The sequence below is a fragment of the Pseudomonas sp. P4_C4 genome (assembly GCF_056402055.1).
This window is the reverse complement of the sequence record NZ_JBFUID010000053.1, coordinates 1-56,673: the sequence shown is the minus strand read 5'-3', so window position 1 is coordinate 56,673 and position 56,673 is coordinate 1. Positions and strand designations below refer to the sequence as shown.

At 60.4% G+C, this 56,673-nt stretch carries 50 protein-coding genes, 2 tRNA genes, 1 rRNA gene and 3 pseudogenes (1 of these 56 only partly in view); 33 read left to right on the top strand and 23 right to left on the bottom strand.

The window, feature by feature from the left end; all coding sequences use genetic code 11:
* Nucleotides 1–874: the 3' portion of a uracil-xanthine permease family protein gene (locus AC1DXW_RS23940; RefSeq protein ID WP_477756262.1), read on the top strand. It extends 401 nt beyond the left edge of the window; 874 of the gene's 1,275 nt are visible here — the last part of the coding sequence; its start codon lies off the left edge, out of view; its stop codon occupies nt 872–874.
* A gap of 123 nt (nt 875–997) precedes the next feature.
* On the opposite strand, the gene hemH is transcribed toward AC1DXW_RS23940, so the two are convergent.
* Both hemH and AC1DXW_RS23930 read right to left on the bottom strand, forming a co-directional pair.
* On the bottom strand, nt 998–2,020 hold the full coding sequence (gene hemH / locus AC1DXW_RS23935) for a ferrochelatase (protein WP_477756261.1): 1,023 nt from the start codon (nt 2,018–2,020) through the stop codon (nt 998–1,000).
* Between the two features lie 13 nt (nt 2,021–2,033).
* Entirely contained in the window at nt 2,034–2,936 is a 903-nt protein-coding gene (locus AC1DXW_RS23930; RefSeq protein ID WP_477760538.1) for a TIGR01777 family oxidoreductase, read from the bottom strand.
* Between the two features lie 196 nt (nt 2,937–3,132).
* On the opposite strand from AC1DXW_RS23930, the gene AC1DXW_RS23925 reads away from it, so the two are divergent.
* The 7 genes and pseudogenes from AC1DXW_RS23925 to AC1DXW_RS23895 all read left to right on the top strand — a co-directional run bounded on the left by AC1DXW_RS23925 (nt 3,133) and on the right by AC1DXW_RS23895 (nt 8,927).
* The gene (locus tag AC1DXW_RS23925; RefSeq protein WP_477756333.1) at nt 3,133–4,119 is read left to right on the top strand and encodes an NAD(P)/FAD-dependent oxidoreductase; all 987 of its coding nucleotides are present in this window, start codon (nt 3,133–3,135) and stop codon (nt 4,117–4,119) included.
* A 158-nt stretch (nt 4,120–4,277) separates the two neighbouring features.
* On the top strand, nt 4,278–5,237 hold the full coding sequence (locus AC1DXW_RS23920; RefSeq protein WP_477756332.1) for a YbgA family protein: 960 nt from the start codon (nt 4,278–4,280) through the stop codon (nt 5,235–5,237).
* Nucleotides 5,237–6,178 (top strand): MerR family transcriptional regulator, encoded by a 942-nt coding sequence (locus AC1DXW_RS23915; RefSeq protein ID WP_477760537.1) that lies wholly within the window; start codon nt 5,237–5,239, stop codon nt 6,176–6,178. Before AC1DXW_RS23920 ends, AC1DXW_RS23915 begins: the two co-directional genes overlap by 1 nt.
* A gap of 21 nt (nt 6,179–6,199) precedes the next feature.
* Complete coding sequence (phrB, locus tag AC1DXW_RS23910; protein ID WP_477760536.1) at nt 6,200–7,642, top strand: deoxyribodipyrimidine photo-lyase; 1,443 nt, start codon at nt 6,200–6,202, stop codon at nt 7,640–7,642.
* Nucleotides 7,643–7,644: 2 nt separating this feature from the next.
* A pseudogene (locus tag AC1DXW_RS23905) lies at nt 7,645–7,743 on the top strand (transcriptional regulator); the annotation flags it as partial.
* Complete coding sequence (locus AC1DXW_RS23900) at nt 7,740–8,522, top strand: SDR family NAD(P)-dependent oxidoreductase (protein ID WP_477760535.1); 783 nt, start codon at nt 7,740–7,742, stop codon at nt 8,520–8,522. The pseudogene AC1DXW_RS23905 and the gene AC1DXW_RS23900, both read left to right, overlap by 4 nt.
* 99 nt (nt 8,523–8,621) lie before the next feature.
* The gene (locus AC1DXW_RS23895; RefSeq protein ID WP_007981864.1) at nt 8,622–8,927 is read left to right on the top strand and encodes a YkgJ family cysteine cluster protein; all 306 of its coding nucleotides are present in this window, start codon (nt 8,622–8,624) and stop codon (nt 8,925–8,927) included.
* 141 nt (nt 8,928–9,068) lie between these two features.
* Here the strand turns inward: AC1DXW_RS23895 and AC1DXW_RS23890 are convergent, their stop codons facing one another.
* The 6 genes from AC1DXW_RS23890 to hemA form a co-directional block, all read right to left on the bottom strand.
* Nucleotides 9,069–9,587 carry an acyloxyacyl hydrolase gene (locus AC1DXW_RS23890; protein WP_223454734.1) on the bottom strand — a complete coding sequence of 173 codons (519 nt, stop codon included), beginning with the start codon at nt 9,585–9,587 and terminating at the stop codon, nt 9,069–9,071.
* Between the two features lie 124 nt (nt 9,588–9,711).
* Nucleotides 9,712–10,503 (bottom strand): glutamate racemase, encoded by a 792-nt coding sequence (murI, locus tag AC1DXW_RS23885; protein WP_477754146.1) that lies wholly within the window; start codon nt 10,501–10,503, stop codon nt 9,712–9,714.
* Entirely contained in the window at nt 10,496–11,251 is a 756-nt protein-coding gene (locus AC1DXW_RS23880; RefSeq protein WP_477754147.1) for a molybdopterin-synthase adenylyltransferase MoeB, read from the bottom strand. The genes murI and AC1DXW_RS23880 overlap by 8 nt, the downstream gene beginning before the upstream one ends.
* Nucleotides 11,245–12,075 (bottom strand): peptide chain release factor N(5)-glutamine methyltransferase, encoded by an 831-nt coding sequence (prmC, locus tag AC1DXW_RS23875; protein ID WP_477754148.1) that lies wholly within the window; start codon nt 12,073–12,075, stop codon nt 11,245–11,247. The genes AC1DXW_RS23880 and prmC overlap by 7 nt, the downstream gene beginning before the upstream one ends.
* Nucleotides 12,076–13,158: a peptide chain release factor 1 gene (gene prfA, locus AC1DXW_RS23870; protein ID WP_223461123.1), complete on the bottom strand. Its 1,083-nt coding sequence runs from the start codon at nt 13,156–13,158 to the stop codon at nt 12,076–12,078.
* Nucleotides 13,155–14,444 carry a glutamyl-tRNA reductase gene (gene hemA, locus AC1DXW_RS23865; protein WP_477754149.1) on the bottom strand — a complete coding sequence of 430 codons (1,290 nt, stop codon included), beginning with the start codon at nt 14,442–14,444 and terminating at the stop codon, nt 13,155–13,157. Before hemA ends, prfA begins: the two co-directional genes overlap by 4 nt.
* A 269-nt stretch (nt 14,445–14,713) precedes the next feature.
* On the opposite strand from hemA, the gene AC1DXW_RS23860 reads away from it, so the two are divergent.
* From AC1DXW_RS23860 to ychF, 8 genes are all read left to right on the top strand, one after another.
* Nucleotides 14,714–16,438, top strand: a complete 1,725-nt coding sequence (locus AC1DXW_RS23860; RefSeq protein ID WP_477754150.1) for a tetratricopeptide repeat protein — start codon at nt 14,714–14,716, stop codon at nt 16,436–16,438.
* A gap of 4 nt (nt 16,439–16,442) precedes the next feature.
* On the top strand, nt 16,443–17,060 hold the full coding sequence (gene lolB, locus AC1DXW_RS23855; protein ID WP_477754151.1) for a lipoprotein insertase outer membrane protein LolB: 618 nt from the start codon (nt 16,443–16,445) through the stop codon (nt 17,058–17,060).
* A gap of 1 nt (nt 17,061) precedes the next feature.
* Nucleotides 17,062–17,913, top strand: a complete 852-nt coding sequence (ispE, locus tag AC1DXW_RS23850; protein ID WP_477754152.1) for a 4-(cytidine 5'-diphospho)-2-C-methyl-D-erythritol kinase — start codon at nt 17,062–17,064, stop codon at nt 17,911–17,913.
* 36 nt (nt 17,914–17,949) lie between these two features.
* A tRNA-Gln gene (locus tag AC1DXW_RS23845) sits at nt 17,950–18,024 on the top strand.
* Between the two features lie 46 nt (nt 18,025–18,070).
* A complete protein-coding gene (locus AC1DXW_RS23840; protein ID WP_003208392.1) occupies nt 18,071–19,012 on the top strand; it encodes a ribose-phosphate pyrophosphokinase in 942 nt (313 codons plus the stop codon).
* A gap of 142 nt (nt 19,013–19,154) precedes the next feature.
* Nucleotides 19,155–19,754 carry a 50S ribosomal protein L25/general stress protein Ctc gene (locus tag AC1DXW_RS23835; protein WP_477754153.1) on the top strand — a complete coding sequence of 200 codons (600 nt, stop codon included), beginning with the start codon at nt 19,155–19,157 and terminating at the stop codon, nt 19,752–19,754.
* A 169-nt stretch (nt 19,755–19,923) separates the two neighbouring features.
* Nucleotides 19,924–20,508, top strand: coding sequence for an aminoacyl-tRNA hydrolase (gene pth / locus AC1DXW_RS23830; RefSeq protein WP_008153430.1), 585 nt, complete (start codon nt 19,924–19,926; stop codon nt 20,506–20,508).
* Nucleotides 20,509–20,530: 22 nt separating this feature from the next.
* Nucleotides 20,531–21,631 carry a redox-regulated ATPase YchF gene (gene ychF / locus AC1DXW_RS23825; protein WP_223501897.1) on the top strand — a complete coding sequence of 367 codons (1,101 nt, stop codon included), beginning with the start codon at nt 20,531–20,533 and terminating at the stop codon, nt 21,629–21,631.
* A 187-nt stretch (nt 21,632–21,818) separates the two neighbouring features.
* Here the strand turns inward: ychF and AC1DXW_RS23820 are convergent, their stop codons facing one another.
* The gene (locus AC1DXW_RS23820) at nt 21,819–23,036 is read right to left on the bottom strand and encodes an MFS transporter (RefSeq protein ID WP_477754155.1); all 1,218 of its coding nucleotides are present in this window, start codon (nt 23,034–23,036) and stop codon (nt 21,819–21,821) included.
* 332 nt (nt 23,037–23,368) lie between these two features.
* Here AC1DXW_RS23820 and AC1DXW_RS23815 point away from each other — a divergent pair, with 332 nt between their 5' ends.
* Nucleotides 23,369–25,426, top strand: a complete 2,058-nt coding sequence (locus AC1DXW_RS23815; protein ID WP_477754156.1) for a methyl-accepting chemotaxis protein — start codon at nt 23,369–23,371, stop codon at nt 25,424–25,426.
* 15 nt (nt 25,427–25,441) lie between these two features.
* Here the strand turns inward: AC1DXW_RS23815 and AC1DXW_RS23810 are convergent, their stop codons facing one another.
* Nucleotides 25,442–26,347 (bottom strand): LysR substrate-binding domain-containing protein, encoded by a 906-nt coding sequence (locus tag AC1DXW_RS23810; protein ID WP_477754157.1) that lies wholly within the window; start codon nt 26,345–26,347, stop codon nt 25,442–25,444.
* A gap of 228 nt (nt 26,348–26,575) precedes the next feature.
* Between AC1DXW_RS23810 and AC1DXW_RS23805 the strand changes: the two genes are divergently transcribed.
* From AC1DXW_RS23805 to AC1DXW_RS23780, 6 genes are all read left to right on the top strand, one after another.
* Nucleotides 26,576–27,694 (top strand): ABC transporter ATP-binding protein, encoded by a 1,119-nt coding sequence (locus AC1DXW_RS23805; RefSeq protein WP_477760534.1) that lies wholly within the window; start codon nt 26,576–26,578, stop codon nt 27,692–27,694.
* Nucleotides 27,695–27,709: 15 nt separating this feature from the next.
* Nucleotides 27,710–28,630 carry an ABC transporter permease gene (locus tag AC1DXW_RS23800; protein WP_007981819.1) on the top strand — a complete coding sequence of 307 codons (921 nt, stop codon included), beginning with the start codon at nt 27,710–27,712 and terminating at the stop codon, nt 28,628–28,630.
* Entirely contained in the window at nt 28,630–29,436 is an 807-nt protein-coding gene (locus AC1DXW_RS23795) for an ABC transporter permease (RefSeq protein WP_477754159.1), read from the top strand. Before AC1DXW_RS23800 ends, AC1DXW_RS23795 begins: the two co-directional genes overlap by 1 nt.
* A gap of 27 nt (nt 29,437–29,463) precedes the next feature.
* Nucleotides 29,464–30,510 (top strand): ABC transporter substrate-binding protein, encoded by a 1,047-nt coding sequence (locus AC1DXW_RS23790; protein WP_477754160.1) that lies wholly within the window; start codon nt 29,464–29,466, stop codon nt 30,508–30,510.
* A 60-nt stretch (nt 30,511–30,570) separates the two neighbouring features.
* Complete coding sequence (locus AC1DXW_RS23785) at nt 30,571–32,025, top strand: amidase (protein WP_477754161.1); 1,455 nt, start codon at nt 30,571–30,573, stop codon at nt 32,023–32,025.
* Between the two features lie 87 nt (nt 32,026–32,112).
* Nucleotides 32,113–32,189 (top strand) — tRNA-Met (locus tag AC1DXW_RS23780).
* Nucleotides 32,190–32,343: 154 nt separating this feature from the next.
* Here the strand turns inward: AC1DXW_RS23780 and AC1DXW_RS23775 are convergent.
* The gene (locus tag AC1DXW_RS23775; RefSeq protein WP_477754162.1) at nt 32,344–33,447 is read right to left on the bottom strand and encodes a DUF2817 domain-containing protein; all 1,104 of its coding nucleotides are present in this window, start codon (nt 33,445–33,447) and stop codon (nt 32,344–32,346) included.
* A gap of 166 nt (nt 33,448–33,613) precedes the next feature.
* Here AC1DXW_RS23775 and ggt point away from each other — a divergent pair, with 166 nt between their 5' ends.
* Nucleotides 33,614–35,446, top strand: coding sequence for a gamma-glutamyltransferase (gene ggt, locus AC1DXW_RS23770; protein ID WP_477760533.1), 1,833 nt, complete (start codon nt 33,614–33,616; stop codon nt 35,444–35,446).
* Nucleotides 35,447–35,525: 79 nt separating this feature from the next.
* Here ggt and ddlA read toward each other — a convergent pair whose 3' ends face one another.
* The gene (gene ddlA, locus AC1DXW_RS23765) at nt 35,526–36,620 is read right to left on the bottom strand and encodes a D-alanine--D-alanine ligase (protein WP_477756072.1); all 1,095 of its coding nucleotides are present in this window, start codon (nt 36,618–36,620) and stop codon (nt 35,526–35,528) included.
* A gap of 165 nt (nt 36,621–36,785) precedes the next feature.
* On the opposite strand from ddlA, the gene AC1DXW_RS23760 reads away from it, so the two are divergent.
* Together AC1DXW_RS23760 and AC1DXW_RS23755 are read left to right on the top strand one after the other, a co-directional pair.
* A complete protein-coding gene (locus AC1DXW_RS23760) occupies nt 36,786–37,595 on the top strand; it encodes an AraC family transcriptional regulator (RefSeq protein ID WP_477756076.1) in 810 nt (269 codons plus the stop codon).
* 76 nt (nt 37,596–37,671) lie between these two features.
* Nucleotides 37,672–38,040 (top strand): cupin domain-containing protein, encoded by a 369-nt coding sequence (locus AC1DXW_RS23755; protein WP_477756073.1) that lies wholly within the window; start codon nt 37,672–37,674, stop codon nt 38,038–38,040.
* 12 nt (nt 38,041–38,052) lie between these two features.
* On the opposite strand, the gene AC1DXW_RS23750 is transcribed toward AC1DXW_RS23755, so the two are convergent.
* The 4 genes and pseudogenes from AC1DXW_RS23750 to AC1DXW_RS23735 all read right to left on the bottom strand — a co-directional run bounded on the left by AC1DXW_RS23750 (nt 38,053) and on the right by AC1DXW_RS23735 (nt 41,507).
* Entirely contained in the window at nt 38,053–38,652 is a 600-nt protein-coding gene (locus AC1DXW_RS23750) for a flavin reductase family protein (RefSeq protein WP_477756074.1), read from the bottom strand.
* Between the two features lie 107 nt (nt 38,653–38,759).
* A pseudogene (locus tag AC1DXW_RS23745) lies at nt 38,760–39,197 on the bottom strand (methyl-accepting chemotaxis protein); the annotation flags it as partial.
* 150 nt (nt 39,198–39,347) lie between these two features.
* Nucleotides 39,348–39,986: pseudogene (locus AC1DXW_RS23740) on the bottom strand (PAS domain-containing protein); the annotation flags it as partial.
* A 207-nt stretch (nt 39,987–40,193) separates the two neighbouring features.
* The gene (locus tag AC1DXW_RS23735) at nt 40,194–41,507 is read right to left on the bottom strand and encodes an MFS transporter (protein ID WP_477756610.1); all 1,314 of its coding nucleotides are present in this window, start codon (nt 41,505–41,507) and stop codon (nt 40,194–40,196) included.
* 201 nt (nt 41,508–41,708) lie between these two features.
* On the opposite strand from AC1DXW_RS23735, the gene AC1DXW_RS23730 reads away from it, so the two are divergent.
* The 3 genes from AC1DXW_RS23730 to AC1DXW_RS23720 all read left to right on the top strand — a co-directional run bounded on the left by AC1DXW_RS23730 (nt 41,709) and on the right by AC1DXW_RS23720 (nt 45,063).
* Nucleotides 41,709–43,127 (top strand): short-chain fatty acid transporter, encoded by a 1,419-nt coding sequence (locus AC1DXW_RS23730; protein WP_477760532.1) that lies wholly within the window; start codon nt 41,709–41,711, stop codon nt 43,125–43,127.
* A gap of 93 nt (nt 43,128–43,220) precedes the next feature.
* Nucleotides 43,221–44,393: a hypothetical protein gene (locus AC1DXW_RS23725; protein WP_477756699.1), complete on the top strand. Its 1,173-nt coding sequence runs from the start codon at nt 43,221–43,223 to the stop codon at nt 44,391–44,393.
* Between the two features lie 145 nt (nt 44,394–44,538).
* Nucleotides 44,539–45,063 (top strand): SET domain-containing protein, encoded by a 525-nt coding sequence (locus AC1DXW_RS23720; protein ID WP_477760531.1) that lies wholly within the window; start codon nt 44,539–44,541, stop codon nt 45,061–45,063.
* 6 nt (nt 45,064–45,069) lie between these two features.
* Here the strand turns inward: AC1DXW_RS23720 and can are convergent, their stop codons facing one another.
* On the bottom strand, nt 45,070–45,714 hold the full coding sequence (gene can / locus AC1DXW_RS23715; RefSeq protein WP_007978048.1) for a carbonate dehydratase: 645 nt from the start codon (nt 45,712–45,714) through the stop codon (nt 45,070–45,072).
* Between the two features lie 168 nt (nt 45,715–45,882).
* Between can and AC1DXW_RS23710 the strand changes: the two genes are divergently transcribed.
* A complete protein-coding gene (locus tag AC1DXW_RS23710) occupies nt 45,883–46,287 on the top strand; it encodes a serine kinase/phosphatase (protein ID WP_477757004.1) in 405 nt (134 codons plus the stop codon).
* 11 nt (nt 46,288–46,298) lie between these two features.
* Here the strand turns inward: AC1DXW_RS23710 and rimI are convergent, their stop codons facing one another.
* Both rimI and AC1DXW_RS23700 read right to left on the bottom strand, forming a co-directional pair.
* Nucleotides 46,299–46,751 (bottom strand): ribosomal protein S18-alanine N-acetyltransferase, encoded by a 453-nt coding sequence (gene rimI, locus AC1DXW_RS23705; RefSeq protein WP_477757003.1) that lies wholly within the window; start codon nt 46,749–46,751, stop codon nt 46,299–46,301.
* On the bottom strand, nt 46,744–47,490 hold the full coding sequence (locus tag AC1DXW_RS23700; protein WP_477760539.1) for an energy transducer TonB: 747 nt from the start codon (nt 47,488–47,490) through the stop codon (nt 46,744–46,746). Before AC1DXW_RS23700 ends, rimI begins: the two co-directional genes overlap by 8 nt.
* A gap of 231 nt (nt 47,491–47,721) precedes the next feature.
* Between AC1DXW_RS23700 and mksB the strand changes: the two genes are divergently transcribed.
* Genes mksB through mksF form a run of 3 tightly spaced genes read left to right on the top strand, consistent with a single transcriptional unit; the run spans nt 47,722 to nt 52,539 of the window.
* The gene (gene mksB / locus AC1DXW_RS23695) at nt 47,722–49,011 is read left to right on the top strand and encodes an Mks condensin complex protein MksB (protein WP_477760530.1); all 1,290 of its coding nucleotides are present in this window, start codon (nt 47,722–47,724) and stop codon (nt 49,009–49,011) included.
* Nucleotides 49,001–49,702: an Mks condensin complex protein MksE gene (gene mksE / locus AC1DXW_RS23690; RefSeq protein WP_477760529.1), complete on the top strand. Its 702-nt coding sequence runs from the start codon at nt 49,001–49,003 to the stop codon at nt 49,700–49,702. Before mksB ends, mksE begins: the two co-directional genes overlap by 11 nt.
* Nucleotides 49,699–52,539 carry an Mks condensin complex protein MksF gene (gene mksF / locus AC1DXW_RS23685; RefSeq protein WP_477760528.1) on the top strand — a complete coding sequence of 947 codons (2,841 nt, stop codon included), beginning with the start codon at nt 49,699–49,701 and terminating at the stop codon, nt 52,537–52,539. The genes mksE and mksF overlap by 4 nt, the downstream gene beginning before the upstream one ends.
* 189 nt (nt 52,540–52,728) lie before the next feature.
* Here mksF and AC1DXW_RS23680 read toward each other — a convergent pair whose 3' ends face one another.
* The 4 genes from AC1DXW_RS23680 to rrf form a co-directional block, all read right to left on the bottom strand.
* Entirely contained in the window at nt 52,729–55,032 is a 2,304-nt protein-coding gene (locus tag AC1DXW_RS23680) for a PqiB family protein (RefSeq protein ID WP_477760527.1), read from the bottom strand.
* Nucleotides 55,025–55,648 (bottom strand): paraquat-inducible protein A, encoded by a 624-nt coding sequence (locus AC1DXW_RS23675; protein WP_150728041.1) that lies wholly within the window; start codon nt 55,646–55,648, stop codon nt 55,025–55,027. The genes AC1DXW_RS23680 and AC1DXW_RS23675 overlap by 8 nt, the downstream gene beginning before the upstream one ends.
* Nucleotides 55,635–56,294 (bottom strand): paraquat-inducible protein A, encoded by a 660-nt coding sequence (locus tag AC1DXW_RS23670; protein ID WP_477756899.1) that lies wholly within the window; start codon nt 56,292–56,294, stop codon nt 55,635–55,637. Before AC1DXW_RS23670 ends, AC1DXW_RS23675 begins: the two co-directional genes overlap by 14 nt.
* A gap of 147 nt (nt 56,295–56,441) precedes the next feature.
* Nucleotides 56,442–56,557, bottom strand: a 5S ribosomal RNA gene (gene rrf, locus AC1DXW_RS23665).
* Nucleotides 56,558–56,673 lie beyond the last annotated feature (116 nt).

Genomic DNA, 56,673 nt, shown 5'->3' with positions numbered 1-56,673 from the left:
GATTGCCGCCAACATGGCCATGGGCAAGGCCGGCGACGGCAGTGAATTGATTCATTACCAGACGGCGATGATGATCTCGATGCCCGCACTGCTGACCACGCTGATCGTCGCGGTTTTCGGCAAGGGCATCTTTCGCCTGGTGCCGATCATCTCTGGCGTGCTGGTCGGTTTCGGCATGGCGTTCTACTTCGGCGTGGTCGATACCGCGAAGATTGCAGCGGCACCATGGTTCGCCATCCCGAACTTCACCGCGCCGGAATTCAACTGGCAGGCGATCCTGTTCATCGTTCCGGTAGCCCTGGCTCCGGCCATCGAACACATCGGCGGCGTGATTGCCGTGGGTAGCGTGACCGGTCGCGATTACCTGAAGAAGCCTGGCCTGCACCGCACCCTGCTCGGCGACGGCATTGCCACCACGGCGGCCGGTCTGTTCGGCGGCCCGCCCAACACCACCTACGCCGAAGTGACCGGCGCAGTCATGCTGACCAAGAACTACAACCCGAAAATCATGACCTGGGCGGCGATCTTCGCCATCAGCCTGGCGTTTATCGGCAAGTTCGGTGCGCTGCTGCAAAGCATTCCGGTACCGGTGATGGGCGGGATTCTCTGCCTGTTGTTCGGTTCGATTGCGGCGGTGGGGATGAACACGCTGATCCGCCACAAGATCGATCTGGCCGAGGCGCGCAATCTGGTGATTGTTTCGGTGACCCTGGTGTTCGGGATCGGCGGCGTGCTGATCGGCACCGGCACCGGGCCGGACGATTTCGGCCTCAAAGGCATTGCGCTGTGTGCGGTGGTGGCGATTGGCTTGAACCTGATCCTGCCGGGCAATGACAGCTGGAAGCACAAGAAGGCGAATGAGCCGCTGATCTGACTGGGTGAATACCTGAGACCGTTTTTGTCAGTCCCATTGCATTCGCGGGCAAGCCCGCTCCCACAGGTTTCGCACTGACCTTGTGGGAGCGGGCTTGCTCCGGGCGGCGTTCCGACGAAGCTTTTAAAGCACCAACGGCGCACGCTCGCACAACGCACTCAACGCCCGAGCCCAACGCGGGTCATCGTTAAGGCACGGTACCAGCACCAACTCCTCTCCCCCTGCTGCACGGAATTGCTCCTTGCCGCGATCTCCGATTTCTTCCAGGGTCTCGATACAATCGGCAACGAACGCCGGGCACATCACCAGAATCTTTTTCACGCCGCTTTTGGCCAACTCATCGAGGCGCGCTTCGGTGTAGGGCTCGATCCATTTGGCGCGTCCCAGACGCGACTGGAACGACACCGACCACTTGCCCTCCGGCAACCCCATGCGCTTGGCAAACTCTGCCGCCGTACGCAGGCACTGGCCGCGATAACAGGTGGCGACCACCTCAGGTGGCGCCCCGGCGCAGCAATCGCCGCCCCCTTCGAAGCTGTGACCGGGGTTGAGCTTCTTCAGATGCCGCTCCGGCAATCCATGAAAACTCATCAATAAATGATCGTAGTCCTGCTGCAAATGCGACCGCGTCGTGGCGACCAGCGCATCGAGGTATTCCGGTTGATCGTAGAAAGGTTGAAGAACCGACAATTGCACGTTGAGGTTTTTCTCGCGTACCACGCGTTTGGCTTCCTCGATGACCGTGGTGGTGGTGCTGTCGGCGAACTGTGGATAAAGCGGCGCCAGCGTAATCCGCTTGTGCCCTGCGCCGACCATGCGCACCAGTGTCGATTCGATCGACGGCTCGCCATAGCGCATGGCCAGTTCGACCGGGCCGTGGTGCCACTGGGTGGTCATGGCTTGTTGCAAACGACGGCTGAGTACCACCAGCGGCGAGCCCTCGTCCCACCAGATCGAGGCATAAGCATGGGCCGACTGCTCGGGACGCTTAATCAGGATCAGCGACACCAGCAAGCGTCGAACCGGCCATGGCAGGTCGATCACGTACGGGTCCATCAGAAATTGGTTGAGGTAGCTGCGCACATCCGCCACCGAGGTGGAGGCAGGTGAGCCCAGGTTGACCAGAAGCAACGCGTGATCAGTCATGCAACGTCCTATTTCAAAGGCGACTGGACAGATCGTCCAGTGCCGCGCGCAAATCCATGAACTTAAAAGTGAAACCAGCCTGTAACAAACGCGCCGGGGTGGCGCGCTGGCCGCCCAGCAACAGTAAGGACAACTCACCCAGCCCCACCTTCAATACGAAGGCCGGCATCGGCATGAACGCCGGGCGATGCAGTACGCTACCCAGCGTCTTGGCAAACTCGCGGTTGCGCACCGGTTTGGGCGCGCACGCATTATAGGGACCGCTGGCCTCGTTGCGATGCAGAAGAAAATCAATCAGGGCGATTTGATCGTCGATATGAATCCACGGCATCCACTGCCGGCCGTTGCCGATGGGCCCTCCCAGACCCAGTTTGAACGGCAGTAACAGCCGCGACAAAAAGCCACCCTCCGCCGACAGCACCAACCCGGTACGGATGTGAATGACGCGAATGCCCATCGCTTCGGCCCGCTGTGCAGTCTCCTCCCAGGCGATGCATAACTGGCTGGCGAAGTCTTCACTGATCGGCCCCGAATCCTCGGTCAGTTCACGCTCGCCGCCGTTGCCATACCAGCCGACAGCTGAACCGGAAATCAGGACCCGGGGTTTCTGCTCGCGACTTTCGAGCCACGCCAGCAGGGTTTCGGTGAGCGTGATGCGACTGCTCCACAACAAGGCTTTTCGCTTGTGCGTCCAGGGTCGGTCGGCAATCGGCGCTCCGGCCAGATTGACGATCGCATCCACTGGCTCCTGCCCCAGATCCTCCAGCCGGGCAATTCCACGCACTTGGGTACCACATGTTTTCGCGACTTTTTCAGGCTGGCGACTCCAGACTGTCAGGCGATATCCCTGACCCGACCAGTGCCGGCAAAGCTGACGTCCTATCAAACCAGTACCGCCGGTCAGCAATATGTGCATGACTTCTTCCTCGCGTGGCGTTTTACCCTGTCCATTAGTCTATTTTTATAAGCAGGGATCTTTGGTATCGAGCAGGCTCTATGTTTAACAATAGGCCAAGCTGTCAGAACGAGAACGCTAAAAGTTATACCAACAAACAATATTGTACAGGTTTGAACCCCGGCGTAGTCTGTACAGAAAGGTAAACGAGGCACCTATGACTGTACCTATCGCAATCATTGGCACCGGCATTGCCGGACTCTCCGCCGCCCAGGCCCTGACTGACCTCGGGCATGTGGTTCAACTGTTCGATAAAAGCCGCGGTAGTGGCGGGCGCATGTCGAGCAAACGCAGCGATGCGGGTGCTCTGGACATGGGTGCGCAGTATTTCACCGCCCGTGACCGTCGCTTTGTCACCGAAGTCCAGCGCTGGCAGGCCAAGGGCTGGGTTGCCGAGTGGACGCCGCAGCTGTACACCTACCATGGTGGCCAGCTTAACCTGTCGCCAGACGAGCAGACCCGCTGGGTCGGCACGCCGCATATGAGCGCCATCACCCGCGCCCTGCTTGGTGAACTTGAAGTGCATTTCGCCTGCCGGATCACCGAGGTCTATCGCGGTGAAGAACACTGGCATCTGCAGGACGCCGAGGGCTTCACCCACGGACCGTTCAGCCACGTGGTCATCGCCACGCCAGCCCCGCAGGCCACGGCTTTGCTGGCATCTGCGCCGAAACTCGCCGGTGCCGCCGCCGGGGTGAAAATGGACCCGACCTGGGCCATCGCCCTCGCCTTCGAAACGCCACTGGAAACGCCCATGGAAGGCTGCTTCGTGCAGGACAGCCCCCTCGACTGGCTGGCTCGCAACCGCAGCAAACCCGGGCGTGACAACACTCTCGACACCTGGGTGCTGCACGCAACCAGCGCCTGGAGTCGCCAGCACATTGACCTGTCCAAGGAAGCCGTGATCGAACAACTGCATGGCGCCTTCGCCGAACTGCTGCACGATTCCATGCCCGCACCGACCTTCAGCCTCGCCCACCGCTGGCTCTACGCCCGCCCCGCCAGCAGTCACGAATGGGGCACCCTGGCCGATGCAGACCTGGGGCTGTATGCCTGTGGCGACTGGTGCCTGTCCGGGCGCGTCGAAGGGGCCTGGCTCAGCGGTCAGGAAGCCGCTCGCCGCTTGCATGAACACCTGCAGTAAGCAAAGGCATCAACCCGAGCAAATCGCTGCTGTCGCCATGGACAGCAGCCCGCCACAATACTTATACACAACATTTGACTTGTACAACTTCGAATCTATGATGAAGTTATCCTGTACAGACTCGACCGTCTGCACCGGTTCAGATTCGAGGTGCTCCGATGTCCCACGCCCACGCCAAACCGAAAATCGCCATCAGCGCCTGCCTGATGGGGCTCGACGTGCGCTACAACGGCGGGCACAAGGAATCGCGGTTGTGCAGCCGCACCCTCACTGATTACTTCGATTTCATCCCGGTCTGCCCGGAAGTGGCCATCGGCCTGGGCGTGCCCCGCCAACCGATTCGGCCAGTGGGCAGCGCAGATCAACCCGAAGCCGTGGGCACCCTCGACCACAAGCTTAACGTGACACAACCGTTGGCCACCTACGGCCGGGACATGGCAGCGCAGTTGGGGGATATCTGCGGCTACATCTTCATGCAAAATTCCCCGTCCTGTGGCCTGGAGCGGGTCAAGGTCTACCACGCCAACGGCGCACGGGCGGATATTGGCGGGCACGGGATCTACGCCCGGGCCTTCTGCCTGCGGCACCCGGACTTGCCGGTGGAGGAAGACGGCCGGCTCAACGATCCGGTGCTGCGGGAAAACTTCCTCACCCGGGTGTTCGCCTACAGCGCCTGGCAGCAGCTACGTCAAGAGGGCATGACCCGGCACGGTCTCACGGGCTTTCACTCGCGCTACAAATACCTGCTGATGGCCCACAACCCGGTGCAATACAAAACCCTGGGCAATCTGCTGGGCAACATGGGCAAAACCGATCCGCAGGAACTGGGCCCCCGCTATTTCAGCGAACTGATGTCGGCGCTGAAAAAATGCGCCACCCGCCGCACTCACACCAACGTCCTGCAACACCTCAGCGGCTACCTGAAACAGGCCATCAGCGGCGAAGACAAGCAGGAAGTGCAGCACGTAATCAGCCAATACCGCCTGGGTATCGTACCGCTGGTGGTGCCGCTGACGCTGCTCAAGCATCACTTTCGCCAACACCCCGATCCGTACATCGCACAGCAGGTTTACCTGCAACCGCACCCGGAAAACCTCAGCCTGCGAAACGCCATCTGATGAAAAAAAAACTCGACACCAGCGCCCGCGAAGACCTCGGCGATGACTTTGAAAAGGCGTTGGACGAAGGCTGGCTGCCGATCCGAGAAGTGGCGCGGAAAACCGGCGTCAATGCCGTGACCTTGCGCGCCTGGGAGCGGCGCTACGGTCTGATCGTGCCGCAACGCACACCCAAGGGGCATCGGTTGTTCTCGGCCGACCATGTACAACGCATCCAGGCCATTCTCACCTGGCTCAACCGTGGCGTTGCCGTCAGCCAGGTCAAGCAACTGCTCGACACGCCGCAAGCCTTCAGCGAGTCCGTCGACAACGATTGGCACGCCTTGCTGCAAACGTTGCTGCAGGCGGTCAGCGGATTGCAGGAGCGCACTCTGGATGACAGCGTCAATCAGGCGATGGCGTTGTATCCGCCGCGAACCCTGTGCGAACAGTTGCTGATGCCCTTGCTGGCCGCTCTGGAGCAACGCTGGCAAGGCCAGTTCGGTGCGCAGATGGAGCGGGGCTTTTTTTGTGCCTGGCTGCGTAGCAAGTTCGGTGCACGCATCTACCATAACAATCGTCAGTTGTGCACCGCGCCGCTGCTGCTGATCAACCACTCGGACCTGCCCATGGAGCCGCACCTTTGGCTAACGGCCTGGCTGATCAGCAGCGCCGATTGCCCGGTGGAAGTCTTCGACGGGCCACTGCCGGTCGGCGAACTGGCATTGGCGGTCGAACTTCTGCAACCCCGTGGGATTCTGCTGTACTCAAGCAAAGCCCTGAATCCGGCGCAGCTGCCGAAACTTTTCAAAGGTGTCAGTTGCCCAAAAATGATTGCCGGACCAACGGTATGCATCCACCACACCGAGTTGTCTGTCAGTACTGTCGAGATCGCTGATTTGTACCTGGCCGAAGATCCGCTGTCGGCACATCAGGCACTCGTTCAGCGCGGGCTGATTTAAATGAATCGCGTGGATACCAACATGCAATTGATCTGGCTGCGCAGCGACTTGCGCCTGCATGACAACACCGCCCTCTCGGCTGCCGCGGCTCGCGGCCCGTGCGTGGCGGCATTTCTGTTGAGCCCGGAACAATGGCTGGAACACGACGATGCGCCCTGCAAAGTGGACTTTTGGCTGCGTAACCTACGCGAGTTGAGCCGCGAACTGGGTCAACTGAACATTCCCCTGCTGGTCCGCCTGGCACCTCGCTGGGATGACGCACCCAGCGTATTGCTGAACCTGTGCCGACAGTTGCAGATCGAAGCTGTGTACCTCAACGAAGAGTACGGCATCCACGAATCCCGTCGCGATGCAGCCGTCACCCAGACGCTGAAGGCTGAAGGCATCGAAGTTCGCCGCTACCTCGATCAATTGCTGTTCAAGCCCGGGAGCGTGCTGACCCGGACCGGCACTTACTTTCAGGTCTTCAGCCAGTTCCGCAAAGTCTGCTACGAACGACTGCACCGCTCGCTGCCCAGCCTGGTCTGCGCGCCGCACAAACAAACGCCGCTGAACATTGCCAGCGATGCGATCCCCGTGAGTGTCGACGGCTTCGCAACACCCGATGAGAACCTGCGCAACCTGTGGCCGGCGGGCGAAACCGAAGCCCGGCATCGCCTCGACAGCTTTAGCGATGTGCAGATCGCGCGCTATCAAAGCGAACGGGATTTCCCGGCGAAGCCCGGCACCAGTCAGCTCTCGGCCTATCTGGTCGCCGGGGTGATTTCTGTGCGCCAATGCCTGCACGCGGCCTTGAACAGCAATCAAGGTGAATTCGAAAGTGGCAAGACTGGCGCCGTCACCTGGATCAACGAACTGCTGTGGCGCGAGTTCTACAAACACATCCTGGTGGGCTACCCTCGGGTTTCCCGACACCGCGCGTTTCGTCCCGAAACCGAAGCATTGGCCTGGCGCAACGCCCCCGAAGAACTGGCCGCTTGGCAACAGGCGCGTACCGGTTTGCCGATTATCGACGCCGCCATGCGCCAACTGCTGGCAACCGGCTGGATGCACAACCGCCTGCGCATGGTGGTGGCGATGTTCCTGACCAAGAACCTGTTGATCGACTGGCGCGAAGGCGAACGCTTTTTCATGCGTCACCTGATCGATGGCGACCTGGCGGCGAACAACGGTGGCTGGCAGTGGAGTTCCTCCACCGGCACCGACTCGGCGCCTTACTTCCGGATTTTCAACCCGCTGAACCAGTCGGAAAAATTCGACCCCGAAGGCGTGTTCATCAAGCAATGGCTGCCGGAACTGGCCGGACTGAATAAAAGAGAAGTGCACAACCCCGCCAATCTCGGCGGCCTGTTCGGTGTTGTGGATTACCCCTCACCGATCGTCGACTTGAGTACCTCCCGTACACGCGCGTTGACGGCGTTCAAAAATCTACCCTCACGGCAGTACGCCGCAATTGGGTCATGAGTTACCGCTACCGGGATTACCTCGATGCCGGGGCTCTGTTTTATGAATATTTACCCGTATTGGGCCGGGCAATTGCCTGGCTGAAAAGGAGATTGGGATGAGTTGCACACTCGCACGACGATTCTGGCTGACCGGTGCCAGCAGCGGCATCGGTGCCGCCCTGGCCGAAGAAATCCTGAAAACCGGTGCGCACCTGGCCGTCAGCTCGCGCATCATGGCCCCCCTCAAAGACTTGTCGCAACGTTATCCGGGACAGGTGCTGGTGGTCGCCGGAGACCTGACCAACAGCCAGACCGTGCGCGAGATCGGCGAGCAGATTGCCGAGGACTGGGGCTCGCTGGACACCGTGATACTCAATGCCGGCACCTGCGAGTACGTGGATGCCAAACAGTTCGACGCCTCGATTGTCGAGCATGTCGTGCGCACCAACCTGCTGGCCAGCAACTATTGCATCGAAGCGGCCCTGCCCCTGCTGCGTGCCGGCACCGCACCGCACATGGTAGCCATGGCCAGTACGGTGACTTACCTGCCACTGCCCAAGGCAGAAGCGTACGGCGCCTCGAAGGCCGGGCTGCGTTATCTGTTCGAATCCTTGCGCATCGACCTGGCCCCGGAAGGTATTGAACTCACAGTGATCAGCCCCGGGTTTGTCGAAACGCCGCTGACGGCGAAAAACGACTTCCCCATGCCCTTGAGCTGGCCGGTGGAGAAAGCCGCACGGCACATCTTCGAAAAACTCAAGGAGCGCCCGCTGGAAATCGCTTTCCCGGCAGCGTTCATGGCCGCCCTCTGGCCGCTCTCCAAACGGCCGGACCGAGTGAAACTGGAGATCGGCAAACCCATGGTGCGCAGCCAGCCACCGATCAAGGATCAACCCTGAAAATCGCCACCATCGGCATCGGTATCGCGGACGTTCCGATACTTGAGCGTCCGTCAGACCTTTCACACAGCACCCGGCGACTGCCTTACACTGCGCGCCATGAAAACCATCCCCCATACGCAAATCGCGGAACCCGCGGTCACGTGCTCGACCTGTGCAGCCTGCTGCTGCCAGCTCGAAGTCATGCTGATCACCGATACGGGTGTGCCTGAACGGTTCATCGATACCGATGACTGGGGCGGGGAAGTCATGCTGCGCCTGGACGACGGATGGTGTGCCGCACTGGATCGCAACACGATGATGTGCACCATCTACGAAAAACGCCCGCTGATCTGCCGGGAATTCGAGATGGGCGCACCGGAGTGCATCGACGAACGCCAGGGGATTTCGACGGCGTATCGCTGAACAGGAAAACAACGCGCCCCTGTGGGAGCGAGCTTGCTCGCGATGACGATGTTTCATTCAACATCAATGTTGAGTCTGAAATCGCTATCGCGAGCAAGCTCGCTCCCACAGGGGATTTGCAACCCGCTGAAACCGTGGTGCTTACAGCGGCAACGTGTAATGCAGCGAGTAGCTTTCTACACCGTCGTTGGAACTGGCGAGCCCGGCGTTGGAATAGTGCGTGGCACGGATCCCGACTTCATGGCCGCCGTTGAAGCGCAGGCCAAAACCGAACCGGTCTTCAAACTGGAAGGCACTGCCGATGTTGTTGTCTTCGAGTCGGGTATTGGAGAACACCGCCACGCCAATGCCTGCTTCAACGTAGGGCTTGACGTTCTGACCGGCAAATTCGTAAACGAACACCGGAGAGAACGACAGGCTGTTATTGCTCGAGGTCTTGTCGCCTTCCCAATAGGTGTAGGCGCCGCTCCAGTAACCGGTCACGCGACCGACGTCACTCTGCCACCAGCTCTGGTCCCAATCGAATTGCATGCCCAGTCGATACGTCATGGTCGAATCGCTGGTCTGACCAACCGCGAACTCCACACCTGCCGCCTGCGCGGTAAAGGTGTGCCCCATTAATGCGGCCGCAATCGCGGCCAAACAGAATAGTCGCTTCATTAGAAACTTCCCTTTCCGAACAATTTCGTATGGTTTTTTTTGTTGCTCAACCCTGCAAAGCTATGGAAATCGGCGATTTATCAGAAGCTCACCCCAATTTTTCGTTTGATTCCTTTGGACTTTCTTACCTGTTGAAGCTTCGCACAATGCCAGCCGTATTCCACAGTATCGGCAAGATATTTCTGAAGTGAACCGGATCGGCGCTGGTCCAGAACTGCGCTTCTCGGGCAGGCCCCTCGGCGAGCAGCTCGCCTTCGACCAAAAGCCGATGGAGTTGCCGTGCGACGGCGGCACCGGTATCGATCAAGCTGATGTCCTCGGGGATCATCTGCCGGAGCATCGGCTTGAGAAAAGGGTAATGGGTGCAGCCGAGAATCAGGGTGTCCGCGCCGGCAGCCAGCAGTGGTTCGACATACCCGGCCAACAGCTGACGCAGCTCGGAACTGCGCAGATCGCCGTTTTCAATCAGTTCAACCAGACCGGGACACGGCTGGGTGATCACTTTCACGTCCGTGGCGAAGCGGTCGAGCAATGCGGCGAACTTGGCGCTCTGCAAGGTGCCGGTGGTGGCCAGCACCCCCACCACGCCGGAGCGGGTTGCGGCGGCGGCCGGTTTGACTGCCGGCTCCATGCCGACAATGGGCCATTCGGGATAGTCGCGGCGCAAGTCGGCGACGCCAGCCACCGTCGCCGTGTTGCAGGCCAGCACCAGGGCCTTGGCGCCCTGTTGCTGAAAGAAGTCGGCCATCACGCTGCAACGCTGCTGGATAAATTCCGGGGTTTTCTCGCCATAGGGAATATTCCCGCAGTCGGCGACGTACATCAGCGTCTCGTTGGGCAGCAAGCACTGGATCTCGGCTAGCACCGAGAGCCCGCCGACACCGGAGTCGAACACACCAATCGGTGCTTCACGCATGTTTCGACCCACAGACGCTGCAACCCGGATCACGCTTGACCCGCAATTCACGGAAGCGCGTGCCCAAGGCATCGATCAACAGCAGGCGCCCCACCAGCGGCTCGCCGAATCCGGCCAGCAATTTCAGCGCTTCAAGCGCTTGCAGACTGCCGACCAGCCCCACCAGCGGACCGACCACGCCGGCTTCGCTGCAGGTCAGTTCGGCTTCGCTGCCGTGCCCGTATAGGCAGTGGTAGCACGGACTCTCCGGCCGACGCGGATCGAACACCGACAGTTGCCCTTCGAGGCGAATCGCCGCGCCGCTGACCAGCGGTTTGCCGGCGGTTACGCAAGCGGCGTTGACCGCTTCACGGGTGGAAAAATTGTCAGAACAATCGAGGACCAGATCCACCCCGGCCACCACGGCGGCCAGGGAGTCTTCGTCCAGCGCCGCACGATGGGCGATCAACTGGATCTCGGGATTGATCGCGCTCAGGCGCTTGATTGCCGAATCGACCTTGGACATGCCGACACTGTCGGTGTCGTGAATGATCTGGCGTTGCAGGTTGGTCAGATCGACCGTGTCGAAGTCCGCCAGATGCAATTCACCCACACCTGCCGCCGCCAGATACAGCGCCACTGGTGCGCCAAGGCCGCCAAGACCGACGATCAATACGCGGCTTTCCTTGAGCCGCAATTGGCCGTCGATATCGATGTGTTGCAGCAGAATCTGCCGGCTGTAACGCAGCAACTCCTGATCATTCAGCACGGCAGGCGCCCCAGACTGATGCGTTGGTGACCGCCCAGATCGGTGCGGCTGTGGACTTCTTCAAATCCGCGGGTCAGCAGCAAATCGCGGACCGCCTCGGCCTGATCGTAGCCGTGTTCGAGCATCAGCCAACCGCCGGCGTCCAGATGGTCCGGCGCCTGGGCGACGATCAGGCGCAGATCCTCGAGCCCGTCGACACCGGCCACCAAAGCACTGGCCGGTTCAAAGCGCACATCGCCCTCAACCAGATGCGGATCGGCCGCTGCGATGTAGGGCGGATTGCTGATGATCAGTTGAAAACGCTGACCTTCCAGGGCACTGAACCAATGGCTGCTCAGCACGGTGGCGTTGCCCAGGTGCAGACGCTGGCGATTGCGTTCGGCCAGGGCCACGGCTTCCAGAATTCGGTCCACGGCAGTGACGCTCCAGGCCGGACGTTCGCTGGCCAGGGCCAGGGCAATCGCGCCGCTGCCGGTGCCGAGGTCGAGTACTTTAGCCGGTGTGGCCGGCAACAGTTCCAGCGCGGCCTCCACCAGCAGTTCGGTGTCCGGGCGCGGGATCAATGTGTGCGGTGCCACTTCCAGATCCAGCTTCCAGAAACCCTGCTGGCCGAGGATATAGGCCACCGGCTCACCGTTGCGGCGGCGCTGCAAATATTCGGCGAACGTCAGCGCCGCTTCGCTCGGCACGATGCGCTCCGGCCAGGTGTGCAGGAAACTGCGGGACTTGCCCAAGGCCGCCGCCAGCAGCAATTCGGCATCCAGACGCGCCGTGGGCGAGTCGGGCAAATCGGCGGCGCGCAACAAACTGGCAATGATCGTCATTTACTCACCTATCGCTGCCAGTTGATCGGCCTGGTATTCGGCCAGCAACGGCTCGATCACCGCCTCTACACCGCCGGCGAGGATCTCGTCGAGGGAATACAGGGTCAGGTTGACCCGGTGGTCGGTGACCCGGCCCTGGGCAAAGTTGTAGGTGCGGATACGTTCGGAGCGATCACCGGAACCGACCAGCAACTTGCGCTCACTGGCGATGGCATTGGCCGCGGCAGAGGTCTGCTGATCGTTCAGCTTGGCCGACAACCAGGACATCGCCCGGGCGCGGTTCTTGTGCTGTGAACGTTCTTCCTGGCACTCGACCACGATGCCGGATGGCAAGTGCGTGATGCGGATCGCCGAGTCGGTCTTGTTGACGTGCTGGCCACCGGCGCCAGAGGAGCGATAGGTATCGACGCGCAGGTCGGCCGGGTTGATCTCGATGGCTTCCTGCTCGTCCGGCTCGGGCAACACCGCCACGGTGCAGGCCGACGTGTGGATGCGGCCCTGGGATTCGGTCGCCGGAACCCGCTGCACGCGGTGCGCGCCGGATTCGAATTTCAGCTTGCCGTAGACGTTGTCGCCCTCGACCCGGGCAATCACCTCTTTATAGCCGCCGTGTTCACCCTCGTTTTCCGAGAGGATCTCCACTCGCCAGCCACGGCGCTCGGCGTAGCGCGAATACATGCGGAACAGGTCACCAGAGAAAATCGCTGCCTCGTCGCCGCCGGTGCCGGCACGGATTTCGAGAAACACGTTGCGCCCGTCGTTCGGGTCCTTGGGCAGCAGCATGCGTTGCAGGTCGGCTTCGAGCGTGACCAGACGTTCCTTGGCCTCGCGGACTTCTTCCACGGCCATTTCACGCATGTCCGGGTCGCTGTCCTTGAGCAGTGCCTGGGCACCTTCGAGGTCGTCCTGCACTTTCAGCAGTTCTTTATAGACGCCCACGATCGGTTCAACTTCCGCGTACTCCTTGGAATAGGTGCGGAACTTGTTCTGATCGGAAATGACCTCGCCGTCGCCCAGCAGGGCAGTCAATTCCTCGAAACGGTCCTGGAGAATATCCAGCTTATTGAGCAGTGACGCTTTCATTGCGGTTTTTTATCCGAAAAGCTATCCGATGAGCCCTCACCGAGGGCAAAGAGTTCCTGGGCCATCGCCAGCGCATCCAGGCGACCTTCGGCAGAGAGCTTTTTCAACTGCACGCTCGGTGCGTGCAACAGTTTGTTGGTCAGCCCGCGGGCCAGTTGCACCAGCACCTCTTCGGCACTGGTGCCGTTGGCCAGCATGCGCTGGGCCTTTTGCAATTCTTCGTCACGCAGGCGTTCGCTCTGTTGACGATAGGCCTTGAGCACGTCCACCGCTGCCAACTCGCGCAAGCGGACCATGAAATCTTCGGCGCCGACCGAGACCATCTCTTCGGCGGCCTGGGCTGCGCCCTGACGGCTCTTGAGGTTCTCGGCGACCACTTCGTGGAGGTCGTCGACGCTATAGAGGTAAACGTCGTCCAGCTCGCCGACTTCTGGCTCGATATCGCGGGGAACAGCGATATCTACCATGAAGATCGGTTTGTGCTTGCGCAGTTTCAAGGCGCTTTCCACCGCACCCTTGCCCAGAATCGGCAACTGGCTGGCGGTGGAACTGATGACGATATCGCTGCGCACAAGCTCTGCCGGAATATCCGACAACAACACCGCATGGGCACCAAACTGCTCGGCCAGAATGCTCGCGCGCTCCAGGGTACGGTTGGCGACCACTATGCGCTTCACCCCCAGGTCGTGCAGATGGCGGGCGACCAGGGTGATGGTCTCGCCGGCGCCGATCAACAAGGCCTGGCTGCGTTGCAGGTCGCTGAAAATCTGCTTGGCCAGGCTCACCGCGGCAAACGCCACCGACACCGGGTTCTCGCCGATGGCAGTGTCGGTGCGCACCTGCTTGGCCGCATTGAACGTGGCCTGGAACAGCCGCCCGAGCAACGGCCCGATGGTGCCGGCCTCGCGGGCCACGGCATAGGCCGACTTCATCTGGCCGAGAATCTGCGGTTCGCCCAACACCAGCGAGTCGAGCCCGGAAGCCACCCGCATCATGTGACGAACTGCCGCATCATCTTCATGCACATAGGCGCTTTCGCGCAGCTCGTCGTAGCTCAAATGATGATATTCGGCCAGCCAGCGCAGCACGACATCCGCCGACAGGTGATCCTGTTCTATATAGAGTTCACTGCGATTGCAGGTGGAGAGGATCGCAGCTTCGCGGCTGTCGGTGAGTCGGCAGAGCTGCTGCAAGGCCTCAACCAGCTGCTCAGGGGTAAAAGCCACGCGCTCGCGGACGTCTACTGAAGCAGTCTTGTGGTTAATACCGAGTGCAAGGAAGGCCATTCAAAGTCGCTGATGGTGACGTGAAGCCGGTAATTGTCCTACTTCGACGGAATCAGAACAACCACTCGATATCTATCGCTTCGGTAGATGGCGCCAACGTTGGCCGAAGGCTGCGATCTTTTGCCTTCAAAGATCAAGATCAAAAGATCGCAGCCTTCGGCAGCTCCTACACGGGGACCGGTGTTCTCGGGAAAATGCCAGGCCGGTTATGTTTGGCTGAAAGCTTGTGTCATGATGATCCGACCGCAGGTTAGTCGTCCTCTTCCTATATGAATAGATCTTCCGCGTTGCTCCTCGCTTTTGTCTTCCTCAGCGGCTGCCAGGCCTTGGCACCCGTTCCGTCGGACGGTACGTCGCCGGTTGAAGACAGCACCCCGGTCCCTGAAAAGCCCAAGGTCTACAGCTCATTCAGCGAGGACACCATCTTCAGCCTGTTGAGCGCCGAACTGGCTGGCCAGCGCAATCGTTTCGACATTGCCCTGGACAACTATGTGACCCAGGCCATCAATACCCAGGATCCGGGCATTTCCGAGCGGGCATTCCGTATCGCCGAATATCTGGGCGCCGATCAGGCAGCCCTGGACACCGCGCTGATCTGGGCCAAAAACGCCCCCAACGACCTCGAAGCGCAACGCGCCGCCGCCGTGCAACTGGCACGCGCCGGTCGTTATGACGACTCCATGGTCTATATGGAGAAAGTCCTGCAAGGCAAGGGTGACACGCATTTCGACTTCCTCGCGCTGTCCGCGGCCGACACCGACCAGGACACCCGCAACGGCTTGATGAAAAGCTTCGACCGTTTGTTGCAGCGTCATCCGGACAACAGCCAGCTGATTTTCGGCAAGGCGCTGCTGATGCAACAGGATGGCGATACCAAAGGCGCGCTGAAGCTGCTGGAAAACAATCCGCCGGACGACGGCGAAATTGCCCCGATTCTGCTGCGTGCACGCCTGTTGCAAACCCTGAATCGCGGTGACGAAGCCTTGCCGCTGCTGCAAAAAAGCATCAAGAAATATCCGGACGACAAGCGCCTGCGCCTGACTTACGCACGCATGCTGGTTGAACAGAACCGTATGGACGACGCCAAGGCCGAGTTTTCGAGCCTGGTTCAGCAATACCCGGAGGACGACGAACTGCGTTACTCCCTGGCACTGGTCTGCCTGGAAGCCAAGGCCTGGAACGAGGCCAAGGGTTACCTGGAAGACCTGATCGCCCGGGAAAGCCACGTCGACTCGGCGCACCTGAATCTCGGTCGCATCGCCGAAGAACAAAATGACCCGCAAGGCGCGCTGATTGAATACGCCAAGGTTGGCCCGGGCAGCGACTTCCTGCCGGCGCAATTGCGTCAGGCCGACATCCTGATGAACAACGGCAGGACCGCCGAAGCCCAACGCAAGCTGGCGGCAGAGCGCGACGAGCAGCCGGATTACGCGATCCAGTTGTACCTGATCGAAGCCGAAACCCTGTCTGCCAACAATCAGGGCGACAAGGCCTGGAATGTTCTGCAACAAGCCTTGCAGCAATATCCGGACGATTTGAACCTGCTCTACACCCGCGCCATGCAGGCGGAAAAACGCAATGACCTGGCACAGATGGAAAAAGACCTGCGCACGATCATCAAGCGCGACCCGGACAATGCCATGGCGTTGAACGCCCTCGGCTACACCCTGTCCGACCGCACCACGCGCTACGCCGAAGCCAAGGCCCTGATCGAACAGGCGCACCAGATCAGTCCGGAAGACCCGGCGGTACTCGACAGCCTTGGCTGGGTGAATTACCGCATGGGCAATCTCGACGAAGCCGAGCGCCTGTTGCGTCAAGCCCTGGATCGCTTCCCCGATCAGGAAGTCGCCGCTCACCTGGGCGAAGTCCTGTGGGCCAACGGCAAACAGCGCGAAGCCAAACAGATCTGGGGCAAGTTCCTCAAGGAACAACCCGACAGCCCGACCCTGCGCGGCACCATCAAACGCCTGACCGGATCAGAGACTCTTTAAGATTATGTTTTTGCGCCATTTCATCGTTTTCAGTTTTATCGCCCTACTTGCCGGTTGCGCGGGCCTGGGTCCACGCGAATCGGTCGAGGGGCACGGCAATCCCGCCCAGTGGCGCGAGCACAAAGAGCAACTCACTGCCCTCGATGGCTGGCAGATCGACGGCAAGATCGGCATCCGCGCCCCGAAAGACTCGGGCAGTGGCACGCTGTTCTGGTTGCAGCGCCAGGATTACTACGACATTCGCCTGTCCGGTCCGTTAGGCCGCGGCGCGGCTCGCCTGACCGGACGTCCGGGCAAGGTGTCGCTGGAGGTTGCCAACCAGGGACGTTACGACGCGCCGAATCCGGAAGTGCTGCTCGAAGAACAGCTGGGCTGGAAATTGCCGGTGTCCAACCTGGCCTGGTGGGTGCGTGGGCTTCCGTCTCCGGACAGCAAAAGTCGCCTGACACTGGATGCCGACAGTCGCCTGGCCAACCTCGAACAGGATGGCTGGCAGGTCGAATACACCGACTACACCCAGCAAAACGGTTACTGGCTGCCCGAGCGAATCAAGCTGCATGGCTCCGACCTTGACGTCACACTGGTGATCAAGGCCTGGCAACCACGCAAACTGGGGTCATGACATGCCAGCCAATCGCCTGACTTTGCCATCTCCGGCCAAACTCAATTTGATGCTGCACATTCTGGGGCGCCGCGAAGACGGCTACCACGAACTGCAGACGATGTTTCAGTTTCTCGATTACGGCGACGAAATCACCTATGCCCTGCGCGATGACGGTGTCATCCGACTGCACACCGAATTCCCAGGCGTCCCCCACGACAGCAACCTGATCGTCAAGGCCGCGAAAAAACTTCAGGAGCAGTCCGCTTGCTCGCTGGGCGTCGATATCTGGATCGACAAGATCCTGCCCATGGGCGGTGGTATCGGTGGCGGCAGTTCGAATGCCGCAACGACTTTGCTCGGCCTCAATCACCTGTGGCAATTGGGCTGGGATGAAGATCACCTGGCTGGCCTGGGGTTGACGCTGGGCGCCGACGTCCCGGTTTTCGTACGTGGCCACGCGGCTTTTGCCGAGGGCGTGGGGGAGAAACTGACCCCTGTCGACCCGGAAGAACCGTGGTATCTCGTGCTGGTGCCGCAAGTCTCTGTAAGTACGGCAGAAATTTTTTCAGATCCGTTGTTGACACGTAACACTCCTCCCATTAAAGTGCGCCCCGTTCCCAAGGGAAACAGTCGTAATGACTGCTTGCCGGTGGTAACAAGGCGTTATCCAGAGGTACGTAACGCTTTGAATTTGTTAGGTAAATTTACCGAAGCAAAACTCACCGGAACTGGAAGTTGTGTGTTTGGGGGCTTCCCAAGCAAAGCTGAAGCTGATAAAGTCTCGGCCCTTCTTACAGAGACCCTTACAGGTTTTGTAGCAAAAGGAAGCAACGTTTCGATGTTGCATCGCAAGCTTCAAGGTCTGCTCTAAAGGAACCGATTACTGGGTAATCGTTGCAACAGATACAGGGGCGTCGCCAAGCGGTAAGGCAGCAGGTTTTGATCCTGCCATGCGTTGGTTCGAATCCAGCCGCCCCTGCCATTTTCCTATACTCATCCAGGTTACCCTCAGCCTTCAGGTACTGCGCGTGTCCAAGATGATGGTCTTTACGGGGAACGCTAACCCCGATCTGGCTCGGCGTGTCGTACGTCAGCTGCATATCCCTCTCGGTGACATCTCTGTCGGTAAATTCTCCGATGGCGAAATTACAGCCGAGATCAATGAAAACGTCCGCGGTAAAGACGTTTTCATTATTCAGCCGACTTGCGCTCCGACCAACGATAACCTGATGGAACTGGTAGTGATGGCTGATGCCTTCCGCCGCTCCTCGGCTACTCGTATCACTGCTGTTATTCCTTACTTTGGTTATGCCCGTCAGGATCGCCGTCCGCGTTCCGCACGTGTGGCTATCAGCGCGAAAGTCGTGGCTGACATGCTTACCGTAGTCGGCATCGACCGTGTTCTCACGGTTGATCTGCATGCTGACCAAATCCAGGGTTTCTTCGATATTCCGGTAGATAACATCTACGGCTCCCCGGTTCTGGTGGATGACATCGAAGATCAGCGCTTCGAAAACCTGATGATCGTGTCCCCGGACATTGGTGGCGTCGTGCGTGCACGTGCCGTTGCCAAATCCCTGGGCGTGGATCTCGGGATCATCGACAAACGCCGTGAGAAAGCCAATCACTCTGAAGTGATGCATATCATCGGTGATGTCGAAGGGCGTACCTGTATTCTGGTCGATGACATGGTCGATACCGCCGGCACCCTGTGCCACGCGGCCAAGGCCTTGAAAGAGCATGGCGCTGCCAAGGTTTTCGCCTACTGCACACACCCTGTGCTGTCCGGTCGGGCGATCGAAAACATCGAAAATTCCATGCTGGATGAACTGGTGGTGACTAACACCATCCCGTTGTCCGCTGCTGCACAAGCCTGCTCGCGTATCCGTCAACTGGATATCGCGCCGGTAGTTGCCGAGGCGGTTCGCCGCATCAGCAATGAAGAATCGATCAGCGCGATGTTCCGCTAAGGGCCCTGCCCTTCTCGAAATGTCTCGTTGACGAAAAGCGCCCCGCCCCGGCATTCCTGTCGGGGCGGGGCTTTTTTGCCCATATCGCCTTTAGCGCTGGTCGCAAACGCTGGGGCGAATGTGGTTATTTTGGAGATACAACATGAACGATTTTACCCTGAATGCTGAAGTGCGTTCCGACCTGGGGAAAGGTGCGAGCCGCCGCCTGCGTCGTCTCGCAAGCCTGGTTCCAGCTGTAGTTTACGGTGGCGAAAAAGCCCCTGAATCCATCAGCATGCTGGCCAAAGAAGTTGCCAAACTGCTCGAAAACGAAGCGGCTTACAGCCACATCATCGAGCTGAACGTTGGTGGCACCAAGCAGAACGTCGTGATCAAAGCCCTGCAGCGTCACCCGGCCAAAGGCCACGTGATGCACGCTGACTTCGTACGCGTAGTAGCTGGCCAGAAACTGACCGCTATCGTTCCAGTGCACTTCATCAACGAAGAAGCACCGACCAAGAAAGGCGGCGAAATCTCGCACGTTGTTGCCGAGATCGAAGTTTCCTGCCTGCCGAAAGATCTGCCTGAGTTCATCGAAGTCGACCTGGCTGACGCTGAAATCGGTTCGATCATTCACCTGTCGGACCTCAAGGCTCCTAAAGGCGTTGAGTTCGTGGCCCTGGCACACGGCGATGACAAGGCTGTTGCCAACGTCCACGCTCCACGTGTTGCTCCAGAAGCTGCAGAAGGCGCTGCAGAGTAATTTTACTCTGTACGCCGGAGTGACCGGAAACATCGCGGACTAGAGCATAGCGAGAAAGCGGGCGAGAACGCGGAGTTTACATCATGGTAAATGAGCAATTTTCGTCCACTTTCGCCGCTCTCCCTGATTGCGGCGATGTTATCCACCACTCCAATGAAGGGCCCCTATCGTGACTGCCATCAAACTGATCGTTGGCCTGGGAAATCCAGGCGCTGAATACGAACAGACCCGGCATAACGCAGGGGCCCTTTTTGTTGAGCGCATCGCGAACGCACAAGGCGTGAACCTTGTGGCGGACCGCAAATATTTTGGCCTGACCGGGCGCTATTCGCATCAGGGTCAGGATGTTCGTCTGCTGATTCCCACCACGTACATGAACCGCAGCGGCCAGGCCGTAGCGGCACTCGCCGGTTTCTTCCGCATCACGCCTGAAGAAATCCTCGTGGCGCACGACGAACTCGACCTGCCACCCGGCGTTGCCAAGCTCAAGCAGGGCGGCGGCCATGGCGGTCACAACGGGTTGCGCGACATCATTGCGCAACTGGGCAATCAGAATACCTTTCATCGCTTGCGGCTTGGCATTGGCCACCCGGGCGTTGCCAGTATGGTTTCAAATTTCGTCCTGGGTCGTGCGCCACGCGCCGAACAGGAAAAACTCGATGCCAGCATCGACTTTGCCCTCGGCGTGCTGCCGGATATCCTCGCCGGTGAATGGAACCGCGCGATGAAAAACCTGCACAGCCAGAAGGCCTGACTCTTATCCGAGGGGAAACACCATGGGATTCAATTGCGGCATCGTCGGCCTGCCTAACGTCGGCAAGTCCACCCTGTTCAACGCCCTGACCAAATCCGGGATCGCGGCCGAGAACTTCCCCTTCTGCACCATCGAGCCGAACAGCGGTATCGTGCCGATGCCGGATCCGCGTCTGGAAGCTCTGGCAGCCATCGTCAATCCAAAGCGCATCCTGCCGACCACCATGGAGTTCGTCGACATTGCGGGCCTGGTAGCCGGTGCGTCGAAAGGCGAAGGCCTGGGCAACAAGTTTTTGGCCAACATCCGTGAAACCGATGCCATCGCCCACGTGGTCCGCTGCTTCGAAGACGAGAACGTGATTCACGTTTCCAACAGCGTCGACCCGAAACGCGACATCGAAATCATCGAGCTGGAACTGATCTTCGCCGACCTCGACAGCTGCGAGAAGCAACTGCAGAAAGTCGCGCGTAACGCCAAGGGCGGTGACAAGGATGCAGTGGTCCAGAAAGGCCTGCTGGAGCAACTGATCGCTCACTTCACCGAAGGCAAGCCAGCGCGCAGCCTGATGAAGAACATGGGCACCGACGAGAAAGCGGTGATCAAGGGCTTCCACCTGCTGACCACCAAGCCGGTCATGTACATCGCCAACGTCGCTGAAGACGGTTTCGAGAACAACCCGCACCTGGACGTTGTACGCGCCATCGCTGAAGAAGAAGGCGCCGTGGTTGTACCGGTGTGCAACAAGATCGAAGCGGAAATCGCCGAACTCGATGACGGCGAAGAGAAAGACATGTTCCTCGAAGCCCTGGGCCTCGAAGAGCCTGGCCTGAACCGCGTGATCCGCGCCGGCTACGAAATGCTGCACCTGCAGACCTACTTCACCGCCGGTGTCGAAGAAGTCCGCGCCTGGACCGTCCGCGTCGGTGCCACCGCACCACAAGCCGCTGGCGTGATCCACACCGACTTCGAAAAAGGCTTCATCCGCGCCGAAGTGATCGCCTACAACGACTTCATCCAATACAAGGGCGAAGCCGGTACCAAGGAAGCCGGTAAATGGCGTCTGGAAGGCAAGGACTACATCGTCAAAGACGGCGACGTGATGCACTTCCGCTTCAACGTGTAAGCCGCAACGCCCAAGAAAAAGCCGCGTTTGATACGCGGCTTTTTTGTGCCTGATACATTCATCCGCCACACCACCGAACCACTGTGGGAGCGAGCTTGCTCGCGATAGCGGACTGTCAGCCAACTGATCTGCAAGCTGATACACCGTCATCGCGAGCAAGCTCGCTCCCACAGGGATTTGTGTTGGGTCAGGTCTTCTTCGTACGCGGCAGGAAGATCGCCAACACCCCGAACAACGGCAGGAACGAACACAGGTAGTACACGTATTCGATACCGCGAATGTCCGCCAAATGCCCAAGCAAAGCCGCGCCAATCCCGCCGAAGCCGAACATCAGGCCGAAGAATACCCCGGCGATCATCCCGACATTGCCCGGCACCAATTCCTGGGCGTACACCACGATGGCCGAGAACGCCGAGGCGAGGATGAAGCCGATGACCACGCTGAGAATGCTGGTCCAGAACAGGTCGACATGGGGCAGCAGCAAAGTGAACGGTGCAACGCCGAGGATCGAGAACCAGATCACTGCCTTGCGCCCGATCCTGTCGCCAATCGGCCCGCCAAAGAATGTCCCCGCGGCTACTGCGCCGAGAAACAGGAACAGGTGCAGCTGCGAGCTGGCCACCGACAGGTCGAACTTCTCGATCAGGTAGAACGTGAAGTAGCTGGTGAGGCTGGCCATGTAGAAATACTTGGAGAACACCAGCAATCCGAGCACGACCAACGCGCTGGTCACTCGGCCCTTGGACAGGCCGTGAGTCGCCGCCTGGCCTTGCTTGAGCTTGAACAGGTTCAAGTGGTTGGCGTACCAGCGGCTGATCCGGTAGAGCACGAACAGCGCAAACACCGCGAACAGGCCGAACCACGCCACGTGCCCTTGGCCATAGGGAATGATGATCGCCGCCGCCAGTAACGGGCCGAACGCCGAGCCTGCATTACCGCCGACCTGGAAGGTCGATTGCGCCAGCCCGAAGCGCCCGCCTGAAGCCAGGCGCGCCACGCGGGACGCTTCCGGGTGGAAGGTCGATGAACCGATGCCGATCAAGCCTGCCGCCAGCAGAATCAACGGAAAGCTGCCGACCACCGACATCATCAGAATCCCGACCAGGGTGCAGACCGTCCCCGCCGGCAACAACCACGGCTTGGGATGGCGGTCGGTGTAGTAACCGACCCACGGCTGCAGCAGCGAGGCCGTCAACTGGAACGTCAGGGTGATCAGGCCGACCTGGGTGAAGGTCAGGCCATAGTTGGCCTTGAGCATCGGGTAGATCGACGGCAGCACCGACTGGATCAGGTCGTTGATCAAATGCGCCAGCGCTACCGCGCCGATGATGCGCATCACCAGGGGACTGCTTTGGGGCGTAGTGGACGCCGGCACTGAGCCGGACTGGGCGTTGCTGATAGCCATGGGGGTTTCCGTACAACAGGTGGGTACAAACAGGCAGATACATCAATGTGCCATTTTTCAGTGCAGCAACGCCATCCCCTTAGCCTGCTAACGACCTCGTTTTTCATCGCCACAACCTTGATGGCGCAAAGCCATGGTCTGAATCTTGCCTTCCTTGTCTGCTTGAACGCGGCCTCCTTACAAAGGAGACCAAGAATGGGAAGTTTCGCCACAGAGTCGGCCTACAGAGCGGACAAGGGTGAACTTTCGAGGCCTTTTAAGAGGGCACGAGTCGGGGGCAACAACCTCCGGCGCACGCCAATGGTGCGTGGTGTCCAGAGGAGTCATGGGGCATGCAGGCTTTTTTATCACCGGGGATCGGGCTGCTGGGGCGCTTCGGCTTCGCACGCAAATTCCAGCTGTTGTTTCTGCTGTTTATCCTGCCGCTGGCCGGCAGCCTGTGGATGATCGGCCAGGACTATCGCGACAAACTCAGCCTGATCTCCGGCGAACGCGCCGGGGTGCGGCAACTGCTGGCGCTTGATGCGCTGGATGACCTGCTCGGCGCCCAGCGTGATCGTGCCGCCCGGTGGCGCGCCACGGAAACCAATCGCCAGCCAACGCCCGCCACCCTCGCCGCGATGGCCGCCTTCGATGCGGTTCAGCCCGCCGTCAGCCAGGCCACTGCCGAGTTGGGCAACGCCCTGCAAAAAGAAAACGCCGAGGGCGAAACCCTGTTGCGTTATCAGGCCCTGCAAACCGCCCTCGATGGCCTCGACTCAAAAAACCTGAGCAACGTTGGCTGGTGGCCCGATGGCTATGATCGCTTCACCAACGCCTTGAGCGCCCTGCAAGCCTTGCGCGAACAGATCGCCATGGACAATCGCCTGACGCTGGCGCCGTGGCTGGAGACTTATTTGCTGACGCAGATTTCCACACAGCATGCGCCAGACCTGATCGAACGGGTCGGTCGTCTGGCAGCGGTGGGTCAGGCCTCGGTGGTGTCTGGGCAGTTCACCCTGCAAAGCCGTCTGCAACTGCGCGACTTGCGCAGCCGCATCGGCGATGCACGAGAGCAGCTGGTGAAAACCGCAGGCCTGCTCGAAGCACGCCTGCCCAGCGCTCTGCAAACCTGGGCCGGGCAATATCACGACAGCCTCAAGCACCTGGACGCAGGCCTGAAGGTGCTGGATGACGGCGTGTTCGGCGGCAGCATCAACCTGAAGCCGGATGACTTCGAACGCACTCTGGATGCCCTGCTCTCCGATCTAACCTCGTTGCGCCAGCAGTCGCTGGTGTCGCTGGATCAACGCCTGGATTACTACCACGACTCGGCAATCCGCCAGTTCATTGTGGTGGCCGCCGTGTTGGGCTGCCTGCTGTTGGCCGCGCTGTATCTGTTCATCTGTTTGCAGGCCTCGATCCGCCGCAGCGCCAGCGGCATCACGGTGCTGGCCGAGGCCTTGCGCGATGGCAATCTGAGCCTGCAAGTGCCGGTTCAAGGCCGGGACGAACTGGCAGTCATCAGTACCGCGCTGAACGTCGCCGTGGTGCAACTGCGCACCAGCCTGCAAGGGGTGGATCACGAAACCCTGCAACTGAGCAACGCAGTGCAAACCCTCAATCATCATTCCAGCGACGCCTTGGGCGAAGTCGAAGCCCAGCAGCTGCAGATCAGCCAGATTGCCGCTGCGGCGACGCAACTGGCCGCCACCTCACAAGGGGTGGCCCACAGTTGCGAACAGGCGTCCGGCAGCGCCCAGCACACCCGGCGCATTGCCGCCGACAGCAGCCGTGACAGCCAGCGCACCACCGCGAGCATCCAGCAACTCAATCAGCGCCTGAACGAGACCGCTGCGGCACTGGGCCGGGTCAGTGAACAAGGGCAGCAGATTCAACTGGTGGTCGACACCATTCGCGGCGTCGCCGAGCAGACCAACCTGTTGGCACTCAACGCCGCTATCGAAGCGGCACGGGCGGGCGAGCAAGGGCGTGGCTTCGCGGTGGTGGCCGATGAGGTGCGCAGCCTGTCCCAACGCACGCAATCGTCGACTGCACAGATTGCCGGCACGGTCGACAGCCTGCGCAACACGGTGAATGAGGCCGTCAGCCTGATGCAAGCCGCGTGCAGTCAGGCAGAGTCCGATGCACAAGCGGTCACCGGCCTCGGTGAACGGCTCGGGGAAATCGCCAGTGCGGTGCAGAGCGTCACCGATACCCTGGCGCACATCGCCACGGCGGTGGAAGAACAGGCCAGTACCGCCGACGAGGTCAGCGGCAACATCCAGCAGGTCGATCAAGCGGCGGTACGTTTGCTCGAAGGGGCCCGCGCGGTGAACCAGGCGGCGGACACCCTGAGCCACGGCAGCAAGGCCCTCAGCGACAACACCGGGCGCTTCCGCTTGAGTTGAGTCCGCCAGGACTTCTCAGGCGCGGATCACCGCTTCCGGGAAGTCCTGCTCCAGCTCGGTCTTGAGCCAGTCGATAAACCACGCCACGTCCGCCGAGAGCTCGGCGGACGGCGTCAGCACCCGGTAGCTTTCCAGCTTCACTTGCGCGTCCACCACCCGCACCAGCTTGCCGCTATGGAGTTCTTCGCGCACCAGCACTTCGTTGGCCAGCGCAATGCCCTGCCCGCTCTCGGCCACCGACAGCGCGTGGTCGTTGTTGACGTAGAGCATGTCCGAATTGAGGTGGATGTCGAGGTCGTTGGCGGCGAACCACAGGTTCCACCACTCGCCGTCATCGACGTGGATCAGGTTGTGCTTCACCAGGTCCGCGGGGCTGTCGATGGGCTCGACGCTGGCCAGATAATCGGGGGAACAGATTGGAAACACCCGAGGACAAATCAGGCTGGTGCGGGAGTGGGCATATTGGCCGTCCAATCCGTAGACGATGCCCAGGTCAGCACTTTTGCCATCCACTTCGGTGAAGGTCGAATTGGGTTCGATGGCGAACTTCAAGCCCGGGCGCAGATGACGCATGGCCTCGATGCGCGGCATCAGCCAGCGCTTGGCGAACCCCGGCACCACCATGATGCGCAGCCAGCGCTCGGCGTGTTTGGGCTGCGCCTCTTTTCCGGCCTCGATGATCAGCTGCAAGGCGGCGGTGATCTTGCGGTGGTACTTCTCCCCCGCCGTCGTCAGGTTGACCCCGCGAGAGGTGCGCTCGAACAGTTGGATGCCCAGCCAGTCTTCCAGCAACTTCACGTGACGGCCGATGGCCGGCTGGGTCACGTGCAGGGCCTTGGAGGCTTCGACATAGCTGCCCAACCGGGCCGCGGCATCAAAGGCACGCACCGCGTTGAGTGGCGGCAAACGGTGGTCAGGCATGGTTTCCGGGCGCCTTCTGCTGTTAAATTTTTTAACAGCCCCTATGTTAAAATTGAAGTTTCGCCCCCGCAACCCCTCGCTGATAATCGATCCACAGCAGAACAAAAAAACAGCTGGTTACAACACCCGAACGCAATCTCGATCCTGCCCAGAAAAATAATATCCATGGCCCGAAGGCACAGCTGTTTTCAGCACGTGCGCAGGCGATGGGGGAATCGGAGGTAACGCATGAATGCCCTGCATTCGCTGCAAACGCTGGCGGTGTCCATCCGCTCAGTGCGCAAAGTCTACGGTGATCCAAAGACTGGCCCGGTGGCGCTGAAAAGCATCGACCTGGACATTCGCGACAACGAGTTCTTTACCCTTCTCGGCCCTTCGGGCTGCGGCAAAACCACGCTCCTGCGGATGATCGCCGGGTTCGAATTCCCTACTGAAGGCGAGATTCTGCTCTACGGCGAAAACATCGCCGACCGCCCGCCCTTCCAGCGCCCGGTCAACACGGTGTTCCAGCATTACGCGTTGTTCCCGCACATGACCATCGCCGAGAACCTGGCCTTTGGTCTTGAGTCCCACCCGATGGGCAAAGTCCTGAACAAAACGCAAATGGCCGAACGAGTGCGCGAGATGCTCGCCCTGGTGCAGATGGAGCGCTTTGCCAACCGCAAGCCGGCGCAACTGTCCGGCGGTCAGCAACAGCGCGTGGCCCTCGCTCGTGCATTGGCGCCGCATCCCAAAGTCTTGCTGCTCGACGAACCACTCTCGGCGCTGGACCTCAAGCTGCGCCAGGCCATGCGCGAAGAGTTGAAAACCATTCAGGCCCGCACCGGCATCACCTTCATCTTCGTTACCCATGACCAGGAAGAAGCCCTGACCATGTCCGACCGCATCGCCGTGTTGTCCGAAGGCGAAGTGCAGCAGGTCGGCCGCCCGGAAGACATCTACGAACACCCGCGCAATCGCTTCGTGGCGGACTTCATCGGTGAAACCAACTTCATCGAAGGCACGGTCACCCGTGTCGAAGACGGTCTGGCCTGGTTCGCCGGCCCGGCCGGTCATCCGCTGCCTGCACAGCCATGCAGCGATGTGCGGGTCGGTGCCAACGTCGCATTGTCCGTGCGCCCCGAGCGTTTGCATCTGGTACCGGGCAATACCGAATGTGCCTTGCCGTGCCGGATCGAAGCGCAGATCTACCTCGGCACCGACCTGCAATACCAGGTCAGCCTGAGCGACGGTTCACGCCTCACCGTGCGCACCCCCAACTGCGTCGACCAGAGCAAACGCTTCGCCGTCGGCAGCCAGGCCGGTCTGTTGTTCGACCAGGGCAGCGCCAGTGTCCTGCACGATTGAGCACGAGGAATTGCCATGCACGCTTTACCGATTGCCAACACGCTGGAACGTCGGCGGGCCTTCCAGAGCTTTCTCGGTGTCAGCCCCGCCCTGATCGCCATCGGCCTGTTTCTGATCGTGCCGATCCTGATCGTCATCGGTTACTCGCTGATGGAGGCCAACCCCTACGGCGGGGTGAACAAGGTATTCAGCAGCGACGCCTACACCTCGCTGCTGTTCGAGCGGCAACTGGATGACAGCCTGGCCTTCGCCGACTCCTACCTGATCATCGCCCTGCGCTCGATAGGTATCGCCGGGCTGACCACGCTCATCACCCTGTTGATCGGTTTTCCGGTGGCGGTATGGCTGGCCATGCAACCAGCTCATCGTCGCGGCCTGCTGATCTTCCTGATCACCGTGCCGTTCTGGGCCAACCTGTTGATCCGCACCTATGCGTGGATTCTGCTGCTGCGCAACACCGGGGTGATCAACAACAGCCTGATGGGCCTCGGGGTCATCGACCAACCGCTGCAACTGCTCTACACCGACGGCGCGGTGCTGCTGGGGCTGGTTTATACCTACGCGCCCTTCGTGGTGCTGCCGATCTACGCCACCCTGGAAAAAATGGACATCCGCCTGCTCGAGGCCGCTCAGGACCTCTACGCCGGACGCGTTCGAACCTTGCGCAAGGTGGTGTTACCGATCGCCAAACCAGGAATTCTCGCCGGCGCCATCCTCACCTTCGTGCCTTGCCTGGGCGCGATGATCGCCCCGGAACTGCTCGGCGGCGGCACGCGGATGATGCTCGGCAACCTGATCTTCCGCCAGTTCAGCGATGCGCGTAACTGGCCATTCGGCGCGGCGCTTTCGCTGGTGTTGATGGCGGCGGTGATGTTGGTACTGACGGTTTATGCCTTGCGTGCCGAGCGCCAGCGCATCGCCAAAGGAGGTGCGTGATGATCGGCCTGTTCAAACGCAATACGGCGGGCGTGCAGGACTTCCCCGGCTTCGGCGGCTTCAGTTTCCTGTTCTATCTGTACCTCTACGCACCGATCGTGGTGCTGGTGGTGTTCTCGTTCAACGCCAACCAATCGGCCACGGTGTGGACCGGTTTCAGCATCGACTGGTATCGCGCGGCCTTCGCCAACCAGGCCCTGCGCCAGGCGGCCGGCAACAGCCTGTTGATCGCGGTCTGCGCCAGCATGGTCGCCACGGCCATCGCCACCCTCGCCGCCCTCGGCACCTCACGGGGTGCGAAGTTCAAGGGCCTGCAACTGTCCATGGGCGCGATCATGTTGCCCCTGGTGCTGCCGGAAATCGTGGTCGGCGTCGCCACCCTCGCGCTGTTTTCCACCATCGGTCTGTCCCTGGGCTACGGCAACCTGATCATCGCGCACACGGTGTTCTGTATCCCGTTCGCCTTTCTGCCAATACGGGCACGCCTGAACGACATGGACCTGTCCCTGGAACAGGCCTCGGCCGACCTGTATGCCGGCCCATGGCGGACCTTCCGCAAGGTCACCCTGCCGCTGCTGATGCCGGGGATTTTCTCCGGGCTGATGCTGGCCTTCATCGTGTCGCTGGATAACTTCGTGATCTCGATGATGGTCTCCCAGGCCGGCACCACCACCTTGCCGATCTTCATCTTCGGCCTGTTGCGCATGGGCGTGACACCGGACGTCAACGCCGTCTCAACGCTGATCCTGGGCGTCTCGGTGCTGTTCGTCACGCTCTCTTATCTGTTGGGCAAAAAGAAATCCTGAACCTTCTACGCACTGTGGGGAAATAGCATGAGCAAGTTGATTGCAAGCATCGGCACTTCGTTGTTCCTGACTTTACCGCTGACCATGGCCGGCAGCGTTCAGGCCGCGGAAAAGCTCAACGTGGTGAGCTGGAGCGGTTACTTTTCGCCGGAGATTCTCGCCAAATTCCAGAAGCAGACCGGCATCGAAGTCACAGTCGATTCCTACGATTCCAACGAAACCCTGCTGGCCAAATTGAAACAGGGCGGTGCCGGTTATGACGTGGCGATCCCCTCGCACCAGTTCGTGCCGATCCTGATCAAGGAAAAACTGCTGGAGCGCTTTGACCCGGTCAACGAGCCCTACTACGCCAGCGTCGTCGACAACCTGAAAAAACCCACCTGGGACCCGGAAGGCGCCTACTCCGTACCGTTCATCTGGGGCACCACCAGCGCGGTGCTCAACACCGAGCGCTACAAGGGCCCTGCCGACAGCCTCAAGGTGCTTTACGAGCCACCGGCCGAGCTGCAAGGGCGAATCAACATGTTCGACTCGGTCAGCGACGTGGTGGACATGGCCAGCCTGTACCTGAACATTCCGCTGTGCAGTGAAGACCCGAAGCAGATGCAGCAAATCCTGACCCTGCTCAAGGCGCAGAAACCCTTCGTCAAGACCTACAGTTCCAAGGCCGGCTCGATCCGCGAAAACCTCGCCTCGGGTGAAATCGACATGTCGACCTTCTGGGGCGGCTCGTCGATGCGCGCCCGGGAGATGAAACCGAGCCTGAAGTATCTCTACCCGAAAGAAGGTGTGCTGGCCTGGGTCGACAACATGGTCATCCCGACCGGCAGCAAGAACCCGGCGAACGCCAAGGCCTTCATCGCGTTCCTCAGCCAGCCTGAAAACGCGGCGATGACCCAGAACTTCCTCAAGCACCAGAGCCCGATCAAGGGTGTGGAACCCTTCCTCGATGCGGGCCTGAAGGACGCGCCGGAGCTGCACATTCCCGAAGGCACCAACGTGGTGTTCAGCAAGACCTGCGGCGAAGGCGCGATCCGCCTGGCCGACCGTCTCTGGACCAACCTGATGCGTTGATCTCTACCGCCCCGACGCGATGGCGGGGCGTTTTTCCAGCCGTCTGAAAGGCCGCTTGCAATGAACTCTAATAACATCAGCGAACTGGTCCTGTTGCAGGCCCACGAGCTCGCCGAACGCATCCGCCTGCGCCAGGTTTCCTGCCGGGAAGTGATGCAGACTTATCTTGCCCACATCGAACGCTTCAACCCGCTGGTCAATGCGCTGGTGAGCCTGCAAGCGCCAGAAGACCTGCTGGCCCAGGCAGATATCCGCGATGCCGAACTGGCTCGTGGTCAATACAGGGGCTGGATGCACGGCCTGCCCCACGCCATCAAGGACTTGTCCCTGACCCAGGGCATCCGCACCACACTGGGTTCGCCGCTGTACAAGGACTTCATCCCCGAGCGCGACGGCATCATGGTTGAGCGGATCAAGGCTGCCGGCGCGATTATCATCGGCAAGAGCAACACCCCGGAATTCGGTCTCGGCTCGCAAAGCTATAACCCGCTATTCGGCGCGACCGGTTGCGCCTACGACCCGAGCAAGACCGCCGGCGGCAGCAGCGGTGGCGCGGCGGCGGCGCTGGCCATGCACCTGGTGCCGGTGGCCGACGGCAGCGACATGATGGGCTCGCTGCGCAACCCGGCCGCCTTCAACAACATCTTCGGCTTCCGTCCGTCACAGGGCCGAGTGCCCTTCGATGACAGCGCTGATCTGTTTATCGATCAGCTCGGCTACGAAGGCCCCATGGCTCGCAGCGTGCGCGATGCAGCGTTGCTGTTATCGGTGCAGGCCGGGGCCGATGCGCGGGCGCCACTGTCCATTGCCGAGTCCGGCAGCGCCTTTGCAGCACCACTGGATCGGGACTTCAAAGGCACTCGTCTGGGCTGGCTCGGCGACTTCAACGGCTATCTGCCGATGGAAAAAGGCATCCTCTCATTGTGCGAAAAGGCCTTCGGCGATTTCGAAAGCCTGGGTTGCCATATCGAACCCGTACAGTCCGAATTCGCGCCAGAGAAGCTGTGGAGCAGTTGGCGGACGTTGCGTCACTGGATGGTCGCCGGCTCGTTGGGCGCGACCTATGCCGACCCGCAAAAACGTGCGCTGTTGAAACCGGAAGCCTGCTGGGAAGTGGAGAACGGCCTGAAACTCTCGGCCACCGAGGTGTTTGCCGCCTCGGTGACGCGCAGCGACTGGTATCGGGCGATCTCCAGGCTGTTCGAAAAATACGACTACGTGCTGCTGCCCAGCGCCCAGGTGTTCCCGTTCGATAAAACCCAAGCGTGGCCCGCCTCCATCGAAGGCGTGACTATGGACACTTATCACCGCTGGATGGAGGTGGTGATTCCCGGCACCTTGTCCGGTTGCCCGGTGGCTAACGTACAGGTCGGCTTCAACGCCAGCAGCCTGCCCATGGGCCTGCAAATCATCGGCAGACACCAGGCCGACTTCGCTGTCCTGCAACTGGCGCACGCGTACGAACAGGCCAGTCGCTGGTTCCAGCGCTGCCCTTCACCCCTGCTCAGAGGATAGATTTTGATAAACGGTTGAAAGCGCAGAGAAATATTTTAGATTTATGCTTGACGCATCCCCGTTACCGGTGAATAATGCGCGCCACTTGGCTACATAGCTCAGTTGGTTAGAGCATAGCATTCATAATGCTGGGGTCCGGGGTTCAAGTCCCTGTGTAGCCACCAAGTACTAAAAACGGCTTACCGCAAGGTAAGCCGTTTTTTTATGCCTGTAGGAGCGAGCTTGCTCCGGGCGGCGTTCCGACGATGGACTCAAGAGCGCCGCGTTTAACCAGTAAACACGCGTTATCGTTAACGACCATCGCGAGCAAGCTCGCTCCTACACTGCCGGCAATGCAGACAACGCCCGCTCCCAGATCTGCCACGTCCGCAACCAGACCATCGCCTGCCAATCGCTATCCGCCGGATAGAACTGCTCAAGCAGATTCAGCTTGATCTCGCGCCCTGCTGCATCACTCGGGTTGCCGTGCAGATGCAGCCAGTGGTCATCGCGCAGATGCCGGTGAACGTCCGGCCCCGGATACGTCCCGCACTCGATGACGAAAGGCATCAACCGTACCTGCAGCAGCGCATCGATCAATGCCTGCGAGGTGTAGCCGGTGGCTGTTGCCGCCACGCCCGTTTCGCTGACGGTGTCGGCGCCGGTTTGCAGGCTGTAGAGCCACGGGCCATAAATCGCCTGCGCATCCGCCAGCGCCGGATAGACGGACTCGGTGATGGTCAACAACATCGGATGACCGTACTCGCCAGCGCCCGTGTGCAAGTCGAAACACATGGCGACCTCGGCATGGGCCACGTGCTTTTGCACGATCTTGTGCAGCGTGCGGTTTGACCAGCTCGGCGCCAGCCCGCCGAAAAACAGGCCGTCGGGATGAGCATGCTGACCGCCCTCGACAATCGACATGACTGCCGGCCAGCCGTGCAGGCGGATCTGCTCGTCGAGCAAGGCATCGGCACGATCACGCTGCGGACCGCGCAACTGCGGGCAGGCATAGATTTCATGCAGGGCGTTGTAGGCCTGGTTGTCTGGCAGCGGTCGCTGGAAATCCAGGTGATTGCGGTTCAAGTCGATGTTGTCTTCGTTGACCCGGCGCAACCACGCCATGCCCCAAGGGTTGATGGCATGGATCATGACTACGGCGACATCCGTTGGCAGGGAACGCTTGCCCAACTCCTGCAGCCATTTGATCTGGCAGCCCGAGCCGTAGAAGCCTTCGACCCCGTGAGTGCCGCTCAACGCAATCAACAGGCGCTTGGCGCCCGGATCACCCAATAGCGCCACATCCGTGCTCAAGGGCTCACCAAACGGCCCTTTGAGCGGGTGTGGATACTCGGTCAAGGTTGCGCCTGCGGCAGTCGCGGCCGCCAGAAACTGTTCGCGCTGAGTGCGATAACTCGGCTGGGTGGGAAACTCGGTCTGCATGTCTGCCTCTTGTTGATCTTCTGGCCTGTCTGTTGGCAACGACCCTACAGAAAATCCTGCCATTGATGAAGGACAAAAACTTCGGTGCCGTGGGACCTGGTTTGCTTCCCTCCCGGTCGGCCGATAAAGTCCATTGATCGTAGATCCAACGGACGGAGTACCCCACGTGTTCTCAACCTTCCCTTTGCGCCGCTATCGCATGCCAGCCCTGGTTCTGCTCGCCAGTGCCTTGAGCCTGGCCGCGTGCCACAACACTTCGCTGCCGACGCTGCCGCTCGCACCGGAAAGCGCTACCGGTTTCCGCACCGACTTGCGCACCCAGCACGCCGAGAAATACATGGCAGCGGCGGCCAACCCACTGGCGGCCGAAGCCGGGCGAGAGATGCTGCGCCGGGGCGGCTCGGCCATCGATGCCGCGATTGCGATGCAAGCGGTGTTGACGCTGGTCGAGCCACAGTCTTCGGGCATCGGTGGCGGCGCATTGATCGTACTCTGGGATGGCAAAGCCGTGCGCACCTACGACGGACGTGAAACCGCCCCGGCCGGCGCCACCGAGAAGCTTTTCCTGCAGGCCAACGGACAACCGATGGGCTTCACCCAGGCGCAGATTGGTGGGCGCTCAGTGGGTACGCCGGGCGTGCTGCGCGCTCTGGAACTGGCCCATCAAAAACACGGACGCCTGCCCTGGGCACAACTGTTTGAACCGGCCATCCAGCTCGCCGAACAAGGCTTCGCCATTTCGCCACGCCTGCACCAGTTGATCGCCGCGGATTCGTCCATGCCGCATTCAGCGGAAATGATGGCTTACTTCCGAAATGCCGATGGCAGCCCAAAAGCCGTCGGCACAAACCTGAAGAACCCGGCTTTGGCCGCCGTGTTCAAACGCATCGCCCATGAAGGTCCCGATGCCCTGTACAAAGGCCCCGTCGCCGAGGAAATTGCGACCAAGGTTCAGGGTCACACCAACCCCGGCAGCCTGTCCCTGACCGATCTCGCCAACTACCAGGCCAAGGAGCGCGCGCCGCTGTGCACCGACTACAAGCGCTGGCAGGTCTGCGGCATGCCGCCGCCGTCGTCGGGAGGGATCGCCGTGGCGCAGATCCTCGGGACATTGCAAGCCCTGGAGACTCGCGACAAGCGCCTGGCGCTGGCGCCGCTGAAACCGGTCAAGACCGCGGCCCCGGCCGGCATCGAACCCGTCCCGCAAGCCGTGCACCTGATCTCTGAAGCCGAACGCCTGGCCTACGCCGACCGCGCTCAGTACGTCGCCGATACCGACTTCGTCCCGGTGCCGGTCAAAGGCCTGGTCGACCCCGCCTACCTTGCCAGCCGCGCCGCCCTGATCGGCGAACGCAGCATGGGCACGGCCAAACCCGGCACTCCGCCGGGTATCCGGGTGGCCTATGCGCCGGACCGTTCGCCGCTGCGGATTTCCACTTCGCAAGTGGTGGCCGTCGATGATGCAGGCGGCGCCGTGTCGATGACCACCACCATCGAGTCGGCGTTCGGCTCGCACATCATGGTTCAGGGTTTCATGCTCAACAACGAGATGACCGACTTCTCGTTTATCCCCGAGGAAAACGGGCAAAAAGTCGCCAACCGCGTCGAGCCCGGCAAACGCCCGCGCTCCTCCATGGCCCCGACCCTGATCTTCGACCGCCAGAGCGGCGAATTCCTCGCCACCGTCGGTTCCCCCGGCGGCTCGCAAATCATCGAATACGTGGCCAAATCCACCATCGGCCTGCTCGACTGGAACCTCGATGCCCAAGCCGCCATTAACCTGCCCAACTTCGGCAGCCGCAACGGCCCGACCGAACTGGAACAGGGGCAGTTCAGCCCGACGCTGGTTCAGGCGCTGAAAGACAAAGGGCACAGCGTGAGCGAAATCGACATGACCAGCGGGACCCAGGCGATTGTTCGGGTCAAGGATGCCCAAGGCAAAGCGTCGCTGACAGGCGGGGCCGATCCGCGGCGTGAGGGGCAAGCGTTGGGGGATTGAGTCGTACGCGGGAATGAGAAAGGGCTTACCGATGGGTAGGCCCTTTTGTTTTATGAGCAAGCGAAAATCAGCCGCTCACTTATCGACTGATCTTCAACCCCTGCCGAACATGGTGCTTTTCCAGCGCCAGCTCGATCAGTCGCGTCACCAGTTCGCTGTAGGTCATGCCGGTGGCCTGCCACAGTTTCGGGTACATGCTGATGCGGGTGAAGCCGGGCAGCGAGTTGATTTCATTGATCAGCACTTCGCCGCTGTCGGTCAGGAACACGTCGACGCGGGCCAGGCCGGAGCAGCCCAGCACCTGGAATGCCTCGACGGCCAGGGCGCGAATGCGCTCGCTGGCCTCGACGCTGATATTGGCCGGCACCACCACTTCAGCCGCCGTGTCGTCGATGTATTTGCTGTCGTAGGAATAGAACCCGCTGCGCACCACGATCTCGCCGCAGCCACTGGCGATGGCGTCTTCATTGCCGAGCACCGCGCACTCAATCTCGCGGCCGCTGACGGCAGATTCGATCAACACCTTGGTATCGAAACTCAAGGCCAACGCCACCGCAGCAATGTACTCAGCCTCGTCGGTGACTTTGCTCACGCCCACGGAAGAGCCCTGATTCGCCGGCTTGACGAACAGCGGCAAACCGAGCCGGGACTGAACCTCGGCAAACCCGGTACCCGCGGCCGTGGCACGGGTCAATGTCACGAACGGCGTCACGGCCAGGCCGGCATCGCGCAGCAGGCGCTTGCTGATGTCCTTGTCCATGCAGACGGCCGAGCCGAGCACATCGGAGCCGACAAACGGCAGATCGGCCATGCGCAGCAAGCCTTGCAGGCAACCGTCTTCCCCGAGGGTGCCGTGGACAATCGGGAAGATCACATCGACGTGGCCGAGCAATTCCTGGCTGGAGGTTTCCACCAGTTGCTGGCTGGCTTTACCCGGCACCACAGCCAGTTCACGATTGGATTGATTAAGGGCGATCAGCGCCGGGTTTTCCTGGTTCAGCAAAAAATTCGAAGGGTCGTTGAGGTGCCAGTGGCCTTGTTTGTCGATGCCGATCAGCACCGGCTCGAAGCGTGAACGATCCAGCGCATCGACGATGTTTTTCGCCGACTGCAGCGACACCTCATGCTCGGCCGAACGGCCCCCGAAAATGATCCCCACGCGCAGCTTGCTCATGACCTGGCCTCATCCTGACAAATAAAAAACGACCTATAGAGAATGCGCCCCACAGTGCAGTATTTGCCCTTGGTTTTCTAGCGGACAAATCGCCTTCCGATCAGAAGACAGAGAACCGCTGACTGGGTTACCGTGTTGCGCATCAAGCTCAAGACAATCATCACCATGGCCAAGCGTCCGCCTCGCAATGACTGGTTCCATCGCGCGCCCGATGTCGGCGGGTTACAGCGTTTCGAGGCGTTTTTTGCCGGCCATGGCTACGACCTTCACCGCCACGACACCTATGCCATCGGCCACACCCTGGCCGGGGTGCAGAGTTTTCAATATCGCGGCGGCTGGCGTCACAGCCTGCCCGGCGCAACGATCGTGCTGCACCCGGACGAAGCCCACGATGGCGAGGCCGGCACAGAGTCCGGCTTCCAGTACCGGATGATGTACATCGAACCGGCGCTGATCCAGCAGATGCTCGGCGGGCAAGCGCTGCCATTCATCAAGACCGGGCTGTCGAACGATCCCCGCTTGTTCGCCGCCACGGGCGCGTTGCTGCGCAGCCTGGATTGCCCGCTCGATCCACTGGAAGAACAGGACGCGCTGTTCGATCTGGCGCAAGCCATGAGCACGGTTTCCGGTGCGCCGGGCAAACGCTCGGGTTTTGATTACGTGGCCGCGCAGCGTGCGCGGGAATACATCCACGGCGCTCTGGATCGCACCGTGACCCTGGATGAACTGGCGCAGCACAGTGGTCGGGATCGCTGGAGCCTGTCCCGGGATTTTCGCCTGTTGTTCGGCACCAGCCCCTACCGCTACCTGACCATGCGCCGCCTGGACATGGTCCGTGCGCTGCTGATTCAGGGTCAGAGCCTGGTCGGTGCCGCGCTGATCGCAGGCTTCACCGACCAGAGCCACATGACGCGGCAATTCGGCAAAACCTATGGCCTGTCACCGGCCCGCTGGATGAACATGCAGCGCCGTTGAGCCACGCACAATCGTACAAGAAGCGCGTTGAGTCGCTGGCTATCGTGGGTTCACCAATCACCGCGAGAGCTGTTTCATGAACACTTACGAAAGCCTGAACTTCGCTGAAAAAATCAGTCGGATCGATTCCCACTGGTCGCCCCGGGTCATCGCCGAAATGAACGACTACCAGTTCAAGGTGGTGAAGCTGCTGGGGGACTTTATCTGGCACGACCATCTCGATACCGACGAAACCTTCATCGTGCTCGAAGGCCGGCTGCGCATCGATTTTCGCGATGGCCACGTGCTGGTGAACGCCGGGGAAATGTACGTGGTGCCAAAAGGCGTCGAGCACAAGCCCTGTGCCGAGCAGGAGGTAAAACTCCTGCTGATCGAACCCAAGGGTGTACTGAACACCGGCAACGAAGGTGGTGAGCGCACAGCCGAGAATGATGTGTGGATATGAGCGCTGACCGGCTTACACCTGCAAGGTCTTGCCGTCCACCGGCTCGCCAATGGTCAGGAAGTGCCCGCCCGCCACGTGGTGCAAGGTGCGCAAGGCATCTTGCCCTTCGAAGTGCCAGCGCCCTTCGCTGAACACGCGCTCGTCAGCCTGGGCGGCAATCACTTCGGCCAGGAACAGATCGTACTGCTGGTGGTTGTTCGGCTCCGGCAACAGGCGACATTCCAGCCAGGCCACGCAGCCTTCGAGCATCGGCGCATCAACCGACTGACCGGTGAACGTCTGCAAGTCGTAGGTTTCAAACTTGTCGCGCCCCTGGCCCTGGGTCAACTCCAGGCCGGAGGTCGAACCGACGGTCTGCACAATGTCGGCCTGGGCAGCGCACGGGACGTTCAGCACAAAAGTGCCCGAAGCCTCCAGCAACTGGCGAGTCCAGGTGGACTTGTCCAGCACCACGGCAATTTTCGGTGGTTCGAAATCCAGCGGCATGGCCCAGGCTGCCGCCATGATATTGCGCCGGCCACCGTGGGCTGCGCTGACCAGCACGGTCGGGCCATGATTGAGCAGACGATAGGCCCTGGACAAGGGAACCGGACGGCGGTGGGAAGCGCTCATGGAAGTCTGCTCCTGGGGGAAAAGAGCCGATTGTAACGGGATAAAACACGCTGAAATGAAAAGATCGCCGATGGCGATCTTTTCAGGCTTCGGGCAAAACGCTGGACTCAACTCATCAGTTGATTGGCAAACTGCCCCACCGCATTGACCACTTTCTGCGCGCCGTCCTGGATCTCGACAATCACCGTACCCGCTTCCGCCGCCAGGGCCAGGCCCTGTTCGGCCTGGAGCTTGCCGTCGGTCATCAGCGCCACGGCGTTGCGCGCCATGTCCTGGTTCTGCCGCACCACGAGGACGATTTCGTCGGTGGCCTGGCTGGTGCGCGACGCCAGTTGCCGGACTTCATCCGCCACCACGGCAAAGCCCCTACCCTGCTCGCCTGCACGCGCCGCTTCGATGGCCGCGTTGAGCGCCAGCAGGTTGGTCTGCTCGGCAATGCCGCTGATGGTTTTGACGATGGTACCGATCACCAGCGACTGCTCGTTCAAGGCCTCGATGCCATCGCCAGCGGTTTGCATGTGCTTGGCCAGGTCACGCATCACGTCCACGGCCTGGGTCACCACGGCGTTACCGCGCTGGGCGCTTTGGTCGGTTTGCTGCGAGGTGCTGTAGGCGATGTTGGCGGCCTCGGCGACGGCTTGTTCCTGATTGACCTGATCGGTAATCACCGTGGCGAACTTCACCACCTTGTAGAGCCTGTTGTTGGCATCGGCCACTGGGTTGTAGGACGCCTCCAGCCAGACCGTACGACCGTGGCTGTCGACACGCTTGAAACGGTCGGTCACGTACTCGCCCGCGTTCAGGCGACGCCAGAAGTCCTGGTACTCGGCACTGTTGTACTCCTCCGGCAGACAGAAGGTGCGGTGATGTTTGCCTTTGATCTGCGCCAGGCTGTACCCCATGCCACTGAGGAAGCGGTCGTTGGCAGTCAGCACGTTGCCGTTGAGGTCGAATTCGATCACCGCCGTGGAGCGCACCAGTGCGCCGATCAGGTTCTCGTGCTCGCGGGAGGCCTCGATGGTGCGGGTCAGGTCGCTGGAGAAGATCGAAAAATACTTGATCCGCCCATCGGCCGAGCGCACCGGTTGCAGGATCGAACGCAACCAGGCTTCCTGGCCCGTACCGCGCAACAGGCGCACTGCGCCGGCGAAGTGCTCGCCACGGGTCAGCGCGTTTTTGAAACGCTGCTGGAATTCGTCGAACTTCACGTGATCCGGGACGAAGTCGTCGATGTGTCGGCCGATCAGGTCACCGCTCTTGTAGTGCATCTCGCCAAGGAAGTTCTGATTGACCGACTGAACCCGTCCATCGCTGTCGAGAGTCAGTACCAGCATCTCGCTTTCCAGACTTTCCTTCACTTGCTGGAGGCTGGAGAGTTCTTCACGAAGAGCCGACAGCTCCTGCTTCAAGCGTTTATTGAACATGGGAAAGCACCGATGGACGGGGGTAGAAAGCGATACGCAACCTAACCATCGGCCTTGGAAACATTTACTTAAGCGTGTTTCAGGCTTGTCCTGTAAAAATAGTTATGACGCGCACAATCAATGCGCGCCAGCAGTGGAACAGCCTGCGATTCTCGGCATCCGTGCACCGAAATAAGCCGCACTGCCCACGCCCACCGCGCCCATCACCGCACTGAACATCACGCAGATCCATGGACTCCATGGCATCAGACCGATCAACAACAGCGGTGTGACACTTGCCCATGCGGCGTAGGCAATGTTGTAGGTGAACGAGATTCCCGAGACGCGAATCCGCGCCGGGAACAGGCTGACCATCACCGATGGCACCGCGCCGACCACCCCGCAGGACAGCCCTGCCACGGCGTAGGCCAGGCCGAGCCAGTCGCCGCCCATGATCAGGCAGCCATACAGCACGCCGATGCCCAGCGGCAGCAGCAGGCTATAGAGCATCACCGTGCGCCAGGCGCCGATGCGGTCGACCAGCAGCCCGGCGAGCACGCAGCCGATGTTCAAGAACACGATGCCCAGTGCGCTCAAGGCGAAGGTATGGCTGGTGGTCATGCCAAAGGTTTTCTGCATCATGGTCGGGGTGATGACCACGAACACCACCACCGCCGAGGTCAGCACACAGGTGAGAATCATCGCCGGCAAAATGGCCAGGCGATGCTCGCGCAAGACCGTGCGCAGCGGCAGTTCGCCGGCCGCTTCGCGCTGCGCCTGCATGGCCATGAACACCGGGGTTTCGTTGAGCCAGCGACGCAGCCAGACGCCAATCACCCCAAACACGCCGCCGAGCAGGAACGGGTAACGCCAGGCGTAATCGAGGATTTCCTCCTGGGTGAATGCCTGCGCCAGAAAGGTCGCGGTCAATGCGCCGATAAGATAGCCGAAGGTCAGCCCCGCCTGCAGGAAACCCAGGGCATAGCCGCGATGGGCGATGGGCGCATGCTCGGCGACGAATACCCAGGCACTCGGCACTTCGCCCCCCACCGCCGCGCCCTGGAGGATGCGCAGGCCCAACAGCAGCAACGGAGCGAAATAACCGATTTGCGCGTAGGTCGGCATGATCCCGATCAGCAGGCAGGGCAACGCCATCATCAGGATGCTCAGGCTGAAGACTTTCTTGCGCCCCAGACGGTCGGCGAAGTGCGCCATCAGGATGCCGCCCAGCGGTCGCGCCAGGTAACCGGTGACGAAGATCCCGAAGCTTTGCAGCAGGCGCAGCCACTCGGGCATTTCCGGCGGGAAGAACAGCTGACTGAGGGTCAGGGCGAAAAACACGAAGATGATGAAGTCGTATATTTCCAGCGCCCCGCCGAGGGCGGCAAGCCCCAAGGTCTTGTAGTCCGAGCGGCTGAACGGCGCCGCGCGCGAATCGGTGTTGGCAGTCATGTAAAGAACTCTGGCACAGGCAAAAACCAAGGCGCCCATGGTCTACGCAAATGCACCGGCGGACAACCCGTTAGACCAAAGTCCCATAGCCACGAAACAGCCCCGCAAAAATCCTCGGCTTGAATTAATGTTGACGTCTGTCCAGACGGGCGGTTACTGCCCCGAAGACCACAACAAACATAAAAATCCGAGGTAACCCCCGTGGCCGCTGATATCGAAGATAGCCGCTCCGCCCGCTTTGCCCTGCGCTGCTCAAGTTTTGCCGAACGCTGGTTTCCTGACTCCTGGGTGTTTGCTGCCCTGGCGGTGATTATCGTGGCCTTGGCCACCATGGCGATGGGAGCCAAACCCACCGACGCCGCCATGGCCTTTGGTGATGGCTTCTGGAGCCTGATCCCCTTCACCATGCAGATGGCCTTCGTGGTGATCGGCGGTTATGTGGTCGCCAGTTCGCCGCCAGCGGTGAAACTGATCGACCGTCTGGCGAAGATCCCGAAAAACGGTCGCTCCGCCGTGGCCTGGGTCGCGCTGATCTCGATGGTCGCGTCGCTGCTGAACTGGGGCTTGTCCCTGGTGTTCGGCGGTTTGTTGGTGCGCGCCCTCGCCCGTCGTACCGATCTGAAAATGGACTATCGCGCCGCCGGTGCCGCCGCCTATCTGGGGCTTGGCGCGGTATGGGCCCTGGGCCTGTCGTCGTCCGCAGCACAATTGCAGGCCAACCCGGCGAGCCTGCCGCCGTCGATTCTATCGATCACCGGGGTGATTCCCTTCACCCAGACGATCTTTCTCTGGCAGTCCGGCGTGATGTTGCTGGCCTTGATCGTCATCTCGCTGATCATTGCCTACGCCACTGCCCCTGGCCCGAACTCGGCACGTGATGCCAAGGCCTGCGGTGTCGATCCGAGTTTCAACCTGCCACCGCTGCAACCACGCACCCGCCCCGGCGAATGGCTGGAATACAGCCCGCTGCTGATGATCCTGCTGGTGCTGCTGGCCGGTGGCTGGCTGTTCCACGAGTTCTCGACCAAACCGGCGATCAGTGCGATTTCCGGGCTGAACACCTACAACTTCCTGTTCATCATGCTCGGCGCCCTGTTGCACTGGCGTCCGCGCAGCTTTCTGGACGCCGTGGCCCGTGCGGTGCCGACCACTACCGGCGTGCTGATCCAGTTCCCGCTCTACGGTTCGATCGCGGCGCTGATGACCACGGTCAAGGGCGCCGATGCGCAGACCCTGGCCCATTACATCTCGACCTTTTTCGTCAGCATTGCCTCCCACGACACCTACGCGCTGCTGATGGGCGTGTATTCGGCGATTCTCGGCTTCTTCATCCCGTCCGGTGGCGGCAAGTGGATCATCGAAGCGCCGTACGTGATGCAAGTGGCCAATGACCTGAACTACCATCTGGGCTGGGCGGTGCAGATCTACAACGCCGCCGAAGCCCTGCCCAACCTGATCAACCCGTTCTACATGTTGCCGCTGCTGGGCGTGCTGGGGTTGAAAGCGCGGGACTTGATCGGCTTCTCGTTCGTGCAATTGCTGGTACATACGCCATTGGTGCTAGTGTTGTTATGGGCACTGGGGACGACGCTGGCGTATTTGCCGCCGGTAATGCCGTAACCATAAAAAGGGCCGATATTGATATCGGCCCTTTTTGTTCCGCCCTGTCTGTTTCAGTATCTGCTGGTCTTATACGCTGAAAAGGATCTGAGCATGTTCAAACTCGCGGCACTCACCCTCGCAGCCCTCACTCTGAGCACCACCGCCCACGCCGATGCCAACTTGAAACTGGGCACTACCGAACGCGTTACCCGCCTCTTCGCCTACCCCAACAATTGCAACGTGATCTGCTTTCGCAACTGGACGCTTGAGCAAACCGTCGAGCATTACCTGACCCAGAGCGTGCAGCGCGATGGCTACGGCGACGCGAAGGTTCTGGTCAAAACCGACAATGGTCAGCTCCACGCAGAAATCATCGGCGTGCCCAACGGCTATGAAAAACCTTTGGCAGCGCTGCTCGATGCCGGTGACCTGGCCTATAACGGCGCCAGCAAACTGAATGCCGATGGCAAGTGGGCGTACAGCTGGTATCTGTTCCTGCCGCTGGGCATGGCCCTGGAAAACCGCAAAAGCGTCGAACTGCTGCACTTCCCGCCAGACTATTCGCTGACCCAGGCCCAGGATTACCTGAGGTCCGCCACCACGGATCGCTGGGCCACGCTGCTCACCGCCAATGGCATCCCGGTCGAGCAGACGCCAGGCTTCCAGACCATTGTCGACATCGCCCCTATCGCCGCCCCATCCAACGCCGGCAAGGATCTGGAGGGCGTCTACAGCTACTTCAACGACTACCAGACCACCATGGTCAGGAACGTCAGCCTGCACGCCAGCGGTGAAACATTGCCAATGGTCGCCTTCGGCGCGCCGGTGCGTAACTGGATCCAGCAACAGTACGGGCCGACCGTGAACGTGCTGGGCCTGGCGACGATCAGCCCGAGTGACGGGGTGAAAGTGCGGGTGCTGGGTTCCAACCACCCGAGCTACATCTGGTACGCCGCCGATCCGGCGAACTATTCCGGCAATGATGCCAAGGCCAAGGCCGATGCAGCGGGCCTGAAAGTCATGGGCCAGGATTTGAGTGCCGCGTGCTGGCAGGCCGTCATGGGCCGCCAACCGGACAGTAATGCCGATGTCGAGCTGAAAACCTGCACGCAAACCTGGCAAGTGGCCGAGAAGGAAAAAACCTGCACGCTGTTCTACACCTCGATTCGCAACCTGACGCCCGGACAGGCGGCGGCCAAATGTTCGACTGCACCGGTCCAGCTGCAGCTCAAACAGCTCAAGGCGCCAGCGCCAGCCACTGCCCTGCCCGCTCCACCGCTGTAAACCGACTATCGGCAGTCCATCTGTCAGTTATGACAGTAGACCGCCCGCAATATCTGCGAGAGGCTTGGGCCGTACCCCATGTGCTGCGGCGCTGACAGGATCGTCAGCCAATGGAAGTCGCAGCACCCAGCCGACAAGGATCGTTATGAAAGCCAATGCACTGCGCAAGTCTCTCGCACCGCCGCCGCAGGGTGTTTACCCTTTTGCGGAGTTGCCCCTTCACCTCGGATTTCCATCCCTGGCCGATTTCGAGATTCTCTCGAACGACAAAGGCACGCCGATGGCCATAGCAGCGCTGCGCGAGTTTCCCCGCATCAGTCGAATCTGCAGGGTATCGGGGCATTTGCTGCCCTATCGCAGCCGACATACCCGCCAGCTGGCGCCCGATGTTCACGTCTATGACCCGCGCTTCTGCGGGCTGCTGTGCCACTCTTGCGACCCGAACGTGTTTCTGGACATGAGTGAGCTGTGGTTATGGGCGCTGAAGGACATTCAGAAAGGCGACTGGCTGTCGATGGATTACGCTGCGACGGAAGACAAGCTGCTGCGCCAGTTCGCCTGCCGCTGCGGTTCATACAACTGCCGGGGCTGGATCGCCGGCTACGATGAAGCGCCGAACGCCGACGGCCAGCTGTTTTTGCAACAGTGGCGTCGGCAAAGTCCGTGCTGAAGGGCTTTACAGGGGCTCGAACGGACGCAGGCGGTACTGCGGTGGCAGTTGCTCGAAACCGCTAATGGTCGCATTCAGGCTCTTCCAGCGGCCATCCTTGATGCCATAAATGCAGCCGTGGATCGACAGGCTCTGTCCGCGATGCCAGGCGTTTTGCACAATGCTGGTGTGACCGACGTTGGCCACCTGCTGGATCACGTTGAGCTCGCAAAGACGGTCGACCCGTTCTTCTTCGGTGGCCAGTTTGGCCAGTTCTTCGCGCTTTTCGTAATACAGGTCGCGAATCGAGCGCAGCCAGCCGTCGATCAGGCCGAACTGACGATCCTGCATCGAGGCGCGCACACCACCGCAGCCATAATGACCGGTGACGAGGATGTGTTTGACCTTGAGCACATCGACCGCGTACTGAATCACCGACAGGCAGTTGAGGTCGGTGTGCAGCACCACGTTGGCCACATTACGGTGTACGAACAGATCGCCCGGCAGCATGCCGACGATCTCGTTGGCCGGCACCCGGGCATCGGAACAACCGATCCACAGAAACTCGGGGGTCTGTTGGCGAGCCAGCTTGGCGAAGAAGTCAGGATCTTCCTCCTTGATCGCAGCGGCCCAACGCTCGTTGTTATCAATCAGATCTTGTAATTCGTTCATGCTTTGAAGCCTCAAGAATGATGCGCAGCTTTGACTGACAACCGTCCGTCGGGGTCACGCGCGAAATGCAGATGCTCTCCTGATCCGGAACACGGGGCTCCATGCCGGTGGAATTCTCGGTAGCCACGTAGGTCAACCGTAGTAAGGCCTACAGTATGAGGAATTACCATGAATGATTCACGACGTCCGTACGATGCGGTGCAACCGGAGCCCATCGATGACGACGAAGACCGCATAGGCTCGGTGCATGAACTGGATTTCGATGAAGAAGTGCCCAGCGCCAGAATCGGTGACGAACTGCCGGATGAGGAGCACGAGCAACTGATGCCTCGTCGGCGCGTACGTGAAGCAGGCCTTGCCGGCGCCTCGACCGGCGACCATCAACCTACCGACGATGACCTGAGCCCGGAAACCCTGATCCGTGAAGACGGCGCCCGGGATGCCCATGAGGCGGGCAATGATAGCCGCGCGGATTGGGACCTGAGCATCGTCGATGAGGACGATATTGGCGGTGGCAATGGTCTGGATGAGGCGGAATTGGCGCGGCGCGATCCTCTCGACAAAAAACGTTGAGCTCTACGGACTCAATCCACCAAAGTGCAGGCCATGACCACAGCATCTTCGCGCCCACCCACCGCCGGGTAGTAATCCCGGCGTCGGCCGATCTCGTTGAAACCATAACGCTCGTACAGCTTGAACGCCGCGGTATTGCTGTCGCGCACTTCCAGGAAACACTCCCGGGCGTCGGCCTTGTAGGCAATCGACATCAAATGCTCAAGCAATGTCAGCCCCAGGCCACGGCCCTGGTTTTCCGGCTTGACCGTAATGTTCAGCAGGTGCGCCTCGTCGAGGATCATCTGCACCACACCGTGGCCCACCTGTTGCTGACCTTCGAACATCAGCCAGATCTGATACTTGCCCAGGCCATCGAGGAAAATCCCGCGGGTCCAGGGATGGCTGTAGGCCGCGTATTCGATTTTCAGTACAGTTTCCAGGTCCGCCTCGGTCATCGGGCGAAACGATACAGCGTCACTCATTCGATTCTTTCCAGCGCGCCATCAGCCGACGCATGGCTTGCCAGACATCAGCCTTACGCTGTGGCTCTTCCATTAATAATTCCAGGCCCGGCACCGCCCAGGCCGAGCCCAGGCCTTCGATCTGCAACTCGCGATTGAACGCCTCGGCATCCGCTTCGCCGGCAAATCGCACCGCAGGCAGGCCGATCAGCCACAAGCAGGCGCAGGGCGTTTCTTCCATGCGCACCGAGAGGAAACCTTGCACGAAGTCTCGGGCCGCTTCCGGGCCCTGATCCATCGTGCCTCGCACCAACAGCGGCCAACGCACCGGCTCACCGACGATCTGCGGGCTGTCCGGCAGACCGGCGGCGCGCAACATGTCTTTGAGCAGCAGGTAAGCAGGATCACGGCTCTGGAAGGATTCGCCTGTGGGTAACTCCACCAGCAGCAGGCAACGCCCGGCCCGCAACAATTGCAGGGCGAAACGCGGGGGCGGCACGATCGGGGCCTTGACCACGACCGGCGCCTCTTCAGCCTCTTCCACCGGTTTGGCCCCGGTGCGCGTGCTTGCCAGCGATGGGCGCGGCACCTCGATCTTCGCCCGCTCGACCGGCTTGGCCACAGGCGCCACGGGCGTCTGGGCCACAACAGCGGGCACGACAGGCGCAACCACAATCGGCTCGGGGGTCTCCAGCAGCTCGGGCCGCGACGGTGCGGCAAAGGGCAATTCGGTGCGCGGCAGCCAGTTGACCACCTGCATGGCGGCCAGATAAGCGCGACGACGGGACTCGATAAGCAAAGGTCGGCCACTTGTGGATAACTAAAGTGCGCTGATTCTACCGCCGTTCGCTCAAGATCGCTTGCTGTTGATCGATAGCCTCGACCGATGCTCTTTATCGAAAGAATGCGACAGCCCGTCCCGAGATTGAATCGCATTGCCCCCGATGCAGTACAATCGCCGCTTTTAATCGCCAACCAGCCGGCCATTCCGATGATCGAACCCAAGCGCGTCTTGCGCGCCCTCGCTGAACACTGGGCACTTCTGGAGCCACTGTGCGAGCACTTCGACCAAGGCACCCTGAGCCTCAACGAATTGCGTTCACAGTTGGCCGCCCAGCAACTCGACAGTACGCCGCAGGACATCACCAGCCTGCTCGACGTGTGGATTCGCCTCGACATCCTGGTTCCCGTGGCCAAAAGCCCGAACCGTTTCGAGCTCAATGCGCAGATTCACGACTTCCTCGCCTATCTGCGCCGTGAACACCGCCTGGGCCTGTGCCTGGAAATCGAAGCCTACCTGCGCCACCTCGAGCGTCTGGCCGGTTATATCCAGGACGCGTTCGATATCCGCGACGGCAATGACCTGGCCCGCCAGTTGCGCCTGCTCGACATGCGGGTTCGCGACGTACTGAAAAAACTCGATAACGACGAACAGGCACTGGTGGCCGTCGCCGAACGGGCGAAAACCAGCGATCGGCAAATACCGTTGCGCCAGCGTTACGCTGAAGTGCTGGCGACCTGGGACGAATACGTCGAGCCGATGATTGATCTGGTGAACGCCGACGGCGCCTTCGAACAAGGCGTGCGCAAGGTCGAAACCGTCCTGCTGAAGATGCTCAGCGAACAGCAGCGCCTCGGCCACCTGGTCGACGACGACATGCTGCTGCGCACCCACGCACGCATCCTCGAAATGCAGACCAGCGCCCAACTGACCCTGCGTCATGCCCGCGAACTGCTGCTGCCGTTGCGTGAAGAAGCGCGCCGACACAACGCCGTGACCCGTGGCGCGGCACTGGCCCTGTCGATGATCCGCCGCAAAGGCATCGACGCCGTGCCACAAGCGGCCATGCCGATGTTCACTCGCCCGCAAAGCACCTTCCTTGGCAGTGCCAGTCAGGTCGAAGCCTACGTTTATGCGTTGGCCCGCTTCGAACCGAAACCGGCACGTTTCCCCAAGGCTCACAAGACCCAGAAAGGCGAAGCGCCACGGGCACCACGCACCGTTCGGGAAATGCTCGAACGCTGCGAAGACGCCTTGCCGATGCCGGACCTGATGACCTGGCTGCTGGAGCAGGAACCTGACGGCGCCACCGACGAATTGCTGTACTGGTTCTCGCGCCTGTCGCGGGAAAAACGCTTCACGCGCGAGCGTCTGGAGCGTCGCGAATACCATACCCACGAGCATCAGGTCAGCCTGCGCTCCTTCGCCCTGCTCTCGGTCAGCGATGCCACCGAGAATTCTGCGAGCACCCTCTATGGAAGTACTTCGCATGCAACTTGATCTTTCCGAACTGTCCCAGCTGGCGCCGATCTTTCGCGAGCTGTTCAAGGGTTATCACGTCAGCCGCCGCGATCCGGAGCTGTACGCACAGTTGTCGAACTTCCAGGACCAGTACCGCACGCTGTTCAAGGCCCTGGGTTTTGAACTGATCTGCGACACCCGCGGCTTCTACTACTTCGTGCCGGACCTCGCGGCGGCGGCGGTGAACAAGACTGCCCAGCGTCTGGCGCTGTTCACTTTCATCCTCGTCGAGCACCTGGCCGATCAGGGTCGCGACCCGATCGCCGTGCTCGACGGCGGCAGCCTCGGTCGCGATGAGCTGCCGTCGTTGCTGGAAAAGTACCGCGACCTGTTCATTCAGGCCGAAGTGCAGACCCAGGACGAGCTGGAAGAAAAGATCATGCGACGCATGACCCAACTCGGTTTCGCCAGCGAAGAAAACGGTGTCTACCGCTTCCTGCCGCCGATGCACCGCTTCCTCGATGTGTGCCTGTCGGTGCAACAGGACCGCGATCTGGCCGCCAGTCTGCACAGCGTCCTGCCGTTGCCGGTGCCGGTGCTGATCGACGAAGACAGCGACGAAAAACTGCTGCAGACCGACGACCCGCTCGACCTCGCAGAATTTGAAGACGAAAGCGAAGAAGACGCACTGGCCCGCGCCATTGCCGAAGAACAGGAGCTCGACGCATGAGCAAGGAACGTTACGGCATCCGCCGCTTTGCCCTTTTGAACACCGCCGGCTACAGCCTCGGCCTGTTCCCGCTGGAAGAACCGCTGTCGGTGTACGGCGCGAACAACCTCGGTAAATCCGCCTCGATCAACGCCTTGCAGTTCCCGATCCTGGCGCGCATGTCGGACATGAGCTTCGGCAAGTACAGCCTGGAGCAGTCCCGGCGCTTCTACTTCGCCTCGGACACCAGCTACATCCTGGTGGAAGTCAACCTGCCCCACGGTCCCCACGTGATCGGTGTGGTCGGTCGCGGCCCGGGCGGCGGTTTCGGTCACCAGTTCTTTGCCTACGCCGGCAAACTGGACCTGGCCCACTATCAGAAAAACGACACCTGCCTGCGTCAGAAAGAACTCTTCACCAACCTTGAACGCGAAGGCCTGAAAGCCTACGAACTCAAGCCGGACGAACTGCGCCGTTTGCTGGTCGGTGGCCACACATCGATCCCGCTGGACCTGACGCTGATTCCGCTGCGCTCCACCAGCGAGCAGAGCCTGAAGACCTTCCGCGCGCTGTTCATCAACCTGCTGCACATGCGCGAAATCACTGCGGCAAAGCTCAAGCAACTGTTCCTCGATGCCTTCGAACACAGCCTGCGCTCCGGTAGCGTCGATTACATTGCCGCGTGCGAAGAAGCGTTCCGCGATGTACGACGCATGGAGCAGGACTACAACTCGCTGGTCGCCGCCGGCCCGCTGGTCGAAGCCCTGGCCAACGGCGTGAAGCAACGCGACATCCTGCGCGGCAAACTGCACCGGATCTCGCCGTTGCTCGACTCCCTGCTCGGCACCTGGTCGGACTACGCCAGTGCGCGCAAGGAAGAGCTGAGCATTCAGGCCGAGCACTACCGCAATGAGCAGGACGCCCTGCAAAACGACCAGCGCGGCGGCACTCAGGAACTGATGCGCCTGGAGCGGGAAATCACCGGCATCCAGCGCTGGCTCGGCGAACTGTCGGTGCTCAAGCATCGCTTTGCCCTGATCGATGACGTCAAGGTGCTGGAACAGCAACTGCTGGCCGCCAAGGACGCCCACGACGAACTGGCCGGCGCATTGGCGCAATCCCGCCAGTTCAGCGCCGAAGACCTTGACGAACGCCTGCGCGACCTGGAAAAACGCCTGAAGTCGGTCAGGCAGCAACTCGATCACGCCGATAACAACAGCTACGCCCGTCTGCGTGAAGAATTCTCGCAGCAAGACGTCGAGCGCCTGATGCGCCTGTTCAACAGCGCACTGTTCAGCCTGCCGCTGGGTGAACACGGCATCACCCTCGACGACGACGGCGAGTGGGTCAAATCCGTGGAGCTGATCCTCGACGGTTTCAAAGGTGAACGCTTCGAAGTGCCGGGGCTGTCCATCGACATCTCGCACATCGAACCTCCGGCATTGCAGGCCCTGGCTGACCGCGCGGCATTGCGCGATCAGAAAGAGCGCCTGGAAAAAGAACTCAAGCAACTGAAAACCCAGCAAGCCGTGGCCGCCGACCGCGCCGCGAGCAAGACCCAGACCGAAGCGCTGTACCAGCAAGTGCTGGATGCACAGAAGGCCCTGGAAGATTTCCGTCGCGCGCAAACCCTGAGCGCCGAAGAAGGCGACAAGCTTGAGCAACTGGCGCAGATGGAAGCCGCGCAAGACGAATTGAAGCGCTCCAGCGATGCCTTCACCGAGCGTGTCCAGCAACTGTCGGCCAAGCTGCAACTGGTCGGTCGGCAGATCGGTGACATGGAAGCCAAGCAACGCACCCTCGACGACGCTCTGCGCCGCCGTCAGTTGCTGCCAGCGGACCTGCCGTTCGGCACACCGTTCATGGACCCGATCGACGACTCCATGGACAACCTGCTGCCGCTGCTCAATGACTATCAGGACAGCTGGCAAGGTCTGCTGCGGGCTGACGGCCAGATCGAAGCGCTGTACGCTCAGGTGCGCCTCAAGGGTGTGGCCAAGTTTGACAGCGAAGACGATATGGAGCGTCGCCTGCAACTGTTGATCAACGCCTATGCGCACCGTGCCGATGAAGCCCTGACCCTGGGCAAGGCTCGTCGTGCCGCCGTGACGGACATCGCCCGGACCCTGCGCAACATCCGCAGCGACTACGACAGCCTCGAACACCAGCTGGCACTGTTCAACCGCGAGATCAACAAACGCCAGGTCTCCAACCTGCAAAGCTTCCGTATCGTGCTCGCGCCGAACAAGGAAGCGCTCAAGCACATCGACCAGATCATCCACAGCGCCGGCCAGTACGAGGAAGGCGAAACCCTGTCGGTGTTCGATCTGAGCCAGAGTGCGGAACAGGACAACAAGAACGAAGAGGCCAAGGAATACCTGGCGCGGCTGGTGGCGGCGAACCACAACCAGCTCGGCCTCAAGGACTTGTTCGAACTGGCGTTCGAGATCACCAAGGTCAACGGTCAACCGGTGATCCACACCGACATCGACGGCGCCGCCTCCAACGGCACCACCATGACCATCAAGGCGCTGACCAACATGTACTTGTTGCTGCACTTGATGGACCGTGACCAGGCCGGTCGCGTGCGCCTGCCGTACTACCTCGACGAGGCAGCGGACATCGATGAGAAGAACCAGGCCGCGTTGCTGGAAACCAGCCTGCAACTGGGCTTCGTGCCGATTCTGGCGAGCGTGAAACCGCAGGTCTGCGCCAGTGTCGCCATCGACCTGGAAGGCGGCAGCGGCCCGGCCGGCATCTACATCGATGAGGCGGACTGGAAGTACATCCGTCGTCATGATCAGGTGAAGGCGACGGTCAACGAAGAAGCGGATGAACCGGAGCTGGATGCGGTCTGAGGCTTGAATCGAAGGCAATGAAAAAGGCCGCGGTCCAATGGATCGCGGCCTTTTTTGTGGGCATTCAAACTATTCAGTAGTCTTGAACCCCATCGCGAGCAGGCTCGCTCCCACATTAGATCGGTGTTGAACACAATCCAGTGTGGGAGCGAGCCTGCTCGCGATGGGGACAGCACTACCGCCAACAGGTTACTTGCCGAGCGATATCTTCGGCGCCCAACCCAGCCATTCCTCTTCAAACTTGTCGAACAGCGCGAACGTCTGCTCCGGTTGCGCCGGGCCGCCCATGCGCTCACCGTCCGGTGTGGCAAAGGCGACACCGCCCTGAATCATCGTCTCCAGGGATTCAGTGCGCACCGTTGCGCCTTTGAACAGGCCGACATCGAAGTCGAAACCGCTGGTGTTCCAGAACCGCGTGCCGCTGCGTACCAGTGGCGCGTACTTCGGCTCGATCAGGATATGGATCAGGACACGATCAGCGGTCTGGCCCAGTTCATAACCCGTCACCTTGCCCACTGTGATTTCGCGATACGTCACTGGTACACCAGCCTTCAGCGAACCGCGACGGGCTGCGCTCAGCACCAGACTCAATCCCGCTTCCTGCTTGGCAGTTTCGGGCGCGACGGCCAAAGCGACAAAGCTCTTCTGCGGTCCCAGGTTCTTCGGTGCCGGTTGCACCTCGATGTATTGCCCGGTCACCAGGGTTTCGAGGTTGGACGTCTTGATCAGGCCCAGCTCAGGCTTGACCACCCAGAACTGACTGCCGACTCGGGCGATGCGCTCCGGCACTTCGGTAATCCGTGCGGTCAGCAGCACCGATTGCAGGTCGTCACTCAGGTCAACGTCCTCGATCTTGCCGACATCCAGGCCCTTGAAGCGAATCGGAGTGCCGGTACGCAAGCCATCAGCGCGATCGAGCTTGAGCGTGATGACTTCGCCTTTCTGCGTAGCATCTTCATGGTTCGCGAACAGACGGAAACGTGGAATACGCTTCTGCAATGGGGCTTTGTCTTGCGGGGTCTCGAAGGCAATGCCGCCGGCCATCAAGCTCTGCAACGACTCGCTTTTAACCTGGACCCCGCCGGTCAGCCCGCCCGTGAGGGTGATGCCACTGGCGTTCCAGAAGCGCGTCGAGGCGTTGACCAGACCTTCGTATTCCTTCTCGATGTGCACACCAATGATCAGTTGTTTCTTGGTGCGAGAGAACTGATAGCTCTGTACGGAGCCGACTTTGACCTGCTTGTAGAGTACCGGGCTGCCGACTTCCAGCGAGCCGAGATTTTCCGTGAACAACACCAAATGCAGGCCAGGTGCGCGCAGATCCAGCGGCGGCGCCTTGGCCCGTGCCGCAAACTCCCGTTGTGGCGCCGAACCCTTGTCGCCAGGCCGCACAGCGATGTAGTTGCCTTTGACCAACGCCTCGAGACCGGTAATCCCCGCCAGGGAAATCGACGGTTTGACCACCCAGAATTGGGTGCCTTCGACCAGGTAATCTTCGGCCAATGGGTCCATCGTCAATTCGGCGGTGGCCCCGGACAGGTCAGGATCGACCTTCAGCGCCTTGAGATTGCCGACCTGAATGCCTTTGTACATCACCGGCGTACGACCGGCCTGCAAGCCTTCGAAGTCGCTGAGCTTGACCTTGACCCGGATACCGGCCGCCGCTGCATCGAAGTCCTCATAGAGTCTGAACGGCAGGCTCGGGTCGGTAGGCGGGCTGTCCTTGCGGTTTTCCGGGGTAGCGAACGCAATACCGCCGGCGACGATGCTGGCCAGGGACTCGCTGCGAACCTTCACCCCCGACAGATTGGCGTCGATGCTGATGCCGCTGGCGTTCCAGAAACGTGTGTGTTTGCGCACCAGTTTTGCGTAAGTCGGCTCAATGAAAACCTTGAGCTCGACGGTGTTCTGGTCCTCGGACAACACATAGCTTTTGATCTGCCCCACTTTGATCTGTTTGTAGAACACCGGACTGCCACGGTTCAGCGAACCCAGACGGTCAGCCTTGATGGTCAAGTGCAGACCGGGCTGGGCATCCGAGAGCGGCGGTTCCTGGGCCAGGGCCTTGAACTTGCGGACGGGCTCGCCTTCCCCCGGGCTGATGGCGACATAGTTACCCGAAACCAGCGTCTCAAGACCGGTGATCCCCGCCAGCGTCACGCTCGGCTTGACCAGCCAGAAACGTGTGCTGGTGCGCAGGTATGGCTCTACGTCCTTGTTCATCTCGATGCTGGCAATAACCCCCTTGGAACTGCCCTCATCATCGAGCTTGAGGCTTTTGACCTTGCCGACTGACATGCCTTTATAGACCACTTCGGTCTTGTTGGCCTGAATGCCTTCGCCACTCTCAAAACGCACCTGAATCTCGATGCCGGTCTCGTTATAGGCACGCCAGCCGAGCCAGCCGCCAATGATCAAGGCGATCAGGGGCAGCACCCAAATGGCAGACCAGTTCGAGGCCGGTCGGGTTTTCGCTACAGGCAAATCAGTCATGGTCGTCGTCCGACTCCGTGTTATCCCAAATCAGTCGGGGATCGAAAGTTACTGCGGCAAGCATCGTCAGAATCACCACAGTGGCGAAGGCGATGGCGCCAGGATTGGCTTCGATGCTGGCAAGCCGCCCAAAATTCACGACCGCCACGAGAATGGCGATCACAAAGATATCGAGCATCGACCAGCGGCCGATGAATTCAATGAAACGGTACATCCAGATACGCTGGCGAGCTGAAAGGGGCTGACGACGCTGCACGGAAAACAGCAATAAACCAATGCCCACCAGCTTGAAGGTGGGCACCAGGATACTGGCGATAAACACCACGGCCGCAATGGGAAACATGCCGTAGTGCACCAACTCGATGACACCCGCCATGATTGTGCTGGGCGCACCTTTGCCCAAAGAGTTCACGGTCATGATTGGCAACAAATTGGCCGGTATGTAAAGAATGGCGGCGGTAATCAGCAATGCCCAGGTGCGCACCAGGCTATTCGGGCTGCGGGCATGCACCAGCGCTCCGCAGCGTGTACAGACTTGCTCATCGGTATCAGCTTCCTGCCTGTTCAATTCATGACATTCCTTGCAAATCAGAATGCCTGCATCAATCGCCCGCATGGGCATCCTCTCCTGATAACGCTTGCCAGATCTGGTGAGGCGACATTACGACCTCCAGCCAGACTTGGATCAGCAATAAACCAATGAAGCACGCCAGGCCGAGGCCTACGGTGATGGTTGCCATATCTGCCAGTTTTACGATCGCCACCAGTACGCCCATGAAGTAAACCTCGAGCATCCCCCATTCGCGTATATGGTGATAAATGCGATAGAGCAACAAGCCGTAGCTGCGTCCGACATCAAAACGGATACTCAACAATACGGCCAGTTGGCATAGCAGCTTGAGTAGCGGAACTCCCATGCTGCACAGGAACACCACCACTGAAACACTTTGCATGCCTGTGTCAAAAAGGGCGACAACACCGCTCCAGACAGTGTCTTGCGAAGACTGCCCGAGTAGATTGAGCTGCATGATGGGTAAAAAGTTCGCCGGAATAAACAACAACAAGGCGGCGATGACCAAGGCGAGACTGCGCTGTACGACGTTGTACCGATTGGCATAAAGCTCGTAGCCACAGCGCGGGCACAGGGCTTTTTCGCCGTGGGCGAGTTCGGGTTTACGCATGAGCAAGTCACACTCATGGCAGGCAACCAGATTTTCTAGTGGTAATTCTGACAGCTCTTTGGCGTCAACCGAATCTGGCATAAGCGCTCTGACTCTGAAAAAGTTGAACCTATTCTAGTGTCCCGGGATAAAAATAACTGCGCCAATTTGTGCTTGATTGATCGTGCTTTTTCTACGCCAAAAACAAAACCCCTACCTGCATACGCAGATAGGGGTTTCGGAATTTAATCTTGACGATGACCTACTCTCACATGGGGAAACCCCACACTACCATCGGCGATGCATCGTTTCACTGCTGAGTTCGGGATGGGATCAGGTGGTTCCAATGCTCTATGGTCGTCAAGAAATTCGGGTACCGAGTCGTGGCCAGCTGGCCGCGCTTCAGCAAATTGGGTAGGTGATAGCTTTCGGTGTTTTGTGAGCGTCGAACTTTCGGTTCATTGCGTCTTCACACACCGCA

Excerpts from the sequence above, each read along its gene's own strand:
- hemH (WP_477756261.1), bottom strand. The coding sequence starts at position 2,020 with ATGACTGATCACGCGTTGCTTCTGGTCAACCTGGGCTCACCTGCCTCC.
- AC1DXW_RS23930 (WP_477760538.1), bottom strand. The coding sequence starts at position 2,936 with ATGCACATATTGCTGACCGGCGGTACTGGTTTGATAGGACGTCAGCTT.
- AC1DXW_RS23925 (WP_477756333.1), top strand. The coding sequence starts at position 3,133 with ATGACTGTACCTATCGCAATCATTGGCACCGGCATTGCCGGACTCTCC.
- AC1DXW_RS23920 (WP_477756332.1), top strand. The coding sequence starts at position 4,278 with ATGTCCCACGCCCACGCCAAACCGAAAATCGCCATCAGCGCCTGCCTG.
- AC1DXW_RS23915 (WP_477760537.1), top strand. The coding sequence starts at position 5,237 with ATGAAAAAAAAACTCGACACCAGCGCCCGCGAAGACCTCGGCGATGAC.
- phrB (WP_477760536.1), top strand. The coding sequence starts at position 6,200 with ATGCAATTGATCTGGCTGCGCAGCGACTTGCGCCTGCATGACAACACC.
- AC1DXW_RS23900 (WP_477760535.1), top strand. The coding sequence starts at position 7,740 with ATGAGTTGCACACTCGCACGACGATTCTGGCTGACCGGTGCCAGCAGC.
- AC1DXW_RS23895 (WP_007981864.1), top strand. The coding sequence starts at position 8,622 with ATGAAAACCATCCCCCATACGCAAATCGCGGAACCCGCGGTCACGTGC.
- AC1DXW_RS23890 (WP_223454734.1), bottom strand. The coding sequence starts at position 9,587 with ATGAAGCGACTATTCTGTTTGGCCGCGATTGCGGCCGCATTAATGGGG.
- murI (WP_477754146.1), bottom strand. The coding sequence starts at position 10,503 with ATGCGTGAAGCACCGATTGGTGTGTTCGACTCCGGTGTCGGCGGGCTC.
- prmC (WP_477754148.1), bottom strand. The coding sequence starts at position 12,075 with ATGACGATCATTGCCAGTTTGTTGCGCGCCGCCGATTTGCCCGACTCG.
- prfA (WP_223461123.1), bottom strand. The coding sequence starts at position 13,158 with ATGAAAGCGTCACTGCTCAATAAGCTGGATATTCTCCAGGACCGTTTC.
- hemA (WP_477754149.1), bottom strand. The coding sequence starts at position 14,444 with ATGGCCTTCCTTGCACTCGGTATTAACCACAAGACTGCTTCAGTAGAC.
- AC1DXW_RS23860 (WP_477754150.1), top strand. The coding sequence starts at position 14,714 with ATGAATAGATCTTCCGCGTTGCTCCTCGCTTTTGTCTTCCTCAGCGGC.
- lolB (WP_477754151.1), top strand. The coding sequence starts at position 16,443 with ATGTTTTTGCGCCATTTCATCGTTTTCAGTTTTATCGCCCTACTTGCC.
- ispE (WP_477754152.1), top strand. The coding sequence starts at position 17,062 with ATGCCAGCCAATCGCCTGACTTTGCCATCTCCGGCCAAACTCAATTTG.
- AC1DXW_RS23835 (WP_477754153.1), top strand. The coding sequence starts at position 19,155 with ATGAACGATTTTACCCTGAATGCTGAAGTGCGTTCCGACCTGGGGAAA.
- ychF (WP_223501897.1), top strand. The coding sequence starts at position 20,531 with ATGGGATTCAATTGCGGCATCGTCGGCCTGCCTAACGTCGGCAAGTCC.
- AC1DXW_RS23820 (WP_477754155.1), bottom strand. The coding sequence starts at position 23,036 with ATGGCTATCAGCAACGCCCAGTCCGGCTCAGTGCCGGCGTCCACTACG.
- AC1DXW_RS23815 (WP_477754156.1), top strand. The coding sequence starts at position 23,369 with ATGCAGGCTTTTTTATCACCGGGGATCGGGCTGCTGGGGCGCTTCGGC.
- AC1DXW_RS23810 (WP_477754157.1), bottom strand. The coding sequence starts at position 26,347 with ATGCCTGACCACCGTTTGCCGCCACTCAACGCGGTGCGTGCCTTTGAT.
- AC1DXW_RS23805 (WP_477760534.1), top strand. The coding sequence starts at position 26,576 with ATGAATGCCCTGCATTCGCTGCAAACGCTGGCGGTGTCCATCCGCTCA.
- AC1DXW_RS23800 (WP_007981819.1), top strand. The coding sequence starts at position 27,710 with ATGCACGCTTTACCGATTGCCAACACGCTGGAACGTCGGCGGGCCTTC.
- AC1DXW_RS23795 (WP_477754159.1), top strand. The coding sequence starts at position 28,630 with ATGATCGGCCTGTTCAAACGCAATACGGCGGGCGTGCAGGACTTCCCC.
- AC1DXW_RS23790 (WP_477754160.1), top strand. The coding sequence starts at position 29,464 with ATGAGCAAGTTGATTGCAAGCATCGGCACTTCGTTGTTCCTGACTTTA.
- AC1DXW_RS23785 (WP_477754161.1), top strand. The coding sequence starts at position 30,571 with ATGAACTCTAATAACATCAGCGAACTGGTCCTGTTGCAGGCCCACGAG.
- AC1DXW_RS23775 (WP_477754162.1), bottom strand. The coding sequence starts at position 33,447 with ATGCAGACCGAGTTTCCCACCCAGCCGAGTTATCGCACTCAGCGCGAA.
- ddlA (WP_477756072.1), bottom strand. The coding sequence starts at position 36,620 with ATGAGCAAGCTGCGCGTGGGGATCATTTTCGGGGGCCGTTCGGCCGAG.
- AC1DXW_RS23760 (WP_477756076.1), top strand. The coding sequence starts at position 36,786 with ATGGCCAAGCGTCCGCCTCGCAATGACTGGTTCCATCGCGCGCCCGAT.
- AC1DXW_RS23755 (WP_477756073.1), top strand. The coding sequence starts at position 37,672 with ATGAACACTTACGAAAGCCTGAACTTCGCTGAAAAAATCAGTCGGATC.
- AC1DXW_RS23750 (WP_477756074.1), bottom strand. The coding sequence starts at position 38,652 with ATGAGCGCTTCCCACCGCCGTCCGGTTCCCTTGTCCAGGGCCTATCGT.
- AC1DXW_RS23735 (WP_477756610.1), bottom strand. The coding sequence starts at position 41,507 with ATGACTGCCAACACCGATTCGCGCGCGGCGCCGTTCAGCCGCTCGGAC.
- AC1DXW_RS23725 (WP_477756699.1), top strand. The coding sequence starts at position 43,221 with ATGTTCAAACTCGCGGCACTCACCCTCGCAGCCCTCACTCTGAGCACC.
- AC1DXW_RS23720 (WP_477760531.1), top strand. The coding sequence starts at position 44,539 with ATGAAAGCCAATGCACTGCGCAAGTCTCTCGCACCGCCGCCGCAGGGT.
- can (WP_007978048.1), bottom strand. The coding sequence starts at position 45,714 with ATGAACGAATTACAAGATCTGATTGATAACAACGAGCGTTGGGCCGCT.
- AC1DXW_RS23710 (WP_477757004.1), top strand. The coding sequence starts at position 45,883 with ATGAATGATTCACGACGTCCGTACGATGCGGTGCAACCGGAGCCCATC.
- rimI (WP_477757003.1), bottom strand. The coding sequence starts at position 46,751 with ATGAGTGACGCTGTATCGTTTCGCCCGATGACCGAGGCGGACCTGGAA.
- AC1DXW_RS23700 (WP_477760539.1), bottom strand. The coding sequence starts at position 47,490 with ATGCAGGTGGTCAACTGGCTGCCGCGCACCGAATTGCCCTTTGCCGCA.
- mksB (WP_477760530.1), top strand. The coding sequence starts at position 47,722 with ATGATCGAACCCAAGCGCGTCTTGCGCGCCCTCGCTGAACACTGGGCA.
- mksE (WP_477760529.1), top strand. The coding sequence starts at position 49,001 with ATGCAACTTGATCTTTCCGAACTGTCCCAGCTGGCGCCGATCTTTCGC.
- mksF (WP_477760528.1), top strand. The coding sequence starts at position 49,699 with ATGAGCAAGGAACGTTACGGCATCCGCCGCTTTGCCCTTTTGAACACC.
- AC1DXW_RS23680 (WP_477760527.1), bottom strand. The coding sequence starts at position 55,032 with ATGACTGATTTGCCTGTAGCGAAAACCCGACCGGCCTCGAACTGGTCT.
- AC1DXW_RS23675 (WP_150728041.1), bottom strand. The coding sequence starts at position 55,648 with ATGCGGGCGATTGATGCAGGCATTCTGATTTGCAAGGAATGTCATGAA.
- AC1DXW_RS23670 (WP_477756899.1), bottom strand. The coding sequence starts at position 56,294 with ATGCCAGATTCGGTTGACGCCAAAGAGCTGTCAGAATTACCACTAGAA.